60 protein-coding genes (2 of these 60 running past the window's edge) are annotated in these 55277 nt (G+C 69.6%); 43 read left to right on the top strand and 17 right to left on the bottom strand.

The genetic code is table 11. The features are described 5' to 3' along the window. The 5 genes from ACQHIV_RS03435 to ACQHIV_RS03455 all read left to right on the top strand — a co-directional run. Window positions 1-1002, top strand: partial view of a DUF6531 domain-containing protein gene (locus tag ACQHIV_RS03435; protein WP_427891560.1) — the end only. The gene continues 3123 nt to the left of window position 1, outside the view; the window shows 1002 of its 4125 coding nt (coding positions 3124-4125); its start codon lies beyond the left edge, outside the window; its stop codon occupies window positions 1000-1002. 123 nt (window positions 1003-1125) lie between these two features. Further along, the gene (locus ACQHIV_RS03440; RefSeq protein ID WP_427891562.1) at window positions 1126-1362 is read left to right on the top strand and encodes a hypothetical protein; all 237 of its coding nucleotides are present in this window, start codon (window positions 1126-1128) and stop codon (window positions 1360-1362) included. 198 nt (window positions 1363-1560) lie between these two features. Then, entirely contained in the window at window positions 1561-1950 is a 390-nt protein-coding gene (locus ACQHIV_RS03445) for a hypothetical protein (RefSeq protein ID WP_427896686.1), read from the top strand. After that, window positions 1850-2401: a DUF4291 family protein gene (locus tag ACQHIV_RS03450; protein ID WP_427891564.1), complete on the top strand. Its 552-nt coding sequence runs from the start codon at window positions 1850-1852 to the stop codon at window positions 2399-2401. Before ACQHIV_RS03445 ends, ACQHIV_RS03450 begins: the two co-directional genes overlap by 101 nt. 7 nt (window positions 2402-2408) lie before the next feature. Continuing rightward, entirely contained in the window at window positions 2409-2573 is a 165-nt protein-coding gene (locus ACQHIV_RS03455) for a hypothetical protein (protein WP_427891566.1), read from the top strand. 56 nt (window positions 2574-2629) lie between these two features. Here ACQHIV_RS03455 and ACQHIV_RS03460 read toward each other — a convergent pair whose 3' ends face one another. Together ACQHIV_RS03460 and ACQHIV_RS03465 are read right to left on the bottom strand one after the other, a co-directional pair. Then, window positions 2630-2890: a hypothetical protein gene (locus ACQHIV_RS03460; RefSeq protein ID WP_427896397.1), complete on the bottom strand. Its 261-nt coding sequence runs from the start codon at window positions 2888-2890 to the stop codon at window positions 2630-2632. A 46-nt stretch (window positions 2891-2936) separates the two neighbouring features. Beyond that, a complete protein-coding gene (locus ACQHIV_RS03465; protein ID WP_427891568.1) occupies window positions 2937-3566 on the bottom strand; it encodes an FMN-dependent NADH-azoreductase in 630 nt (209 codons plus the stop codon). Window positions 3567-3757: 191 nt separating this feature from the next. Here ACQHIV_RS03465 and ACQHIV_RS03470 point away from each other — a divergent pair, with 191 nt between their 5' ends. Beyond that, window positions 3758-4402 (top strand): LysE family transporter, encoded by a 645-nt coding sequence (locus ACQHIV_RS03470; RefSeq protein ID WP_427891570.1) that lies wholly within the window; start codon window positions 3758-3760, stop codon window positions 4400-4402. A gap of 17 nt (window positions 4403-4419) precedes the next feature. Continuing rightward, window positions 4420-5199, top strand: a complete 780-nt coding sequence (locus ACQHIV_RS03475; RefSeq protein WP_427896399.1) for an alpha/beta fold hydrolase — start codon at window positions 4420-4422, stop codon at window positions 5197-5199. Here ACQHIV_RS03475 and ACQHIV_RS03480 read toward each other — a convergent pair. Both ACQHIV_RS03480 and ACQHIV_RS03485 read right to left on the bottom strand, forming a co-directional pair. Next, on the bottom strand, window positions 5196-8807 hold the full coding sequence (locus ACQHIV_RS03480) for a UvrD-helicase domain-containing protein (protein WP_427891572.1): 3612 nt from the start codon (window positions 8805-8807) through the stop codon (window positions 5196-5198). The two genes, ACQHIV_RS03475 and ACQHIV_RS03480, sit on opposite strands and share 4 nt — an antisense overlap. Window positions 8808-8834: 27 nt before the next feature. After that, window positions 8835-11900: a PD-(D/E)XK nuclease family protein gene (locus ACQHIV_RS03485; protein ID WP_427891574.1), complete on the bottom strand. Its 3066-nt coding sequence runs from the start codon at window positions 11898-11900 to the stop codon at window positions 8835-8837. Between the two features lie 149 nt (window positions 11901-12049). Between ACQHIV_RS03485 and ACQHIV_RS03490 the strand changes: the two genes are divergently transcribed. From ACQHIV_RS03490 to ACQHIV_RS03530, 9 genes are all read left to right on the top strand, one after another. Next, window positions 12050-12445 carry a VOC family protein gene (locus ACQHIV_RS03490; protein ID WP_427891576.1) on the top strand — a complete coding sequence of 132 codons (396 nt, stop codon included), beginning with the start codon at window positions 12050-12052 and terminating at the stop codon, window positions 12443-12445. 106 nt (window positions 12446-12551) lie between these two features. Beyond that, complete coding sequence (locus ACQHIV_RS03495) at window positions 12552-15284, top strand: FtsK/SpoIIIE domain-containing protein (protein ID WP_427891578.1); 2733 nt, start codon at window positions 12552-12554, stop codon at window positions 15282-15284. After that, window positions 15281-15958: a hypothetical protein gene (locus ACQHIV_RS03500; protein ID WP_427891580.1), complete on the top strand. Its 678-nt coding sequence runs from the start codon at window positions 15281-15283 to the stop codon at window positions 15956-15958. Before ACQHIV_RS03495 ends, ACQHIV_RS03500 begins: the two co-directional genes overlap by 4 nt. A gap of 17 nt (window positions 15959-15975) precedes the next feature. Then, a complete protein-coding gene (locus ACQHIV_RS03505) occupies window positions 15976-16236 on the top strand; it encodes a hypothetical protein (protein WP_130388988.1) in 261 nt (86 codons plus the stop codon). A gap of 7 nt (window positions 16237-16243) precedes the next feature. Continuing rightward, a complete protein-coding gene (locus tag ACQHIV_RS03510; RefSeq protein ID WP_427891582.1) occupies window positions 16244-17710 on the top strand; it encodes a hypothetical protein in 1467 nt (488 codons plus the stop codon). Next, window positions 17710-18183, top strand: coding sequence for a hypothetical protein (locus ACQHIV_RS03515; RefSeq protein WP_427891584.1), 474 nt, complete (start codon window positions 17710-17712; stop codon window positions 18181-18183). Before ACQHIV_RS03510 ends, ACQHIV_RS03515 begins: the two co-directional genes overlap by 1 nt. Next, window positions 18170-18652, top strand: coding sequence for a hypothetical protein (locus ACQHIV_RS03520; RefSeq protein ID WP_427891586.1), 483 nt, complete (start codon window positions 18170-18172; stop codon window positions 18650-18652). The genes ACQHIV_RS03515 and ACQHIV_RS03520 overlap by 14 nt, the downstream gene beginning before the upstream one ends. Before the next feature lie 152 nt (window positions 18653-18804). Further along, window positions 18805-19050, top strand: coding sequence for a hypothetical protein (locus ACQHIV_RS03525; RefSeq protein ID WP_427891587.1), 246 nt, complete (start codon window positions 18805-18807; stop codon window positions 19048-19050). After that, a complete protein-coding gene (locus ACQHIV_RS03530) occupies window positions 19047-19439 on the top strand; it encodes a hypothetical protein (protein ID WP_427891589.1) in 393 nt (130 codons plus the stop codon). Before ACQHIV_RS03525 ends, ACQHIV_RS03530 begins: the two co-directional genes overlap by 4 nt. A 98-nt stretch (window positions 19440-19537) precedes the next feature. On the opposite strand, the gene ACQHIV_RS03535 is transcribed toward ACQHIV_RS03530, so the two are convergent. Then, window positions 19538-19849 (bottom strand): hypothetical protein, encoded by a 312-nt coding sequence (locus ACQHIV_RS03535; RefSeq protein ID WP_427891591.1) that lies wholly within the window; start codon window positions 19847-19849, stop codon window positions 19538-19540. A 189-nt stretch (window positions 19850-20038) separates the two neighbouring features. Here ACQHIV_RS03535 and ACQHIV_RS03540 point away from each other — a divergent pair, with 189 nt between their 5' ends. Together ACQHIV_RS03540 and ACQHIV_RS03545 are read left to right on the top strand one after the other, a co-directional pair. Next, window positions 20039-21028 carry an NAD-dependent epimerase/dehydratase family protein gene (locus tag ACQHIV_RS03540; protein ID WP_427891593.1) on the top strand — a complete coding sequence of 330 codons (990 nt, stop codon included), beginning with the start codon at window positions 20039-20041 and terminating at the stop codon, window positions 21026-21028. An 11-nt stretch (window positions 21029-21039) separates the two neighbouring features. Further along, the gene (locus tag ACQHIV_RS03545) at window positions 21040-21531 is read left to right on the top strand and encodes a metallophosphoesterase family protein (RefSeq protein ID WP_427891595.1); all 492 of its coding nucleotides are present in this window, start codon (window positions 21040-21042) and stop codon (window positions 21529-21531) included. A gap of 85 nt (window positions 21532-21616) precedes the next feature. Here the strand turns inward: ACQHIV_RS03545 and ACQHIV_RS03550 are convergent, their stop codons facing one another. Further along, complete coding sequence (locus ACQHIV_RS03550; protein ID WP_166677970.1) at window positions 21617-21772, bottom strand: hypothetical protein; 156 nt, start codon at window positions 21770-21772, stop codon at window positions 21617-21619. Between the two features lie 18 nt (window positions 21773-21790). Here ACQHIV_RS03550 and ACQHIV_RS03555 point away from each other — a divergent pair, with 18 nt between their 5' ends. Next, entirely contained in the window at window positions 21791-22417 is a 627-nt protein-coding gene (locus ACQHIV_RS03555) for a hypothetical protein (protein ID WP_427891597.1), read from the top strand. Window positions 22418-22485: 68 nt separating this feature from the next. After that, window positions 22486-23727, top strand: a complete 1242-nt coding sequence (locus ACQHIV_RS03560; protein ID WP_427891599.1) for an exonuclease domain-containing protein — start codon at window positions 22486-22488, stop codon at window positions 23725-23727. On the opposite strand, the gene pyrE is transcribed toward ACQHIV_RS03560, so the two are convergent. The 4 genes from pyrE to ACQHIV_RS03580 all read right to left on the bottom strand — a co-directional run bounded on the left by pyrE (window position 23702) and on the right by ACQHIV_RS03580 (window position 25517). Then, window positions 23702-24220 (bottom strand): orotate phosphoribosyltransferase, encoded by a 519-nt coding sequence (gene pyrE / locus ACQHIV_RS03565; RefSeq protein WP_427891601.1) that lies wholly within the window; start codon window positions 24218-24220, stop codon window positions 23702-23704. The two genes, ACQHIV_RS03560 and pyrE, sit on opposite strands and share 26 nt — an antisense overlap. A gap of 21 nt (window positions 24221-24241) precedes the next feature. Beyond that, window positions 24242-24496: a hypothetical protein gene (locus ACQHIV_RS03570; RefSeq protein ID WP_380199648.1), complete on the bottom strand. Its 255-nt coding sequence runs from the start codon at window positions 24494-24496 to the stop codon at window positions 24242-24244. A 55-nt stretch (window positions 24497-24551) separates the two neighbouring features. After that, window positions 24552-25040 (bottom strand): FBP domain-containing protein, encoded by a 489-nt coding sequence (locus tag ACQHIV_RS03575; RefSeq protein WP_427891603.1) that lies wholly within the window; start codon window positions 25038-25040, stop codon window positions 24552-24554. Between the two features lie 87 nt (window positions 25041-25127). Further along, entirely contained in the window at window positions 25128-25517 is a 390-nt protein-coding gene (locus ACQHIV_RS03580; protein ID WP_427891605.1) for a hypothetical protein, read from the bottom strand. Between the two features lie 163 nt (window positions 25518-25680). Between ACQHIV_RS03580 and ACQHIV_RS03585 the strand changes: the two genes are divergently transcribed. Next, window positions 25681-26232: a YceI family protein gene (locus ACQHIV_RS03585; RefSeq protein WP_427891607.1), complete on the top strand. Its 552-nt coding sequence runs from the start codon at window positions 25681-25683 to the stop codon at window positions 26230-26232. Between the two features lie 34 nt (window positions 26233-26266). Here ACQHIV_RS03585 and ACQHIV_RS03590 read toward each other — a convergent pair whose 3' ends face one another. Next, complete coding sequence (locus ACQHIV_RS03590; RefSeq protein WP_427891609.1) at window positions 26267-26758, bottom strand: hypothetical protein; 492 nt, start codon at window positions 26756-26758, stop codon at window positions 26267-26269. A gap of 109 nt (window positions 26759-26867) precedes the next feature. Beyond that, on the bottom strand, window positions 26868-27395 hold the full coding sequence (locus ACQHIV_RS03595) for a hypothetical protein (RefSeq protein ID WP_427891611.1): 528 nt from the start codon (window positions 27393-27395) through the stop codon (window positions 26868-26870). A gap of 219 nt (window positions 27396-27614) precedes the next feature. Here ACQHIV_RS03595 and ACQHIV_RS03600 point away from each other — a divergent pair, with 219 nt between their 5' ends. Genes ACQHIV_RS03600 through ACQHIV_RS03615 form a run of 4 tightly spaced genes read left to right on the top strand, consistent with a single transcriptional unit; the run spans window position 27615 to window position 30320 of the window. Beyond that, window positions 27615-28130 carry a hypothetical protein gene (locus ACQHIV_RS03600; RefSeq protein ID WP_427891613.1) on the top strand — a complete coding sequence of 172 codons (516 nt, stop codon included), beginning with the start codon at window positions 27615-27617 and terminating at the stop codon, window positions 28128-28130. Window positions 28131-28149: 19 nt separating this feature from the next. Then, window positions 28150-29319: a sensor histidine kinase gene (locus ACQHIV_RS03605; RefSeq protein WP_427891615.1), complete on the top strand. Its 1170-nt coding sequence runs from the start codon at window positions 28150-28152 to the stop codon at window positions 29317-29319. Continuing rightward, on the top strand, window positions 29309-29959 hold the full coding sequence (locus ACQHIV_RS03610; RefSeq protein WP_427896401.1) for a response regulator: 651 nt from the start codon (window positions 29309-29311) through the stop codon (window positions 29957-29959). Before ACQHIV_RS03605 ends, ACQHIV_RS03610 begins: the two co-directional genes overlap by 11 nt. Window positions 29960-29963: 4 nt before the next feature. Next, on the top strand, window positions 29964-30320 hold the full coding sequence (locus ACQHIV_RS03615; RefSeq protein ID WP_380199664.1) for an MmcQ/YjbR family DNA-binding protein: 357 nt from the start codon (window positions 29964-29966) through the stop codon (window positions 30318-30320). Here ACQHIV_RS03615 and ACQHIV_RS03620 read toward each other — a convergent pair. Further along, window positions 30317-31120 (bottom strand): maleylpyruvate isomerase family mycothiol-dependent enzyme, encoded by an 804-nt coding sequence (locus tag ACQHIV_RS03620; RefSeq protein WP_427891617.1) that lies wholly within the window; start codon window positions 31118-31120, stop codon window positions 30317-30319. The two genes, ACQHIV_RS03615 and ACQHIV_RS03620, sit on opposite strands and share 4 nt — an antisense overlap. Here ACQHIV_RS03620 and ACQHIV_RS03625 point away from each other — a divergent pair. Next, complete coding sequence (locus tag ACQHIV_RS03625) at window positions 31014-32477, top strand: fused MFS/spermidine synthase (protein WP_427891619.1); 1464 nt, start codon at window positions 31014-31016, stop codon at window positions 32475-32477. The two genes, ACQHIV_RS03620 and ACQHIV_RS03625, sit on opposite strands and share 107 nt — an antisense overlap. Before the next feature lie 23 nt (window positions 32478-32500). After that, a complete protein-coding gene (gene pgm, locus ACQHIV_RS03630; RefSeq protein WP_427891621.1) occupies window positions 32501-34123 on the top strand; it encodes a phosphoglucomutase (alpha-D-glucose-1,6-bisphosphate-dependent) in 1623 nt (540 codons plus the stop codon). On the opposite strand, the gene ACQHIV_RS03635 is transcribed toward pgm, so the two are convergent. The 4 genes from ACQHIV_RS03635 to ACQHIV_RS03650 form a co-directional block, all read right to left on the bottom strand. Then, the gene (locus tag ACQHIV_RS03635) at window positions 34120-34494 is read right to left on the bottom strand and encodes a DUF3037 domain-containing protein (RefSeq protein WP_427891623.1); all 375 of its coding nucleotides are present in this window, start codon (window positions 34492-34494) and stop codon (window positions 34120-34122) included. The genes pgm and ACQHIV_RS03635 overlap by 4 nt on opposite strands. Next, on the bottom strand, window positions 34491-35228 hold the full coding sequence (locus ACQHIV_RS03640) for a HipA family kinase (RefSeq protein WP_427891625.1): 738 nt from the start codon (window positions 35226-35228) through the stop codon (window positions 34491-34493). The genes ACQHIV_RS03635 and ACQHIV_RS03640 overlap by 4 nt, the downstream gene beginning before the upstream one ends. A 25-nt stretch (window positions 35229-35253) precedes the next feature. Further along, window positions 35254-35976 carry a hypothetical protein gene (locus ACQHIV_RS03645; RefSeq protein WP_427891627.1) on the bottom strand — a complete coding sequence of 241 codons (723 nt, stop codon included), beginning with the start codon at window positions 35974-35976 and terminating at the stop codon, window positions 35254-35256. A 230-nt stretch (window positions 35977-36206) separates the two neighbouring features. Next, window positions 36207-36812 (bottom strand): hypothetical protein, encoded by a 606-nt coding sequence (locus ACQHIV_RS03650; RefSeq protein ID WP_427891629.1) that lies wholly within the window; start codon window positions 36810-36812, stop codon window positions 36207-36209. An 83-nt stretch (window positions 36813-36895) separates the two neighbouring features. Between ACQHIV_RS03650 and ACQHIV_RS03655 the strand changes: the two genes are divergently transcribed. From ACQHIV_RS03655 to ACQHIV_RS03730, 16 genes are all read left to right on the top strand, one after another. Then, a complete protein-coding gene (locus ACQHIV_RS03655; RefSeq protein ID WP_427891631.1) occupies window positions 36896-37699 on the top strand; it encodes a GNAT family N-acetyltransferase in 804 nt (267 codons plus the stop codon). Between the two features lie 13 nt (window positions 37700-37712). Beyond that, window positions 37713-38102 carry a hypothetical protein gene (locus ACQHIV_RS03660; RefSeq protein WP_427891633.1) on the top strand — a complete coding sequence of 130 codons (390 nt, stop codon included), beginning with the start codon at window positions 37713-37715 and terminating at the stop codon, window positions 38100-38102. An 83-nt stretch (window positions 38103-38185) separates the two neighbouring features. Beyond that, window positions 38186-39295, top strand: coding sequence for a GNAT family N-acetyltransferase (locus ACQHIV_RS03665; RefSeq protein WP_427891635.1), 1110 nt, complete (start codon window positions 38186-38188; stop codon window positions 39293-39295). After that, on the top strand, window positions 39267-40217 hold the full coding sequence (locus tag ACQHIV_RS03670) for a potassium channel family protein (RefSeq protein WP_427891637.1): 951 nt from the start codon (window positions 39267-39269) through the stop codon (window positions 40215-40217). The genes ACQHIV_RS03665 and ACQHIV_RS03670 overlap by 29 nt, the downstream gene beginning before the upstream one ends. A 216-nt stretch (window positions 40218-40433) precedes the next feature. Further along, window positions 40434-42161, top strand: a complete 1728-nt coding sequence (locus tag ACQHIV_RS03675) for a hypothetical protein (RefSeq protein ID WP_427891639.1) — start codon at window positions 40434-40436, stop codon at window positions 42159-42161. Window positions 42162-42298: 137 nt separating this feature from the next. Then, window positions 42299-43750: a LacI family DNA-binding transcriptional regulator gene (locus ACQHIV_RS03680; RefSeq protein WP_427891641.1), complete on the top strand. Its 1452-nt coding sequence runs from the start codon at window positions 42299-42301 to the stop codon at window positions 43748-43750. Further along, window positions 43747-44667: a carbohydrate ABC transporter permease gene (locus ACQHIV_RS03685; RefSeq protein WP_427891643.1), complete on the top strand. Its 921-nt coding sequence runs from the start codon at window positions 43747-43749 to the stop codon at window positions 44665-44667. Before ACQHIV_RS03680 ends, ACQHIV_RS03685 begins: the two co-directional genes overlap by 4 nt. Next, complete coding sequence (locus tag ACQHIV_RS03690; RefSeq protein WP_427891645.1) at window positions 44664-45497, top strand: carbohydrate ABC transporter permease; 834 nt, start codon at window positions 44664-44666, stop codon at window positions 45495-45497. Before ACQHIV_RS03685 ends, ACQHIV_RS03690 begins: the two co-directional genes overlap by 4 nt. An 8-nt stretch (window positions 45498-45505) precedes the next feature. After that, on the top strand, window positions 45506-46786 hold the full coding sequence (locus tag ACQHIV_RS03695; protein WP_427891647.1) for an ABC transporter substrate-binding protein: 1281 nt from the start codon (window positions 45506-45508) through the stop codon (window positions 46784-46786). Then, window positions 46786-47922, top strand: coding sequence for an ADP-ribosylglycohydrolase family protein (locus tag ACQHIV_RS03700; RefSeq protein WP_427891649.1), 1137 nt, complete (start codon window positions 46786-46788; stop codon window positions 47920-47922). Before ACQHIV_RS03695 ends, ACQHIV_RS03700 begins: the two co-directional genes overlap by 1 nt. Window positions 47923-47946: 24 nt before the next feature. Further along, window positions 47947-49245 carry an ADP-ribosylglycohydrolase family protein gene (locus ACQHIV_RS03705; protein ID WP_427891651.1) on the top strand — a complete coding sequence of 433 codons (1299 nt, stop codon included), beginning with the start codon at window positions 47947-47949 and terminating at the stop codon, window positions 49243-49245. Further along, entirely contained in the window at window positions 49235-50128 is an 894-nt protein-coding gene (locus ACQHIV_RS03710; RefSeq protein WP_427891653.1) for a ribokinase, read from the top strand. Before ACQHIV_RS03705 ends, ACQHIV_RS03710 begins: the two co-directional genes overlap by 11 nt. Next, window positions 50125-52107, top strand: a complete 1983-nt coding sequence (locus tag ACQHIV_RS03715) for an SUMF1/EgtB/PvdO family nonheme iron enzyme (RefSeq protein ID WP_427891655.1) — start codon at window positions 50125-50127, stop codon at window positions 52105-52107. Before ACQHIV_RS03710 ends, ACQHIV_RS03715 begins: the two co-directional genes overlap by 4 nt. Then, window positions 52104-53291: a CaiB/BaiF CoA transferase family protein gene (locus ACQHIV_RS03720; protein ID WP_427891657.1), complete on the top strand. Its 1188-nt coding sequence runs from the start codon at window positions 52104-52106 to the stop codon at window positions 53289-53291. The genes ACQHIV_RS03715 and ACQHIV_RS03720 overlap by 4 nt, the downstream gene beginning before the upstream one ends. A gap of 13 nt (window positions 53292-53304) precedes the next feature. Further along, window positions 53305-54150 (top strand): HpcH/HpaI aldolase/citrate lyase family protein, encoded by an 846-nt coding sequence (locus ACQHIV_RS03725; RefSeq protein WP_427891658.1) that lies wholly within the window; start codon window positions 53305-53307, stop codon window positions 54148-54150. A 94-nt stretch (window positions 54151-54244) separates the two neighbouring features. After that, window positions 54245-55277, top strand: the 5' portion of a protein-coding gene (locus ACQHIV_RS03730) for a phytoene desaturase family protein (RefSeq protein ID WP_427891660.1). Its footprint extends 560 nt past the window's final position; 1033 of the gene's 1593 nt are visible here — the first part of the coding sequence; it begins with the start codon at window positions 54245-54247; its stop codon lies off the right edge, out of view.

The raw sequence follows: 55277 nt of genomic DNA on the forward strand, positions 1-55277 counted from the left end.
GCCGGGACCACGCAGACGCCGCTCACCACCTCACCGAACGGCACGCTCCTCACCACCGCAACCACGAAGCCAACCCAGCACGACTATGACCCCTACGGCCAAACCCGGGCCGGCCCCACCCCTCCACCCACCGCCGGCAAGCCATCCGCCCAGCCAACCCCCGGCTACATCGGCGGCCTCAAACTCCCCACCGGCAACTACCTCCTCGGCCAGCGCGAGTACAACCCCACCACCGGCACCTTCCTCACCACAGACCAGGCCGGCTCCGCCAACCCCTACGCCTACACCACCGGCAACCCCCTCAAAACCACCGACCTCCAAGGCCTGGACGACGTAGAAGGCACCCTCACCGACGTCTCCCACATCTCCGGCTACATCTCCACCGCCGCCCTCGCCGGCGCCGTCATCTGCGCCATCGCCCGCGCCTGCGCCCCCGCCATCCCCATCTTCCTCGAGATCTCCTCCGCCACCGGAGTAATCTCCGCCGGCACCGCCGGCATCCTCGACTCCCAAGCCTGCATCCTGAAGGGCAACTGCTCGCAACTCGCAGCCGATGTCGCGGTAGGCCTCGTTGCGAGCCGTTTCGCAGGCATGGGGCGTGGCGGCGCGACTGCCGCGTCCGGCGTCGAATCCGTGTCTCCTTACACCATTCGATTCAGCCAAACCACAGTCAACGGAGCGAACGACATAGTTGCGAGCATGCGCGCGAACGGATGGGTGGGTGATCCGATTGACGTCGTGCGTATGCGCGACGGCAACCTTACGACTGTGGACAACACAAGGGTCCTGTCAGCAGCTCTCAGCGGTGTCGATGTGCAGGTTCGGGTCCATGAGTTCGACAGCGCATTGCCTGCACAACTTGCCGAGCGATTCGCGGACCGCAAGGGTGGGCTGCCGGCGACTTGGGGCGAGGCGGTGGTGAACCGCATCAACAACCAGAGTTCCAAGTACCGGAACAGATACCCGTCGGGGTCGCCGTTCACCGGTTGGAAGGGGAAGTGACACATGGGATACATGCTTGACCTCGCGGAAGTCCCTGACGGCTTCTCATATCCGGACTCGTTCATTCGGGTTGTCGAGTTAGGACTGATCGACCTAGAGCCTTGGCGGATTCTTGAAGGAGAGTTGCTGCACGCGCGGTACAACGGGCTGGCAGCGCGATACCCGGGACGTCAATTGGTGCCGTTCGCTCGGCGGCAGGACAACGACGACGTGGCCTGCTGGCACGCCGGTGCGCCGGAGGTATTGATCATCCACGACTTCGACACCTCCGATCGTGCGGTACGCGAGACGCTCCCGTCGTTCTACGACTGGCTACGTCGCGCTGTCGACGACCTGATCGAGTTCGAACCAGATGATTAGCACCCGAGAGTCTCCGCGCATACTCCGCGCGACACGACGGTTTCGCCTCCGGTCGTGGCTCCGGCGGCGCTGTCCGCCGGCTCTTCGGAATTGCCTCGACACGAGTGTCGGCTCGTTCAACGCTGCCGGCTCGGTCGCGTGAGCTGTCGGCCGGTGAGGAGTGGGTGTTCAGGCGACGAGAAAGCAGGTGGCGAAGGGATGGGCCCGTTGAAGTTGATCGGGTATTGGAGTGGGCCGGGGGCTGATGGGTGGCCGGAGATTGGGGCGTTTGTTGATGAGGGGTGGGATCCGGAGGAGCGTGAGTGGGTTGTCGACTACCTGCGCACGGGGGTGATCAGTCGTACGTACATGGGGTACTCGCGGTGCCGGATGTGTGGGCGGGACAACGGGGTCGTCGAGTTGACTGATGGTGTCTGGGTCTGGCCGGAGGGGCTGGCTCACTACCTGGATGAACACGGCGTACGGCTGCCTTCGGAGTTTGTGGCGCATGTCCTCGCGCATACGGAGCGCCTCGAGCAGGCTGAGCGGGAGACAGCGTGGTGGCGGTCGCGGACGTCGTGGGCTGGTGGCGACCCGGACCGCTTCTAGGGTTTCGGGGTATGGAGAGTGGTGTGCTCGCCAGGTTCGGGCGTTGTGTGGCGAGGGGGCGGTTGCGGTCTATCAGACGTATTCGCCGGAGATCGCGGAGCCGGCGTTGCGGGTGGGGGACGTTTGTGAGCCGTTCGGGATGGGGCGGATGACGTGGATCAAGCCTTCGTTCTTGTGGATGGCTTATCGGTCGGGGTGGGGGACGAAGCCGGGGCAGACGCGGGTGTTGCGGGTTTGGATTCGGCGGAGTGGGTTCGAGTGGGCTTTGGGGCGTGGGGTGCTTTCGCATTACCAGGCGGGTTTTCACGAGTCCGAGGCCTCGTGGAAGCAGTCGTTGGCCGGTGCGGATCCAGTGGGATCCGGAGCAGACGGTGACGTTGACGCCGCGGCCGCGGGTGCGGTCGATCTAGATCGGGTTGTCGGGGGATGCGGTACGGCGGTATGTGCATGAGTGGATCGTGGGGTTGGAGGACGTGACCGCGGAGATGCAGCACGTACGGGACGTCGCCCGTACGTCGAGGGATGCGGCGGAGGCGGCGTTGCCCGAGGAGCGGCCGTACGCGATCTCCCACGAGTTGGCTGCGCGGATTGCCGCGACGCCAGGTGAACACCCGAACCGCTGACGCGAGCGGCTACCTGCGGAGGGCCTGCGGCCGCTCGGCCTGTAGGTGGGCCCGGCTCAGCCGCCGCTGGGCTCGGCCGGTTCCAGTCTCCCTGCTGATCGAGCGGTCTCGGGCCTGCGCACGGCTTCGTTTGCCCTGACTCCGCGGGCATTACGTGTCGCGGGTCGCCCGGTCACCGGGTCGCCGACCACACGCGCCTCCAACGACTCCGACGCCTGCGCCTCGTCACCGCTGCCGGCGTCGAGCGTCACGCTGTCCTCGTCGATGGCCAGCCGGACCGGGGCGTTCCGCTCGGCGACCAGCGCGACCCGCTTGATGTGCGGTTGCCGGACTGCAGGCGGTGCGAGCGTTGATGGGGTGGGGCTAGAAGGTTTTGGCTGTCGTGCGCGTGGTGGACAGGGCGTCTTCGCGGGACTGGGCGGCGTCGCCGGTGAGGGTTGGGTGGTAGCGGATCTCGGTGATGTCGGTGATGCCGGTCCAGCGGAGCCAGTCGTCGAAGAAGGTGGACTGGTGGTTGATGCCGAACGCCGGGCCGAGTGCAGGGCCCCAGACGCCGCTGGTGTAGATGACGACGGCCTTGCGGCCGGTGTTGGCGAGGAGAGGTTGGTAGCCGGTGTGGGGGTCGAGGCCCCAGATGGTGCCGGGCTGGGAGATGACGTCGATGAACTGTTTGAGGATGTAGGGGACGCCCGCGTTCCACATCGGGACGCTGAAGAGGAGGCGGTCCGCGGCGAGGAAGCGTTGGACGGTTGCCTGTACGGCGTCCCAGGCCGCGGCCTCCTCGCCCTCGAGCGGTTCGCCGGCGATGAATGTCATCTTGGCGCCGGCCGCGGCGGGGCCGAAGTCCGGGAGCGTGCCGTCCCACAGGTTCCAGGTGAGGACCTCGTCGTCGGGGTGCGTCTCGCGGTACACGTCGACGAACGTGTCGGCGATCCGCAGCGACTCGGACTTGTCGCCGCGGGGTGACGACGCGATGTGCAGCAGGGTGCTCATGTGATGCCTTCCGGTCTTATCGGACTATGGTCCGGTTACGCCGACGACAATACGGACCTCGGTCCGTTTGGTCAAGGCAGCTGCAAATTGGATTGACCGTGTCCGCATGATGGGGACATGACTTCGACTCTTGGACTGTTGCGGATGGGACCTGCGGCCTCGGCGGCTCGGGTTCAGCAGCAGGCCGTTCTGTGCTGGGGGTCGATGCCCGGTCAGTCGTGATCGGGCTGCTGGTCGCGGGGCTCTTGGCCGGGTACGGCGTCGCCGTGCCGGTCGGGCCGGTCGGGACCTATCTGGTGGCCTTGACGGCGCGGAGTTCGTTGCGGATCGGGGCGTTTGCCGCGCTCGGGGTCGCCTCGGCCGACGGCGTGTACGCCGCGGTCGCCGCGGGAGCCGGTTCGGTACTCGCTCCGTTGCTCGTGCCGATCGTCGAACCGTTGCGTTGGGCATCGGTTCTGGTGCTGATCGGCCTCGCGATGATGGGAGCGGCCACGGCGGTACGGCGGTATCGCGAGCACCGGATCGTCACGCTGCGGCAGGAAACCCCGATCGGCGCGCGGACGGCGTACCTCGGGATGCTCGGGATGACGATGCTGAACCCGTGGACGGTGATCTACTTCGCCGCGCTCGTGCTCGGAGGTTCGGGTGTCGCGGGCATCGGCGGGCGGATCGTGTTCGTGCTGGCGGCATTCGTGGCGTCGGCGAGTTGGCAACTGCTGCTCGCGGGCGGTGGTGCGCTGCTCGGACGGGTGCTGACCGGTGCCCGCGGACGGCTCGCGACGGCGCTGGCGTCGAGCGCGCTCATCGTCGTACTTGCCGTGCGACTGGTCGCCTAGTCGAGAATGTGCCCGTGATGATTCGGCGTGGGGACGTGGAGATCGCGGTGACCGACCGCGGCGGGGACGGCCCGGTGGTTGTGCTGCTGCATGGCCTGGCCGGGAGTTCGCCTGAGTTCCTGCCGACGGCGGACGCGCTGGTCGACGGGTTCCGGGTGTTGCTGATCGATCAGCGCGGGCATGGGAGCAGTACGCGTCGGCCGGCGGACGTTTCGCGCGCGGCGTACGTCGATGATGTGGTTGCTGTTGTCGAGGAGGTCGTTCCGGGGCGGCGGGTGCGGTTGGTGGGGCAGTCGATGGGTGCGCATACTGCGATGCTCACGGCGGCGGCGCGGCCGGATCTGGTTGATCGGCTGGTGATGCTGGAGGGCATTGCGGCCGGGGACGACCGGCCCGAGGAAGCTCGCAAGATCGGTCAGTACTTCGCGTCGTGGCCGGTGCCGTTTGCCGACGAGGCCGCGGCGCGGGCGTTCCTCGGGGACGGTCCGCTAGCGGTTGCCTGGTGCAACGATCTGGAGCGGGTGACCGACGGGCTGCGGCCGCGGTTCGACGCTGACGTGATGGAGGCGACGGTCGCTGCGGTGCAGGAGGACCGCTGGGCGGAGTGGGAGCGGCTCGAGCCGCCGACCCTTGCGGTGTTCGCGGAGCACGGCATGTTCACGGTGGAGCAGCAGGACGAGTTGATTCGTCGTCGGCCGCAGACAGCGCGGGCTGTGATCGCAGGCGGGAGTCACGACGCGCATCTCGATGCGTTCGACGGTTGGATCGACGTGCTGCGTCGCTATTTGAGCAGCTAGGTCGACGGTACGACGCGCTCGACGGCCGCGCCCGGGTTGAGGAACAGGAGGATCGGCGGGCCGGTGTTGGGGAGGATCCGCGCGTACGCCTGGAGTTGCGGGGCGTAGTACGCGACGCGGCTGTCCAATGCCGCGGCGGGAATCGCGTCGGTCTTGTAGTCGACGATGGTCAGACGGCCGTCGTCCTCGCGGTAGATCAGGTCGACGAACCCTTCGAGCACGGTGCCGTCGGGCTGCACGGTGCCGACGTACGACTCGCGCCAGTGCTCGCGGGCCGCGGCGCGCTGGACGACGTCGGACGCCAGCGCTGAGCGGACCAGGGCGGAGACGACGTCGGTGAACTCGAGGACGCCCTCGGCGAGGCACTGGGTCGCGACGGCGGCGTCGAGGCCGGCACCGGTGGAGAGGTCGACGACTTGCAGTACGGCGTGCACGGCGCGGCCGATCGCGGTGCCGTAGCGGCCCTTCGACCACGGCGGGAGCTCGACGTCGCGGGCGCCCTTCGCCGTACCGGGGTCGACGTCGGTCAGGGTGGCCTCCGGGCCGGTGCCTTCGAGGCCGGAAGCGCTCTGGGCGGAGCGGAACCGGCTGGCGGCCTGGGCGGCGGCGGCCCGCGACTCCCACTCGGTGCGGGAGATCGGCGGGGTGACGTCGGGGGCTGCTGCCGGTTCGCGGTCGGGGACCGGTGGGCCGGTGAAGAGGGTCGAGTTCGGCGCCTCGACGCCGCCGGCGGTGGCGAGGAGTTCGGCGTTGCTCGTGTGGCGGCGGTTGCCGGAGCGGTGCAGGGAGACGATCAGGTGGTCGCGGGCGCGGGTCGCGGCGACGTACAGCAGGCGGCGACGTTCGTAGTCGTCCATCTGCTCGTCGACCGGTTGGACCAGGTCGAAATCCTCGGTCTGGACGGAGGACTTGAGTTTCACGGCGTACCCGCCGGACTGGGGCCACAGGACCTGCACGCCACGTTGCCGGTTCGGCGAGGCGGTCATGCCGGAGAGGATCACGATCGGGAACTCCAGGCCCTTCGCGGCGTGGATCGTCATCACCCGGACCGCGTCGGCGTCGGTCTCGGGCAGGACGGCCTCGGCGACGCGGGAGGTTTCCTCGCCCTGGTGGGCGGCCCAGGCCAGGTACGAGCGGAGTCCGCCGTGCTCGACCTCGGACCAGGCGCGGGCCTGGTCGACCACGAACCGGATCCGCCGCCAGGCGTCGCGGGCACGCGGGCCGATCGCGGCGACCTCGAGCATGCGGCGGTCGGCGACGATCTTCGCGAGTACCTCGCTGGGGGTGAGCCAGCGGGCGGCGTAGTACGTGCGGCGGAGCCACTCCATCGCGTCGCCGACCGGGTGGGTGAGGAGCTGGTCGGGGACCGGGGCCGTCAGGGTGAAGGTGCCGCCGTTGCGTTTCCAGGTGAACAGGTCGTCGTCGCCGCAGCCGAACAGCGGTGAGCGGAGGGTGGTGACGAGCGCGAGCTGATCGCTCGGGTCGCCGAGCGCGCGGGCGCAGGCGAGCAGATCGCGGACCTCGGCAGTCTGGTAGACGAGCGAGCTGGCTTCGGCGCGGTACGGGATGTCGGCGCGGTCGAGGGCGTCCTCGAGGAACGGGAGCGAGGTGCGGGCCGGGACGAGTACGGCGATGTCGCCGGCCTCGGCGGGGCGCCAGGTTTCGGCGCGGTCGTCGTACACGAGCCAGCCGTCGCGGAGCGCCTCCTCGATGACGGCGGCGACGTCGGTGGCCTCGCGTTCGCGGAGGACGGAGGCCTGGGCGCGCGGGAGGTCGTCGTGCGGGGACGCGCCGAGGATCGTGACGGCGGGGCCGGCGGCGGGGTCCTCGGGGATTGGGTCCTCGGTGGCCGGTTCGGGGAGCGGCGCGTCGGCGGAGTCGCTCCGGCGGCGGAACGGGAGCACCTCGGCGAGATCGGTGAGCTGGTCGGCGTCCGCTGCATCGGCGGGGTCCGAGGCCTCGGGCCGGTCCGGGGCGTCGCCTGAGTCGGGCTCGTCGAAGAGACTCGGCTCGTCGAAGATCGAGAGCTGGTCCCCCTCGACGGGCGTGGGATCGGCCGGCGCGGTCCTACCGGGACGGACTGTGGCGCCGGAGGCGCCGGGGCGGGAGGGGCGAGCGGTCGCCCCGGAGTGGCCGGAGTGGGGCGGGTCGCCTGGTGTGGTGGAGCGGCTTGGTGTGGAGGGGCTGGTTGGCGTGGTGGGGGTGCCTGGGTTGGGGCGGTGGGGGGAGAGGGACTGGTAGGCGGGTTGGGCGGATTCTTGGGGTTGGATCAGGGTGGTGAAGACCGTGTTGATCCATTGGAGGATGGGCGGGACTGTGCGGAAGTTGGTGGTCAGGGCGACTGTTTCGCCGAGGAGTTCCTGGGCGGTGAGGTATGTCGCGATGTTGGCGCGGCGGAAGCGGTAGATCGACTGCTTCGGGTCGCCCACCACGAACAGCCGCCCCTCGGGGACCTCGACGTCGTGCCAGTCGGCCGCGGACGCCTCCGCGCCGCCGGCGATCCGGACGGCGAGCTCGATCTGGATCGGGTCCGTGTCCTGGAACTCGTCCAGCAGCAGCCGTTCGAACCGCTCCTGCAACTCGTCCCGTACGTCGGCATCGCGCCGCAGCAGGTCCCGCGCCAGCACCAGCAGGTCGTGGAACTCGAGCCGCCCGTCCGCGCGCCGCAGCTCGGCCGACTCCAGCACCCGTTCTGCGATCCAGTGCGAAAGATGCCGAAGGCAAGCATCAAGGAGCAGCTCGACCAGCGAGCCGGCGACTTCGACCACCTCGGTGCAGTCCGCGCGCACCTTCGCGATGTCCGGCCAGTTCTCCTTGCGGCCGATCCGTCCGACCTTCAGCCCGCGCAGCGCCTGCAGGAACGACAGTTGCGTCTCCTGGTCGGACGCCGCTTCCAGCATCAGCCCGAGCTCCCGAATCTGCACCACCTTCGGCAACAGCCGGTCCTCGCTGTCCAGACACGACGAGGCCAGCCCGCCGATCTGCGCCGCGGCCGCGATCAGCCCGGTCAGGTCCGGCATCGCCACCAGCTCCGGCGGCTCGACCAGCACCCGGTCCGCGATGAGATCCCAGTCGTTCCCGAACAGCCGCGCCAGCGACCGCAGATGCTTCAGCTCGACACCGACCGCCATCGCGAGCAGCAACGGCTCGGCGATCGTGTCGTCGTCGAGCAACAGCTGCTGCAGCTCAGCCCACCGCTCCTCGAACGCGACCGACGACCCGACCTCGTCCAGTACGTCGATCAACGGCGGCAGCCCCGCCTCGATCGGGTGCGCGAGCAGGATCTGCTGCGCGAACGCGTGCAGCGTACCGATCGACGCCGAGTCCAGATCGTCCAGCGCCGCGTCCGCGAGCGACCCGACGTCTGTCCGCCGCGCACGCTCGAACTCGACCCGCAACCGGTCCCGCAGCTCCGCTCCGGCCTTCTCGGTGAACGTCACGGCCGCGATCGTCCGCAGCGGTACGCCGTCCCGCAGCACCAAGGTCCGCACCCGCTCGACCAGCGCGTGCGTCTTCCCGGACCCTGCGCCGGCCTCCACGAACAGCGTCGCGTCGGTGTCCAACCGGATCCGATCCCGGGCCGCTCCGTCGAGCAACTGCTCACTCATCAGCGACTCCCGCGGTGGGCGTGGAGGCTAGTCATCCGAGGCCTCCAATGCGGTCGGATCGATCAGGCGGACCAGGCGTTCGAGCGTCGGATCGTGCCGTTTCCGGTCCCACCGCGCCCGTACCTCGCTGTGCCCCAGCCCGTCCGGGTTGCAGTACGGGCACTGCACCCACAGGAAGTCCGGCACCTCGGGCGCCTTCGGTGGGAAGTACCCGGCCGCGATCGAGGACACGATCACGTCGAGCGTGTCGACATACCGCTCCTCGACCTCCGGCGTCAGCGGGACCGGGATCCGTTTGCCGCCGCGGCGGACGAACCAGTACGACGCCTCGACCGGCGTGGAGGCTTCGCCGAGCCGCGCGCGGGCGGCGTACGCGTACACCGGCAGCTGCAGCTTGGTCCCGCCCGCGACCGGGTCGGACTCGATACCTTCGTACCGTGAGAAGCCGCCCGTCTTCACGTCGGTGACATAGATCGTCCCGTCCTCGCCGAGGTCGACCTTGTCCGCGGAACCGCGCAGCAGCACCCGACCGGACGGCACCGGGATCTCCACCGGAGGCTCGCCGTCGAACCCGAACCGCAGCTCGCTGGCCACCACCGAAGCGGACCTGGAAGCCCGCCACCGGTCGTCGTCGGTCAGCAGCACTATCAGATCCCCGAGGATCCGCAACCGCTCGCGCTGCCACAACCGCGGATGGCCGGTCAGCCCCTCCGCCTCGAACCGTTCGCCGAGATCCGCCCCGATCGCCAGCAGCAGCGCGCGTTGCTCCTCCGTCCACGGCTCGCCGTACCCAGGCAGCGAACCGGCCAGCCGCGACACAAAAGCGTCCAGGCTGTTGTGGATCAGGTTCCCGATCTGCACCGGCGAGATCACCAGCAGATCCTCCGGCGCCTCGAGTGGCTCCACCTGGAGCAGCCGCTCGACGAAGTACGCGTGCGGGCAGGTCGCGTACGACTCCAGCGAGGTCGGCGACGCGACCCGCTCCTCGACCGCGAACTCCGGCAGCCCCGAGACCCCCGACAGATCCCCGTCGAACCGCGTGAAGGCCATCGACCCCCGCCCGCGCAACAACTCCCGCGCCCGCACGAGCACGCCGTCGTGCACCCACAACCGCGCCGCAGCGGCCCGCGTCTGCCACTCCTGCTCGGTCGCCGGCATCGTTGCCGTCGTCAACGAACCGGCGTACGACGCGGACGTCCGCAGCACCTCTTCGTACCGGTCCCACTGGGTCGCGGGCAGCGCGTGGTCACCGGTCAGCTCACGCAGCGAACCGAGCAGCCAGCGCGTCGGCAACCGCCGCGACGACCGGCGCAGGTCGCCGCGCGGGAACGACGCCACCACGCGCTCACCCGCGGAGAACGCGACCAGCAGGTGCCGCTGTTTCTCGTCCAGCCGGTCCCGGAACGACGCCAGCTCGGGCGCCGCTGCCTCGCGCACGCGATGGGGGAGCAGCGCGTCCTCGTGCACGCGCCCCGGATAGAGGTCCTCCGACAGACCGACCACATACACGATGTCCGCCGACAACCCGATGCTTGCGGACAACGGCGCCACCAGTACGCCGGTCCCGAACGTCCCGACCCGCGGCAACGACTGCTGCAGCTCGAGGTCGAGGACATCACGCAGTACGGCGAGGCTCGCCGGCGTACCGAGCTCGTCCAGCGTCGACAGGCCCTTCAGCGACCCCTCGACCGCGGCCGCGGCGTACTGCTCCTCGATCGGCAGGGACGAGTAGTCGCCGAGCAGATCGTGGAAGAGTTGCAGCACACCCGCCGACAGGTCGAACCACGTGTCGAGCACCGCGAGATCGGCCAGCCGCCGGCGCAACGTGGACGCGAACGCGTGCAGCCGCTCCGCCGTGGTCGCGTTGTACTGCGCCCGCCGTACCGCAGCCGGTCGTGGATCGTCGGCCGCCTCCTCCTGGTCGGCGGTCCGGCGCTCGGACTCGGCGTACCGCGCCAGCCGGGTGTCCCAGTCGTCGCCGCGCACCACTCCGGCCGCCCGCGACATCCGCTCCCACTGCGGCACCGGGATCCGGTCGCCGGCGAAGTCCCGCGTCGGCGCGTTCGCCAGCGCCCGGAACACGTCCGCGCGCGGCAGGTCCTGATCGACCAGCGCCAGTACTTCGAGTAGCGTCCGTGCGATCGCCCGCTCGTGCACCGGCCGCGTCCCGGGACCGTTGACCTCGATGTGCGCGGCGGACAGGTGCTCGTGCAGGAGACGCGCGTACGGCGAGGCCGCGGCGTACAGGACCGCGATCCGGTGCGCGGGCGTCTGCTCCAGCGCCGACACCACGTCGCGGACCACGCACCGCACCTCGTCGTCGGCGTCGGACGCGTTCAGGATCTCGGTGGCGACCGGGTAGTTCTTCGAGATCGACGTCGGCAGGTCGATGCCGATCCGTTCGAGCGAGCGGCGGACGGCGCGGTCGGCGCGGCGCACGTCGGTCAGTCCGACGATCACGGTCAGGTCGGCCGCGGCGTCGCCGAGCGCGGCGACGAACGCTGCCTCGGACTGCGTCAGCTCCTGCGGAAGATAGAGGACGAGCGCGCCGAGCTCGCTGACGGTCGCCGAGTTTACCGCGGCCGCGGCGGCGCGCAGCAGGTCGGTCACGTCGTACCAGTCGGCGCCGAGCTCAGTGGTCACCTGACGGTGCAGGCGGATCAGGTCGGGGCCGAGCGCGGACGCCGCGGCGACCTTGTCGAGCGCGGGATCGCTGAGGTCGCGGAGTTCGTTGTGTGCCGCAGCGAGCGCTTGAATGGTCGACGGGTGCTCCGCGACCTCGTCGAAGATCCCGGCTGCCTTCGCGAGCGCCGTACGCCAGGTGGCCGCGACGATCGGACGGGTCGCCGGCCGCCGCGGCGCCAGCGATCCGGCCGCGATCTGCTCGGCGAGCCGTTCCAGGGTCGCGAGATACAGCCCGCCGATCGAGGTTCGAGCGAGATGCCGGCGCGCGATCACGCCGGACAGGTTGTTCGGCAGCAGCAGCGTGACCGGCGTCATCGGGTCGTCGGCCTTGAGCCGCGCCACCACTGCCTGCAGGCGTTCCAGAGCCGCGGCGCCGTACGCCGTGCTCTCGATGCGCGTGCTGCTCATGGGCCGAACTCCCGGTCTCTCGACTGTCACCGCTGACGGTAGACCCTGCCACGGACAGAAAGATGAAGGGGCGCGAAACGCCAAGGTTTCTGCGGTGCCGGTGGCCGCCCTCGCACAATGTAGGAATGACGGGACCCGATAATGCTGCGATGGCTGCCGCGGTGCATCACGTCGAAATCTGGGTCCCGGATCTGTCCCGGGCCGTTGCGAGCTGGGGCTGGGTCCTCGGCCGGCTGGGGTGGAAGGACGGTGACGGCTGGCCGGGCGGGATGACGTGGATCGCGCCGGACGGAAGCTATGTCGTGGTCGAGCAGAGCCCTGCGATGTCGGCGGCCGAGCACGACCGGATGCGGCCCGGGATGAACCACCTGGCGCTGAACGCGGCGAGCCGTGCGGAGGTCGACGCGATCGTGTCCGAAGGCGGTGCGCACGGCTGGACGCTGATGTTCGCGGACCGGCATCCGTACGCCGGTGGCCCGCAGCATTACGCCGCCTTCCTGCACAACGACGACGGTTACGAGCTGGAGATCGTCGCGCCGGGTTAGCAGATGAGACGGGTGATACCTGGAGTGACCACTGGGGCCACTGGTGTGACACGATTACCCGAGGCAAGAACGTAGTCGCGGGGCCAGGTGTGGAAGGACGATGCTCGTGACGGAGAAGCCTGACCGGGATCCGGCTGTACCGGAGGTCCTGGAAGCGCGGATCCGGGGGTTGCAGCACGCGCTAGGGCAGTTGCTCGACAATGCACGGCGGTTGACGTACGGCGAGCACCAGCGCGCCGTGCAGCTGCATCGGCAGTTGCAGGAGCAGACCGCGACCGCCCGCCGGGAGTCGCGGTCGCTGGTCGACGCGAAGACCGCCGAGGCACTGTCGGAGGCCGAGCCGAAGGCCCGGCTGCTCGCCGATCGGCTCGCGCCCGGCCTGGCCGCGGTCCCGCCCAACGACGCGCGCTGGCGGTCCCGGCAACTCGTCGGCGCGGGCGTTCCGGCGTACGTGCGGGTCGGCGAGCTCGACGCCGGTACGCCGGTGGTCGCGCCACTGCTCCGCACCAACGGCTGGAAGGTGACCGGCGACCGCAACGAGTCCGCGCGCCGGCTGCTGCAGAGCGTCGCGCTCCGGCTGGTCGCGGCCGCGGAACCGTTCCGGTTGCGCGTCGACGCGTTCGATCCGAAGCTCACCGGGATGATGGGGTTGCTCGGTCATCTGACCACGAAGTACCCGCAATTGGTGCCGAGGGCAACGCATACCGCGGAGCAGCTGCATACCGTACTGTCCGGCCTCGTCGACGTGTCGTCGCTGCGGGCCAGCCGGCAGGCGCAGCTCGGCCACGAGCGGTTCGAGGACCTGCTGAAGGAGACCGGCCAGGTCACCGATCCGTACCGGGTGGTGATCCTGTTCGACTACCCGTTCGGCATCGACACGCTCGCGCAACGCGACCTGCTCCGGCTGGCGGCGACCGCGGGCAAACGGGGGCTGTGCTTCCTCGTGCACTACGACGCGTCGACGGCGGCCGAGCTCGACGTCGACTCGAAACAGTTGCTCGAGCTCCTCAACCCGGTTGCCATCGTCAACGATCGGGTCGAGGTCGCGCAGCTGCCGCCGGCCCGGCTGGACCCGCCGTTCGACGCGTCCGTTGCCGCGGGCATCTGTGACGTGATCGCCGAGCAGGCCGAGATCGCCGTCCTGCCGACCATCGACTTCGAGCGGACGCTGCCGGACCGCCTGACCTGGTGGCAACCGGTCAAGGACGAGATCGGCACGGTCATCGGGTACGACGACCGCACGCCGGCGCTGGTGCGGTTGCGCAGCGGGAACCCGGCGCTGCCGCACGTACTGGTCGGCGGTGCCGTCGGGCAGGGCAAGTCGAACCTGCTGCTCGTGATGATCCACGGTCTCGCCGCGCGCTACTCGCCGGCCGATCTGGAGATGTACCTGCTCGACTTCAAGCACGGTGTCGAGTTCTCCGCGCTCGGCCCGGGACCCGATCGGCCGCACTGGCTGCCGCAGATCCGGGTGCTCGGCGTGCACAGCGACCGCGCGTTCGGTCTCGCCGTACTGCGGCACCTGTCCGACGAGCTGGCCCGGCGCAGCGAGGTGTTCAAGTCACACGGGAACGTCGCCGACATCGCGGAGCTCCCGCCCGGACCGGAGCGGCCGCCGCGGATCCTCGTCGTACTGGACGAGTTCCAGGTGCTGCTGGAGGACGATGACGAACTGGCGGATGAGGCAGCGAAGCTGCTGGAGCGGTTGGTCCGGCTGGGGCGCGCGTACGGCGTGCACGTCGTCCTCGCGACGCAGACGATCGAGGGCGTGAAGCGGCTGTCGACCCGGCGGGACTCGATCTTCGGTCAGGTGCCGTACCGGATCGCGCTGAAGACGACGCCGGCCGACTCGCAGGCGATCCTGCGCAGCGGGAACACCGCGGCCGCCGAGCTGCAGTTCCGCGGCGAGGCGGTGCTGAACGCGAACTTCGGATCGCCCGACGACAACCAGCACGTGCTCGTGAGTTACGCGGACAAGCTCGTGCTGGACTCGTTGCGCGCGGAGCTGTGGACGCGGGCGGGATCGTCGGTGCACGCACCGCGGGTGTTCCATCTCGCGGAGCCCGCGCGGTTGACGGATACGGCGACGGCGGTGCGGCCCGAGGTGGGGCGGCCGTGGACCGGGTTGCCGATCGCGGTGACGGAGGAGCCCGTCGCCGTCGACGTACGGCCTGAGCCTGGGGCGGGTGTGCTCGTGGTGGGGGACGGGCCGGTCGACGCGTTGGGCGTGCTGACCGGGCTGGCCGTGTCGACGGCGGCCGGTGCGGTCGAGCCGCCGCGGTTCGTGCTCGTCGACGGGACGAACTCGGCACAAGCCGTTGCCGAGGGCAAGGATGCGTTGGTGCGGGTGCTGCGCGAGCTCGGCTGCGAGGTCGAGATGGTGGACAAGCACGACGACATCGCGCCACGGCTGTTCGCGCTGCGAGACGCGATGCGCGGCGGGCAGGCGGGCGGGACGTACCTGCTCGGGTTCGGGTTCCACGGCGTACCGCGGATGCAGGTGCACGCCGAGGGGTACTTCGAGAGTCCGGCGAACGCGCTGCAGGAGATCGTGCGGGACGGGCCGGCGCAGGGGCTGATCACGTACGGGTGGTGGAACCGGCTGCACGTGTGCACCGAGCAGCTCGGGTACGGGCGGGGGAACGTCGCGACGCACCTGTTCCTCCGGCACCCGCAGGACGGCGTACGCGCGGTGGCCGGGCCGCTGGTGCGGTGGGCGTCTGAGCCGCATCGGGCGTTGCTGTGGGACGGGCTGCATCCCGAGGCGCAGGTCGTCGTACCGTTCGCTGCTTTGCGCGCGGACGAGGTGGAGCGTGCGGTGGAGTTGGTACGGCGATGAAGACTGACGAGCAGGTGTGGTCCGAGTACGTACGGGCGTTGCGTACGGTCGCCATGGCGCGTACCGACGCGCAGCAGGCGCAGGACCGGGTGACGGCGCACAAGTCGAAGGCTGAGGCGACTGCCGCGTCCGAGGCCGACGCTATGGCGGAGCGTGGGCGGAAGCTGCAGACCAGGCTCAACGCGCTCGCCGACAAGGCAGCGGAGAGCCTGCAGCGCGCCGGGCTGCCGGCTGACGGGAAGCGGGCCAACCACACGCTCCCCGAGATTCGCGCGCTGAACGACATCGAGACCATCGCGGCACGGATCACCGAACAGCTCGCCGAGTCCGTCGACCAACTGGAGGAACTGCGCACGTCGGCCCGGCGGCTCCAGGAGCTCCGGCGGCGGCGTACCATCAGCGCGGTCCTGGCGCTGGTCGGGTTCGTGCTGGTGTGGGTGTTCAGCCGCTCGTTCCTGGCCGGGGTCGAGGCCGCCGCGATCGCTGCCCTGACGATGCTGGCCGCGTCCCGGGTGCTCGGCCTGCCGCGACTGCCCGTCGCGCGCTGGTGGGGCTGGGGCGGCGCCGCGCTGGTGTTCGTCCTGCTGGCGACCGGGCTGCCCTGGTGGCTCGGGATCCTGGTGCCGGTCGTGGTGGCCGGTACGGCGATCGTGCTGCCCAAGAAGCGCAACTAGTTTGGGAGTGGGTTGAGGTGTCCGACGTACTGCGGCTCAAGGAACAGCTGCACCAGGTCTCGATGGAGGCCAAGCAGGCAGCCGGGGGACTGGCCGGGTTCAAGCTCCGGTTCACCCAGCACAGTCAGCTGGTGGAGAGCCTGATCGCCGGCACCGCGACCGGTATCGACCGCGACATCACCGAGATCCTCGAAGCCGCGAGCAAGGCCGTCGAACAGGCCGCCGAGGCCCTCGAGATCGCGTCCGCCGGCTGCAAGAACTACGCCGACCAGATCTGACCCTCCGGTGCCCTCCGAGCTGCAGCGGGTCGCCCGCGGCCTGGTCGACTGCTTCGACGAGATCCCTCGCGTCGTCGACCAGTTGCTGCGTACGGCGGCCCGCTGCCGCGAGAACGCCCAGGTCGCGCTGATCGCCTCCCGCGGCCAGGCCACCGTCGCCGCCCAGCAACTCGACGCCGCCGCCCGGGCCTGCGAGGCCGCCGCCCACTACCTCTCGATGGCACCCCCCAAGGCCCGAGGCTGGGCCGAGGGCCTGGTCGGCGCGGCCGGCCCGTCGACGAACCGCCCGTCCTCGGACTCGGCCAACCGCAACAAGGCAACCAGCGGCGTCCGGAAGTTTGAGGCCCCACTGGTAACGGTCGCCCGCAAAGCCTTCGAAAAGTACCGCCCCACGCAGACGGATCCGCTAGAGCTGGAAATCACCGTCACCGAATCGGGCGACCTGATCCTCGAAGAACGCAACAAAAAAGAAGAAGCGAAACGCGAGGAGCGCCTGACCGCCGATTTCGAGTTCGCCCCCGATCGTGACGAGGAGGACGAGCCTCCCGAGTACGAGGAGCGCGATGAGAAGGAGGAGGCGAAGCGCGAGGAGCGCCTGACCGCCGATTTCGAGTTCGCCCCCAACCGCGACGACGCGGACGAGCCCCCCGAGTACGAGGAGCCCGACAAGAAGGAGGAGGCGAAGCGCGAGGAGCGCCTGACCGCCGATTTCGAGTTCGCCCCCGATCGTGACGAGGAGGACGAGCCCCCCGAGTACGAGGAGCGCGATGAGAAGGAGGAGGCCAAGCGCGAGGAGCGCCTGACCGGCGACCACGAGATCGACGTCGACCTCACCGAAGCGGTGAAGCTCCTGCTCGCCTCCATGGCCGAGTCCGAGGGCCAAGAATGGCAACACGCCACCCTCACCATCACCACCGAAAAAGTCGAAGCCACCTTCGTCTATCCCGAAGAGCCCCGCTCGGCTCCGATCAGCGTCGACATCGAATTGCCGGCACTCGAGCCTGTCCGCGTGGAATTTGACCCGGCGTTCGATGTTCGGCCTCTAGAGTTGGAATTCAGTCCGGGCGTGCATGATCCGAGGCGGACGTTCGATCCATGCGAGATGGCTATCGCTCAGCGTTTGGCCGAGGACGGCTGGCGCGTCGACGCGCGACTCGCAGATCATGAGACACCCGGCAAGAAGAACCCGGACGTCATGGTCCGGAAGTCAGGTTCCAGCCGTGGGGTCATCGTGGAGTTCAAGACGCCGGAGAGCCGAAGTAACAATGCGTTGAAGCGAAATATGAACGCCGGCAGTAGGCAGGCGGGAAGCGACGGTGAGGTAGTGATCGACGGTCGCCCGATCGACCTGTCGGACGAAGACGCGCAGCGGGCCTTTCGCCGAGCGTGTGGACAGCCTGGCAGCCGGGTTGCCCGATTGGTCCATGTGATTCTCGGAGACGGACGCATGGTGACATTTGTGAAGGAGACCTGATGGCCGACAGCGACGAGATCTTCCTGGCACTGACCGGGCCGTTCGAGGCAGCGGCTGAGCGGGTGGCCGGGTTGTTGGGGCTGGAGGCGAACGGGGACCTGCGGGCCGAGTCGGGGGAGTTGCAGTACAAGGTCCGCGCGCGAACAACCGGTGGAGTGGTCGGTGTCTACATCGGTCCGAACGCCTTCCAGTCGGAGCCTGATGAGGCTCAGGCGATGGATTCCTACGGTGTCGTCGTCGATGTTCAGTACCGGACGCACAAGCCTGATCAGGCCGCGGAGGCTCGCTTGATGTTCGAGGCGCTCGTCGACGGGCTGCCTGAGGTGCCGGCGCTGTTGTCGCACAACCTGGAGATGCTGGTGGCGGCGTACCTCCCAGGACGTGGCCGGCACGCCTTTGCGCCCGGCACTACGCTCGACGACCCGGACCAGGGCATCTGGCGACCGTGGGTTGTTGCTGATGTCAACCGTTGACAGTGTCTTCCTCGCGGTACGCCGTGGACTCGGCGAGGTCGGCGAGGTCGGCGACTGGCTCGTCGAGGTGGTTGACGCGGAGGTGATGGCAGCCGAGGCGAAGGCTGTCCGGTTGCGGATGCGTGGGGCTAACGGGAAGGACTGGTTCGGGGTGGTGGTGCATGCGAACGGGTACGTTGCGCCAGGCCCGGAGCCGGACGAGGTGCAGGCGATGGATCGGTACCCGATCGAGGTCCAGGTTCGCGGGGGTTCTGACGGGGCCTTGCATCGGGAGGCGGGGCGGTTGTTCGATGCTCTGATCGGTGCCCGGCCCGATGGACCTGCGTTGCTTGTGCACAATCTCGAGACGCTGGTGGCTGCTCATCTTCCCGGAGTTGGTACCCACATGTTCGAGCCGCCGATCACGCCCGATGTGGAGGACATGGACACGTGGTGGGTGTGGGTTGTGGGTGTTCCTTACGGGGTGTGAGATTTTTCTTGGAAGTTGCGTCATGAACGGTTGGGCGGGCCGTCACTACCTGTGAACCCATCCCCACAGGGAAGTGGAAGTGATTGACGTGAAGGGTTGTCTTGCGAGGTCGCTGATGGGATCCGGCTCGACTCGGTGCCGGGTGTATTGACATGGACGACAGCTGTTGTTCGCGGTCGGTTGCGGTGCGGGTGGAGCGGCGGCGGGTGCGGGTCTGGTTCGGGGAGCATGTGGTGGCGGACTACCGGGCCGAGGCCGAGTTGGCGGAGCGGTACGCCGAGGCCATGTCGCGGAGGTTCGCCGGGTTGCGGGTGACCAGCGAGCCGTTGCCCGAGCATGATCCGGGGCCGGACCGGCGGTTGCCGGGGGAGCGGCTCTGGGAGGTGGCGCCGACATGAGTTCGCGTCGGTTCCGGCTGATCCGGCACCAGGACGTCTCCGGTGTGAGCGGTACGGGGCCGGTCGCCGAGGGCGTGCAGTTCACCGACGGGGCGGTCGCGCTCCGCTGGTACGGCGACTATCCGACCACGACCGTGTGGGACGGGATCGACTCCGTCGTCGCGATCCACGGTCACGGCGGGGCCACCGTGGTCGAATGGCTGGATCCCGAACCGGGTCCCGACCCCGACTTGAGGCTGCCGCCCCGCGAGTCCCTGCCACCGCGTCCGTGGCCCGACCTGCACTCGGCCGTCGAGCCGCAGGACCCCGACCCTTTGCACTCCGAGCGTGACTACCGGGCGGCGCCGGGCGCAGCACCGCCATGGTCGTCGCACCGCGTCTTCCGCTGAGGTATCCGATCCACCGGTGCCGGGTTTCACCCCCCTCCCCGGCACCGGTCACCGCAGGTACGGCGTACGCCCGGGCGAGCCGGTGTACGCCGTACCTGTCAGCGCTGCTCCATCCGGTCCAGCAGATCGAGGTTGTAGAACGTGCCCGGACCGTCGCACAGTTCCATCATTCTTTCCGACATCTCGGTGGTGTCGGGGCGTTGCGAGTTCGCCATCGCCTCCTCGTAGGAGTTGAACTCGACGATCGCGAAGTACCGGCCCTGGTCGTCGCGGTCGGCGCAGGTCAGGCCGCCCACGGGCATCGGCCCGTTGTTCTCGGCCGCGCGCTTGGCGCGGTACTCGTTCATCAGCGCCGCGACCTCGTCCGGTTTCGAGGTCCGGTACTCGATGATCTGAACGAAACCAGCCATCTCTCCCCCTGGTTGTGAATCGACACTCACCCTGGGTGTCTCCTGCTCCGACACTGCGCCCGGATCGCCTGCCTGGCAAGGGCGGACTGCGTACGATCACCTGACGAGCGCGGTGGATCACAGGCCGTTGTTTCTGCCCTCGGCAGAGGTGTCTGGGAATTGTCGGCGCGGCCTGATTTGCTGGCCCGCATGGAGATTCTGATCCTCGGTGGTACGGCGTTCCTCGGTCGGGAGATCGCGACGCAGGCGCTGGCTCGCGGGCACGCGGTGACGTGTGTGGCCCGCGGTGAGAGCGGCGCGGTCGCGGCCGGCGCGACGCTGGTCGGCACCGATCGGAGCCGCCCGGACGCGTACGACGCGGTCCCGGCGCGCGAGTGGGACGCGGTGTTCGAGGTCTCGTGGCAGCCCGGGTTCGTGAAGGGCGCGCTGGCCGCGTTCGGTGCGCGGGCGAAGCACTGGACGTACGTCTCGTCGGGGAACGTGTACGAGAAGTTCGACACCCCCGGCGCCGACGAGTCCGCGGTGCTGCGGGAGCCGGTCGAGCAGGACGTCGCTGAGCGCGAGCAGTACGGCGAGGCGAAGGCGGCCTGCGAGAAGGCGTCGCTGGAGGCGGTCGGCAACCGGCTGGTGATCGCCCGCGCCGGGCTGATCGGCGGGCCGGGGGACACCAGCGACCGGGCCGGTGCCTGGGTCGCGCGGGCGGCGCTGGCGCCGGAGGAGCCGCTGCTGGTGCCCGACACGCCCGACCTGGCGACGGCGGTCATCGACGTACGGGACCTGGCCGGCTGGCTGCTCGACAACGCGGAGCGCGGACAGACGGGAATCTTCGACACGTACGGGCCGGTCGTGCCGTTCGGGGAGTGGATCGCGACGGCGCGCGAGGTCGGTGGTCACACCGGGCCGGTGGTGGCGGCGCCGCGGGAGTGGCTGGAGGAGCAGAAGGTCGAGCAGTACATGGGGCCCGAGTCGCTCACGATGTGGATCACCGAGCCCGGGTACGAGGGCTGGTCGGAGCGCAGTGGTGCGGCCGCGGCGGCGGCGGGGCTGACGCACCGGTCGCGGGCGGAGTTCATGGCGGACTCGCTCGCCTGGGAGCGCGAGCTCGGTCTGGACCGCGAACGCCGCGCCGGCCTGAGCCTCGCGAAGGAGAAGGAGTTGATCGCGGCACTGAAGGCATAGAGAGTGGGCGCATGCGCCTGGTGCTGATCTCGGACACTCATCTGCCGGTGCGGGCGAAGAAGTTGCCCGCGCCCGTGTGGGAGGCGGTCGAGCACGCCGACGTGGTCATTCACGCCGGGGACTGGGTGAGTGTCGGACTGCTGGACGAGTTGGAGTCGCGTGCTGCCCGGCTGATCGGGTGCTGGGGCAACAACGACGGTCCGGAGTTGCGGGCACGCCTGCCCGAGGTCGCGCGGGTGACACTCGACGGGCTGTCGGTGGCCGTCGTCCACGAGACCGGTCCCGCCAAGGGCCGCGAGGAGCGCTGCGAGGCGGCGTACCCGGGGGTGGAGCTGCTCGTGTTCGGGCACAGCCACATCCCGTGGGACAGCACGAGCGCGGGCGGGCTGCGGTTGCTGAACCCGGGCTCGCCGACGGACCGCCGGCGGCAGCCGTACTGCACCTACCAGACCGCCACGATCACAGCCGGCCGCCTGGAAAAGGTTGCCCTTCACAACCTTTAACACAGCAGACGGCCGGGCACGTGTGGCCGGCGCCGTACCACCGAGTTACGGCGCACCCACACGTGCCCGGCCGACGTTGGCCGGGTCAGGCGTTCGCTGCTTCCTTGACCCTGGTCTTGAGGCGATCGCGGACCTCTTCCGGCGTGTACGCACGGCGCTTCCGCTCGCCCCGTGCGACCACAACGCCCGTGGCAGCCACGCCGACGAGCCCCGCAAGCCCTACCACCTTCCATACCTTCATGCCGACTAACCTAGCGACGTGAACAGCCGGATTTCCTTGGATGACGCTACGGAACTGACACGAACAGGTGACATTTGGCTGTTCCGCGGCGCGAGCGCGGCGGATCGGGCGATCCAGCTGACCACGAACAGCCCGGTGAACCACGTCGGAATGGCGATCGTCGTCGAGGACCTGCCGCCGCTGATGTGGCACGCGGAGCTGGGCCGTTCGCTGCCGGACGTGTGGACCGGCACGCACCACCGCGGCGTCCAGTTGCACGACCTGCGCGACGCGGTGCTGGTGTGGGGCAACAAGTACGGTCAGCGCGCCTGGCTGCGGCAGCTGGACCACCCGGTGACGCGGGACCTGGAGGACGCCGTACTGAAGACGGTCGCGCGGCTCGACGGTACGCCGTTCCCGTCGACGGCGCGGCTCGCGTCGCGCTGGGTCCGCGGGCGGATGCCGGCGCTGCGGAAGGGCTCGCAGGAGCTCGAGTCGGCGTACTGCGCGGAGGTGGTGGCGCTGACCTACGAGGCGATGGGGCTGCTGCACGGCCGGCGCCCGAACTGGTACGACCCGGGCCGCTTCTGGAGCGGCGACGAACTGCAGCTCGCGCATGGCGCGAAACTCGGCGCGGAGATCGCCGTGGACCTCCCGGAATCCTGACGCGGCGAAACTGTCGGCGGCCTGTGATTGGCTTGTTCCAGTCGGTCATCGACCGGAGGAGGACCCGGATGTACGCCGTCATCGACACCGAGACGACCGGCCTGTTGCCGAGCCATCGGCACCGGGTCATCGAGATCGCCGTCGTGCTGCTGGACGCGCGCGGACAGGTCGAGCGCGAGTGGGTGACGTTGCTGAATCCACAGCGCGATCTCGGTCCGCAGCACATCCACGGGATCCTCACCGCCGACGTGCTGGCGGCGCCGGAGTTCGCCGGCATCGCGGCCCAGCTGGGTGGGCTGCTGGCCGGGCGGATGGTTGTCGGTCACAACGTCGAGTTCGACCTCGGGCTCCTGCGGGCGGAGTTCGCGCGGCTCGGCGTCTCGGTGCCGCTGATCACCGAGCGGTCGATGTGCACGATGGCGCTGGCCGGTTACCTGCATCCGGGCGCGAAGCGGACGCTCGGCGCGTGCTGTGCGGCCGCGGGGATCTCGATCGAGGGCTGGCATTCGGCGCTCGCGGACACCCGTGCGACGGCCGAGCTGTTCGCGCAGTACTTGGGCGCGTTCGCCGCACCGCCGCCGTGGCAGTGGGCCTACGAGGAGGTCCGCCGGTTGCCGTGGCCCGACCTTCCCGCGACCACTGCCGCGCCGGTCGTGCGGCCGGTGCACGCGGGTGGCCGGCACGGGTGGATGAGTCGACTCGTCGACCAGTTGCCCCGCGTGCCCGAGCCGCCGCAGGCCGACTCGTACCTGGTGCTCCTGGACACGATCCTCGCGAACCGCGAGATCACCGCGGCGGACGCCGACCAGTTGGTGCAGGTCGCCAACGAGCTGGGGATGACCCGTCCACAGGTCGACCACCTCCATCGGTACTACGTGTCCGCGCTGGCCGACGCGTCCTGGGCGACCGGTGTCACGCCCGATCAGCGCCGGGACCTTGACCAGGTCGCCGTGATGCTCGGGCAGCGGGCGTCCGACGTCGACGACGCGCTGGTCCGCGCGAGCGGCGGGCGGTACGTCGTACCGGATCGTCCTGGGGCGCGGGGGTTTCCGCGGGGGAGCACGATGGTGTTCACCGGGGACATGGTCGAGCCGCGTGAGGTGTGGTGGGATCGGGCGGTGGCGGCCGGGTTCGCGCCGCAGGAGGCGGTCCGGCCCGACACGACGTTCGTTGTCGCGGCCGACGTCGACAGCCTGTCGGTGAAGGCGCGCGCGGCCCGGGAGCTCGGCGTACCGATCGTGTCGGCCGAGGACTTCCGGCGGCTGTTGCCGGCGGACGAACCGGTCAGGCAGCCAGGTGTTCCCGGGTGAGCAGGGCGTGCAGGGTCAGACCGGCCTCGGTGAGCGGGGCGGGGGTGCCGTCGTTGCGGTTGATCACGCACAGCGCGTCGGTGACGGTGGCGCCGAGCGCGCGGAGTTCGTTGGTGGACAGCACGATCTGACCGCCGGTGGTGACGACGTCCTCGACGATCGTCACCCGGCGGCCCTTGGTCTCGGCGCCCTCGGCCAGCCGGCGCGTGCCGTACGACTTGGCCTCCTTGCGGACGAACGCGCACGGCAGGCCGGTGTGTCGTCCGAGCGCGGTGACGACCGGGATCCCGCCCAGCTCGAGGCCGGCGAGTACTTCGGTGCCGGACGGGACGAGCGGGACCAGCGCGGCGGCGATCTCGTCCAACAGCACCGGATCGGCCTCGAACTGGTATTTGTCGAAGTACTCCGTGGTCGTCTGCCCGGACCGGAGGACGAACTCGCCGGTCAGATGTGCGGTTGCGTGTACCCGGCGCCCCAACTCAGCAAGTTCCACACCGGGCACCCTATCCGGCGGTCACTCCTGGTCGGGCGCAGGCTCGATCTCGAAGTGCAGCTGCTTGCCGGAGCGGATGCGCTCGATCGCGGACCGGCACGCGTCCTGGCTGATCTCGACGCCGATCTTGCCGAGCTTGCGCCGCAGGATCCTGGCCGCGTCGTTCGCCGACCGGTTGCTGGACTCGTTGATCGCCTCGATCGCGGTCGCGGTGAGTCGTTCGCGGATGTCCGGGTGGGTGGCGGCGATGTCATGCGTGATGCGGAACTCGGTCATTCGCGACTCGCTTTCTTGCGCGCTCGATGCGGGCCGGCAGGTGTCTCCAGGATAGTTACCCGAGAACCCGCTGGACGAAGCTCTCCAGTCGTGTCGCGAGCCGCTCCGCACGCACCTCGGGTGTCGCCGTCTCACCCTGCGGTACGTCGAGCTCCTTCAGCCCGCGGATGTACAGCGAGCAGGCGAGGTCGGCGCACACGTACAGCCCGACCGTGTTGCCCTCACGACCGGCCGTCCCCGCCCGCCGGGCCGCGAACAGCGCGACGTCGCTGACGTGGTGCGCGGTGTTGCAGAGGTCGCACAGTCCCGCGAACCGGCGCGCCGCTCCGGACGATTGCGTGCTCAGCGCGATCCCGGTCACACCGCCGTCGCGGCGGACAACCAGGTACCCCCGGTTCGGCGCCTTCCCGTCGCGCCAGCCGAGGAAGTCCAGCGACTCCCAGGGCAGCTCGGTGAATCGCGGCGGCAATGCCAGCGCCCTCACCTGGCTCTTGGTCGAGTTGACGAACGAGCGCCTGATCTCGTCGGCGCTGAGCGGTTCCACGGTGGGTCCTCCGATCCTTCGAGGACCCATCAGACCCGTCGGCGCGGCCGTCGCGCAACCCGTTAATCAAGTTGCCGCCAGCAACTGTCAGGAGTCGGCGTACCGCACGCTCCGGCTCGCGTCGTGGTTGCGGAGGTCGACGCCGAAGTCGACCGAGGCCTTCAGCCGGAGCAGCAGTGAGACCAGCTCGGGTGCGTCGCCGGTGTCGTCCGAGGTCAGCGTCAGGTCGGTGCCCGCCGCGGCCGGGGCCAGCCGGAACGTCAGCGTGCGGCCGAAGTACCGCAGTTCGTAGACCTGGTCCTGGATGGCGTGCTCGATCCGGCTCTCGTCCTTGCGGCCGTCGGCGAGCACGAACGAGATCACGCCGTCGGCCTCCGGTGCCTGCTCGGCCCAGAACCGCTCGCGGCCGAGGACCGTGCTGATCGCCCGGTAGACGTCGCTCGCCGCCGACGCGCAGTAGACCTTCTGCTCTGCCAACCCCGCCACCCCTGATGCGAACCGTGCTGATCCGGACCAGTCCATTCTCCGGGCTGATCGGGTTCATGAGGTGGACACGCCGGGTGCGGGGTGGACTTCTGCCCGCGAAGGGTGAAATCTGTACTGTGTAAACTTCAACTAGTTAATTCTGGAGGAATCCTCGATGTCCAGCGAGTATGCCGCACTGAGCGGCGACTACACTCTCGACGCCTCCCACACCCGGATCGGCTTCAGCGCCCGGCATGCGATGGTGACCAAGGTCCGCGGTGCGTTCGACGAGTTCGAGGGCTCGTTCCACATCGACGGGGAGAACCCGGAGAACTCCGCCGGCACGGTGACGATCCAGGCGAAGAGCATCAACACCCGGAACAACCAGCGCGACGAGCACCTGCGCAGCAACGACTTCCTGGCGATGGACGAGCACCCGGAGATCACGTTCGCGTCCACCGCGGTCAAGAAGACCGGCGACGCCGAGTTCCAGGTGACCGGCGACCTGACGATCCGCGGCGTGACCAAGCAGGTCGACGTCACGTTCGAGTACACCGGTACGGCGACCGACCCGTTCGGCAACCAGCGGCTCGGACTCGAGGGTTCGGTGGTGATCAACCGCAAGGACTTCGGCGTGAGCTGGAACGCGGCGCTCGAGGGCGGCGGCGTACTGGTCAGTGAGAAGGTCACGCTGGAGCTCGAGGTGTCGGCGATCAAGTCCGCCTGACGGCTGTGGGGGGGACCTCGGGCCGAGGTCCCCTTCAGGCGTGCCGGGTGGTCTGCTGGAGGAGAGCCTCGACCGCCTGGCGGAGGTCGGTGTCGTGGTGCGGACCGGACCAGACCACGATCCGCCCGCGGTCGCCGAGCTTGGTGCTGATCAGGTCGCGGGCCGGTGCCGGGTCGCCCTGGTTGACGAGTACGACGAGCCGCCGGCCGTCGCGCTGCAGCCGGTCCAGCAGCGGCGGCAGCGTGGAGCCGCGGAACACGCCGGGATCGCTCTTCACCTTGGTCTCGATCATCACGCCGCGACCGCGGACCACCAGCAGGAAGTCGGCCCGGTCCCGGGTGAACTCGCGATCGTGGTAGATCCGCGCCTTCGGCCAGAGCCGTTGCAGCGCGGCGTCGACGTCGGCGTCGTACTCTGCGGCGAGCCGGCTGACGCGTGAGCCGGTACCGCGCGGCCGGAACGCGTCCGGCGTACGACGGCTGCCGAACCAGGACGGCAGCCAGTGGCGAACGTGTGTGTCGATCATCGGTGGACCCCTCGACCTAGCCGGCACTCACTGGCGAGTGTGCCCAGGTCGGCGGAGCGGAATCCGGTCTGCGCGCGATCGTGATCGCACCGCCACAAAGTTGAGCTGATCAGCAGGCGGTGGGGGTGGTCGTGCCGCCGTCGACGATCCACTTCGAGTCCTGCGTGACGACGCGCATCTGGTCGAGCCAGCGGGTCGGCGTGGTGTTCGGCAGGACGCCACGGCCGCGGACGTTCACCGTGCGGGCCGAGGTGGTGTCGTAGCAGGCGCTGACCAGGACGCCGTTCGCCGCGAGCGTGCGCTTGGCCCAGACGACCTTGGTGAGCCCGGTGTTGTGCAGCTTGTTGGTCCGGAAGTACTTCGCCTGCGCAGCGATCGCCTGGTACATCTTCGGTGTCATCACCGACTCGAGCTGCGTGGTCTTGCTGCCGCCGCTGCGCATCATCACGTCGAGCGCGACACGGTACGCGTAGTAGGCGTTCAGGACCGGGTCGTCGGAGCCGAGGCCGTCGGTCGCGGCCCGGGCCGCCTTGTGGGCGGCCGGTGCCGCGGCGGCGATGCCGCTGTCGGTGCCGCACCCCTGGAGCAGCAAAACCGGAAGCAGTGTGGCAGCCACGGCCAGGTTCCGCTTGCGCATGAAGACCTCCTGTTGGACGAAAACCCCCGTCCTCGTGCCGCCGGTGCGGACCCGTCCGGCACTGACCGTGTAACGCGGTGGCACGTGTCGTGGTCACTGTGACCTAGATCACATAGCACCCCTACCCGGGTACTGGTCCAGGTTCGGCTCTCTGGCTGGAGGTGCCGGCGGCCCCGGATTTCTACGCTCGATCTCAGCTGCCGAGAGCGAGGAGAGACGATGACGGAGACGCTGAACCGGCCGATCGCGGCGGACCGGAAACGGAGATTCGGCCAGTGGCTGGTGTACGACGTTCTGCTGCTGCCGACCGGCCTGCTGAGCATGGCGGACGCGATCATCGGCGAGCCGGAGAGGGCAGCGCGCCGCTGGCAGGTTGCGCCGAAGAGCAACGCACGTACATTCGCCGACGGGCTGCTCAGCGCAGTTCTCGGACTGGCGAGCCTGTTCGTACTGTTCCTGACCGTGCTGGCCGTGGTGCGTGGCCCGTTCTGGGGCTTCGTCGAGCACGGCCCGGTCGAGCCGGGCACCTGGGGCGGCCCGAGTCGCGCCGGTGCGTGGGTCACGCATGGTGTGCTCGCAGTGCCGTGCATTGTCGCGTTCTTGTTCGTACTGAGTGGCATCGCGGCGCTGCAGGCGCTGCTGGTCGCGGGGACGCGCAGGTGGGTGCTTCCGGCAACCATCGTCGTGGCCGGTGGGACGCTCGCGTTCTTCTGGGCCTGGCTGCAGCAGGTGTGAGTAGGGTCGAACTGTGCCGATGCGGAGATGGGTTGCCGACCTGGGCGTTGTCGCTCTGCTCTTCCTGACCGTCCTGGACCTCGCACAGCACTACGAGGTAGCTCTGGGAGCCGTGCTGGCGCTGGCCATCGCACGTGCGCTGGCATTGGGCCTGTCGTGGCTGCGGCCGCGGGCGGCGGTCGTGGTCTCGCTTGTGACCACGGGCATCACGGCAGCGCTCACAACACCGGTCAGCCCGAACGAGCCGTGGCCGTGGGGTACGACGGCTGCTTTCGGGCATTCGTTCGTCATCGCGATCGCAGGTGCGCGTGGGCTCGGCCGTCGGGAGCAGGTGGGCTGGTGGGTCGCTACGCAGGCTCTGGGGCTGGGCGCGATCGCCCTGGCGCCGGAGCGTGGTGGCTGGCGCGGGCTGATCACCATGGCCGTTCTGTCGGCGGTAGCGGTCGTGGTGGGGGACCTGGTGCGCTCTCGCCGTGAGACGAACCGCCTCCTCGCGGAGCAGGAGACGATCAGCAAGAGCGAGCGGGCGGAGCGGGAGCGGCTGCAGGAGCGCGCCCGGATCGCTCGCGAGCTGCACGACGTCGTGGCGCACCACCTGTCCGTGGTTGTCGTCCGTGCGGACAGTGCCCCACACCGGTTGGCCGACGTACCGGACGAGGTGCGTGCTGAGTTCACGGGCATTGCCGATGAGGCACGGGCCTCGCTGACGGAGATGCGTCGGGTACTGCGGTTGCTGCGGGAACCGGTCGAACAACCTGGCGAGCTGGGTCCTCAACCCGGTCTGCAGGAAGTACCTGAGCTCGTTGAGAGCACCCGGCGCGCGGGGGCCGACGTGCGGCTCGTGGGTGAGGTGCCGTGCGGGTTCGACCCGGCCGTTGAGCTCACGGCGTTCCGCGTTGTGCAGGAGGGGATCAGCAACGCGGTACGGCACGCACTGCACGCGGTCGTGGAGGTCGCGGTACGGCGTACCGCCGGGGAGCTGGAGGTCACCGTGCAGAACGCGAAGCCGCCGCGTCCCGTCGTACCGGCTCCGGGGAGTGGGCAGGGGCTGGCGGGAATGCGGGAGCGCGTGGCGCTGGTCGACGGGACGGTGAGCACCGGTCCGACCCCGGAAGGCGGTTATCTGGTGCAGGCAGTCATTCCGGTTGGAGAGGAGGTGGCGCGTGGCGATCACGGTCATGGTGGTTGACGACCAGGAGATGGTGCGGGCCGGCTTCGGCGCGCTGCTGGACGCGCAGCCGGACCTTCAGGTGGTCGGGCAGGCCGGTGACGGCGCCCAGGCGGTCGATTTGGCGGCTGAGCTGAGGCCTGACGTGATTCTTATGGACGTACGGATGCCTGTGCTCGACGGGCTCGCTGCTACGAAGCGCATCCTCGCCGGGAGTACGCCGGGCGAGCCGCCGCGGGTCGTGATGCTCACGACGTTCGACTTGGACGACTACGTGTACGCCGCGCTCCGTGCGGGTGCGAGTGGGTTCCTGTTGAAGCACTCGACCCCGGACGAGCTGGCAGCGGCCGTACGGGTCGTTGCGGCCGGGGACGCGCTCCTGGCACCTTCTGTCACGCGCAGGCTCGTGGAGGACTTCGCTCGCGCGCAACCCGTCGTACAGGTGACACCGGCTCGGCTGACGCCGCGGGAGACCGACGTACTGCGGCTGGTCGCGAGAGGGCTGTCCAACCGGCAGATCGCCGAAGAGCTCGTGCTGGCCGAGCAGACCGTCAAGAGTCACGTCAGCAACGTCCTGACCAAGCTGGACCTCCGGGACCGGGCGCAGGCCGTCGTTTACGCCTATGAATCCGGCGTAGTGATCCCTGGTCCGCGACACTAGGCAGATGGACGTTCTGGAACGTGTACGCAGCCTGTGCCTCGCACTGCCCGAAGTGACCGAGCGGCCGAGCCACGGTGAACCGACCTGGTTCGTCCGGGACAAGAAGACCTTCGTCATGTACGCCGACCACCACCACGACGACCGCCTCGGCGTCTGGATGGCGGCACCGCCCGGTGTCCAGGAGTCCCTGGTCGCGGACGACCCCGAGCACTTCTACCGCCCGCCGTACGTCGGCCACCGCGGTTGGCTCGGGGTTTTCCTGGACGTGGACGTCGACTGGGACCACTTCGAGGACCTGGTCGAGAACGCGTACCGGCAGATCGCCCCCAAGACACTGATCGCCCGCCTCGACGAGGCCTAGTCGTTCAGCGACACCGACGTCTGCGGGAACCAGGCCGGCGCCGGGGTCCAGGCGCGGGCGTGCTCCGGGTCGTCCCAGTCCCATTTCTCGATCTGTGCCTTGCTGCGGCGGCCGAAGATGGCCCGGAACAGCTCGTACGAGCTGGTGCGTACGGTCGCCTCCGGCTCGTCGGAGCCCGCGGAGTACGTGCCGTCCGGCGTGATGACGGTCAGCGGTCCGGGCTCGTCGAGCATCCAGTCCAGCGCGGCCAGCCACAGTTCGGCCGGCGGGCGCCCGCTGCCGATCGCCCCGTGCAGGTCGGCCTCGTGGACGGCGGCGTCGACGTACGGGTTGCACACCAGCGGATGCGACGTCGTACCGCCGACGATGACCGCCTCGAGGGCCGCTCCGGCGGTCTCCCATTCGGCGAGCACCTCGGCGATCGGCAGGTTCTGCCGCCTCGCCACCTGGGCAGCGGTCCACGGCGGATGCGGCGCGCCGACGACGTTGCCGGCCGCGAAGTCGGCAGCAACACCGGCCAGGTGCGCGATCAGATCCTGCACACTCCACTGCGGACACGCAGGCACCTGCCGGTCCAGGTCCTCCGCACTGAGGTCCTGGACAGCCGCGGCCATCCGTTCACGTCCTGCGTGGTAGAGCTCGGCGCTTCTCGCTGGATCAATCACAGGACTATTGCACCTATAAGGTGTCGTGGTGAACAAGCCGGTAGGGCAAAAGCTGGCAATTGGGCTCGCCTTCGGCAGCTCGGCCGCAGTCATGGTGCTGGAGCTCGTCTCGCTCCGTCTGGTCGCGCCGTACATCGGACTGACGCTCGAAACGAACACCGCGGTCATCGGCGTCGCTCTGGCGGCGATCGCGACCGGCGCGGCGTTCGGCGGCCGGTTCGCGGACGTTGTGCCGCCGCACCGGACCCTAGGCCCGTTGTTCCTGCTCAGCGGTGGCCTGGTGATGCTGATCCTCCCTGTGGTCCGTTGGACCGGCGAGGCTCTTCGCGGCAGCACGAGTGACCTCGTGTTCCTGGTCCTCGCCGTCACGCTCTTCGCGCCGGCGTCGCTCCTGGCAGCCGTCACACCGATGGTCACGAAGCTGCGCCTGGCCACACTGGAACAGACAGGTACCGTCGTCGGCAGACTGTCGGCGTTCGCCACGGTCGGCGGCATCGCCGGTACGGTCCTGACCGGCTTCGTGTTCGTGGCGACCGTGCCGATCAGCACGATCGTTCTCGCCCTGGGCGCCGTCCTGGCAGTCGTCGGTGCCGTGCTCACAGTCCGGCTGCGGGGAGTGCGGGCGGCTGCCAAGCCGGTCGTGCTGGCGGTTGTCGGTGCCACCCTGACCCTCGTGGCACCACGGCCCTGCGAGGTCGAGACCGCGTACCACTGCGCACGCGTCGTCGCCGACCCGAGCCGGGACGGCGGCCGCACGCTGTACCTGGACCAGTTGCCGCACTCGTACGTCGATCTCGACGATCCGACGTACCTGGAATTCGAGTACATCAAGAGCTTCGCGGCCGCGATCGACGGCAGCCGCCCGGCGGGACAACCGGTGGACGCCCTGCACATCGGCGCCGGTGGCCTGACGATGGCGCGCTACCTGAGCGCGACCCGGCCGGGCAGCAAGCAGCAGGCGTACGAGATCGATCCGGCCGTGGTCGACCTCGACAAGCGCGAGCTCGGCGTCCGGACCGGGCCGGACCTGACCGTGACGGTGAAGGACGGCCGGCTCGGCATCCACGACGAGCCGGCGGCGAGCCGCGACGTCGTACTGATGGACGCGTTCAGCGGGGTGTCCGTGCCGTGGCACCTCACCACCCGGGAACTGGTGGCCGATGTCAAGCGGGTCCTGCGGCCGGGCGGGATCTACCTGATCAACGTGATCGACTACGGTGCGGCCAAGTTCGCGAAGGCAGAGGTCAAGACCGTGCAGTCCGAGTTCGGGTATGTCGCGGTGATCGCGCGCCCGGACGAGTTCGCCGGGACCGGCGGTGGAAACTTCGTCGTGCTGGCGTCCGACCGGCCGATCGCCGTCCCCGCGATCGCCCGCGAACTGCGGCCGCCGATGCAGATCCGCGACGAGCTCTCGGGGTTCGTCGGTGACGCGCCGGTGCTGACCGACGACTACGCGCCGGTCGACCAGTTGCTCACGCCGTACGCCAGTTGAGCTTGTTGTGGTTGCATGTGGGCATGCACCCACGCGCAGGTCAGCCAGCACAGCCCGAGGACCTCGTTGACGTCGACGCCATGCTGGCGGCGTACGGCGACATCACGCCGGACGTCGAGAACCCGGCGCAGAAGGTCGTCTTCGGTACGTCGGGGCACCGGGGCTCGAGTCTTGACGGTGCGTTCAACGAGGCGCACATCCTGGCGATCACGCAGGCCGTCTGCGAGTACAGGGCCGGCCAGGGTACGACGGGGCCGCTGCTGGTCGGCCGGGACAGCCACGGGCTCTCGGAGCCGGCGTGGCGGACGGTGCTGGAGGTGCTGGCGGGCAACGACGTACAGACGCTCGTGGACAGCGCGGACCGGCTCACGCCGACGCCGGCCGTGTCGCACGCGATCCTGCGGCTGAACCGCGGCGCCGGTGCGGACGCCGACGGCATCGTCATCACGCCGTCGCACAACCCGCCGCGGGACGGCGGCATCAAGTACAACCCGCCGCACGGCGGCCCGGCCGACTCCGACGCCACCGGCTGGATCGCGAACCGCGCCAACGCGCTGATCGCCGCGGGCAACCGGGAGGTACGCCGGAAGCCGTTCGAGCAGGCGCGTCAGCACGCCGGGGACTACGACTTCCTCGGGCACTACGTCGACGACCTGCCGTCGGTGGTCGACCTGGCCGCGATCCGGGACGCCGGGGTGAAGATCGGAGCCGACCCGCTGGGCGGCGCGAGCGTCGACTACTGGGCCGCGATCGCCGAGCGGCACGGGCTCGACCTGACCGTGGTGAACCCGCGGATCGACCCGGCCTGGTCGTTCATGACGCTCGACCACGACGGCAAGATCCGGATGGACTGCTCGTCGCCGTACGCGATGGCCTCGCTGGTCGCGCAGCGGGACAAGTACGACCTGGCGACAGGGAACGACGCGGACTCCGACCGGCACGGCATCGTCACGCCGGACGCGGGGCTGATGAACCCGAACCACTACCTGGCTGTCGCGATCTCGTACCTGTTCAGCAAGCGGCACTGGGGTGCCGACGTCGCTGTCGGTAAGACGCTGGTGTCGTCGTCGCTGATCGACCGTGTGGTCGCGGACCTCGGGCGGCGGCTGTGGGAGGTGCCCGTCGGGTTCAAGTGGTTCGTACCGGGGCTGGTTGACGGTTCTGTCGGGTTCGGTGGTGAAGAATCGGCAGGGGCTAGCTTCTTGCGCTTTGACGGCACCGTGTGGACCACTGACAAGGACGGGATCCTGCTGGCGTTGCTGGCGAGTGAGATCACCGCGGTGACGGGCGAGACGCCGTCACAGGCCCACGCGAAGCTGGTGGACCGTTTCGGCGCGTCGGCGTACTCACGGGTCGATGCACCGGCTACCCGCGAACAGAAGGCCAAGCTGGCGGCTCTGACGCCAGAAGCGGTCACGGCGACCGAGCTGGCGGGAGAGCCGATCGTGGACCGGCTCACGCACGCTCCTGGCAACGGGGCTGCTATCGGCGGGCTGAAGGTCACAACCGAGTCGGCCTGGTTCGCGGCGCGCCCGTCGGGCACCGAGGACCTCTACAAGATCTACGGCGAGTCCTTCAAGGGTGCCGACCACCTGGAGCAGGTCTTCGAGCAGGCCCGCGACGTTGTGTCCGCGGCACTCGCCTAGCGGACGAACGCGTCCAGCAACCGGTCCAGCTCCGCAGCGGGGTCCGTGGTGATCCCGCTGTGGATCGGGCCGGGGTGTACGACGGTACTGCGCGGCGCGGCGAGCCACCTGAACCGCTCGCCGATCGTCGTACCGGCCGCCGGGCCGCCCGCGGGTTCACCCGCACAGATCGCGCGGACCTGCTCCAACGACGCGCACACCACGTCAACGTCCACTGCCGGGTCCAACGCGCGCAGCCGGTCCGGGTTCACGTCCCAGCCGGCGCCCAGGTAGTCCAGGGCCCGGCAGTAGAGCACCGCACCGACGTTGATGAACTCGCCGCGCTGGATACGCGGTGCGGCGCGCAGGATCACGTAGTCGAAAGGCTTCACCGCACACCTCCCGGCAGCCACGCGGCACGTCCGTCGAGCCTCGCGAGCAGGTGTCCGACGTACCGCTCCCGGTCCCCGTCACCCAGCCACTCGTCCGGCACGAGTCCCACTACTTCCGTCAACAGCTCCGGGGTGATCGCGGCGGTCAGCTCGGCGTCCACCTTCGCGACACCTGGCACGGCGACCGAGAAGACGTGGTCGGACGCGTCGTACGGCTGGTTCGCGAACTTCTCCGCGGACATCCAGGAGTGGTGGAAGTACAGTGCCGCGCCGTGGTCGATCAGCCACAGGTTCTTGTGCCAGACCAGCAGGTTCGTGTTCCGCCACGAGCGGTCCACGTTCGCGACGTACGCGTCCAGCCAGAGGATCCGCGCCATCGCGTCGTCGCCCGGGTTGCCGGCCGATCCGTCGTACCCGAAGGAGCCCGGCAGGAAGTCGACGGCCAGGTTCAGGCCCGCGCTGCGGATCAGCAGCTCCTGGATCTCGAAGTCCGGCTCCGACCTGCCGATCGCCGGGTCGAGCTCGATCAGCTTCAGCTCCGGCACCCGCAGGCCGAGCCGCCGGAACAGCTCGCCCACGACCACCTCGGCGACCAGCGCCTTCGGGCCTTGGCCGGCGCCGTGGAACTTGATCACGTACGTACCCAGATCGTTGCCCTCGACAACACCAGGCAACGATCCGCCTTCGCGGAGCGGCAGCACGTAACGCGTCGCGCTGACAATCGGCAGACTCACGCGGGGCAGCTTAGCTGGCGGGCCCTCACGGGGCCGAGTTGATCTGGCGGGACGACTCGCTCTGGGCGGTGATCGAGCCGTCCTTGAAGGCGCCGTCGAGAGTGCCTTCGGTGCGTCGGGTCAGCATCACGGTGACCTGGCAGGTGGTTGTGGGATTGCGGCCCGGGGTCGGCGTACCGGTGATGGGGTGGAGCGAGCCGGGCGGGATGCTGACCTCGGTACGGCCAGGCTCCAGTTGGAGGCTGCCGGCTTGGATGCAGTCGCCCGCCCAGGACACGAGCGACGATTGGTCGGACGGGCCGGAGTCGAAGCGGACCGGGATGGCGGCGCGGCGGGAGTACGTCGTACCGGTCTGGGGCGAGGTGAGCTTGACGCGCTCGGGGAGCTTCACCGTGGACTTCGGGGCGGAGTCGTCGCCGCTGCCGCGGGTGAGGCTGAAGGTGACCTCGGTACCCGCGGTGACCACGCCGTCGAGCTGACCGTCGTAGTCGGTGACGCCGGCGGACTTGTGGTGCTTCAGCTTCACGTCCTTGCCGCCGCCCGAAGAGGTGACCGACTCACCGTCACCGAGCTCGATGAAGGTGAGCGTGCCGACGCGGTACGACGCACTCACGTCCGCGACGTCGGTCGTCTCCGGGAGCGTGACGACGTACGTGGCGGTGATGCCACTCGTCCGCACGTCTTTCGACTGCACGGTGGAACAACCCGCCAGTACCAGCACCATCGCACCCACCACAATCCGCTTCACAGCCGACGAAGCTAACAGCGCCGGGGTCTAGCCGCGTGGGTAGAACTACGCAGATCGAGAAAGATTGGTGGTGTCGGGCCGGGAAGCGCCTCACGGCGCGTGGCCGCTCGTGGCGGCTTGATTTGGGACCCGGGGCTTGCACCGGCCCGACACCTCGAACAGTGTAGCGGGTGCTCAAACGCCTTGTCCTGTTGGGAATTCGCCATAACATCCGCGGGCCCGGGCCGCAACTACCAGAGTTGTCCGGCGCGTTCGGCGCGGGCGGCGGTTTCGAGTTGGTCTGCGGTCTCGACCAGTTTGGCGGCGGACAGGACGCGGTCGTGGGTGTCGTCGGCGAGGTGGGCGCGGCCGGTGGCGATGATCCGGGCGAAGGCGGCGGCGCGGTCGAGGGTGGTGGCGAAGTCGCCGGTGGCGACGCCGCGGAGGACGGCGTCGACCATGTCGCGGACCTCGCGCGGGCCGGGGGGTTCGGCGACGCCGGCGACGACCGCGTGCACCTCGGCGTACGAACGGCCGGTGGTGAACTCGCGGGACACTTCCTCGGCGTTCGCGTGCACCCAGGAGCGCAGCACGTACAGCCGCCAGAGCGCGCCGGGCAGGGAGTCGGCGGGGGAGTCGGACCAGAGTTCGGCGAGTTCGTCGAGGCCGTACTCGTCGGCGAGTTTGACCACCCGGGCGTGCACCTCGGCGTCCTCGGACTTGCGCACCCCGCGGACCAGCAGTTCGGCGGTCCGGTGCGCGGCCTCGGTCACGGTGGCCGGGTCGGCGGCACCGGGCAGCGACTCGAACAGCTTGTTGCCGGGCATGATCGGCCGACGCGGGTTGGGCGTACTCACGGCCTCCATGGTGCCTGACGCCGCCGGCAGCCGCATGCCGACGCGCGAAATATCGGCTTGCGCCCGCCTGGTCTACTGATCCCGTGATTCCTCTTGACACTTCACCGCAGGCGCTGGCGCTGCGGGCCGCGTTCGACCAGCAGATCCGGACCCGCCGGGGCGGCGCGAGTACCGGTACCGCCGAGTATCTCGGGTCGGTGATCCGGCAGGTCGGCCTGCGCGGCGACGGGTTCGTGCAGTACCTCGGCGGCGTCGACGGCGCGGAGCTGGACCAGCTGATCGCCGACCAGGTCGCGTTCTTCAGGGAGCGCGGGACCAAGTTCGAGTGGAAGTACTACACCCACGACCTGCCGGAGGATCTCCCGGAGCGGCTGACCAAGGCCGGGTTCGTCCCGGACGACGAGGAGTGCCTGCTGATCGGTGACATCGCCGAGCTGACACCGGAGGTCGTGCTCCCCGACGGCATCCGGCTGCGCGAGATCACGTCGTACGCCGACCTCGAACGCATGCAGGCGATGGAGGAGGAGGTCTGGGGCTACTCGCACGACTGGCTGCCGGAGGCGTTGAGCGCGGACATCGCGAACGCCGACGAGCCGGGCACGGTGCTGGTGGCGGAGACCGACGAGGACGACCCGAAGATGGTCTGCGGGTCCTGGATCCGGTTCCACCGCGGCACCGACTTCGCCTCGCTGTGGGGTGGTTCGACGCTGGCGGAGTGGCGCGGCAAGGGCATCTACCGCGCGCACGTCGCGTACCGCCGGAACCTCGCGGCCGCGCAGGGGTACAAGTACCTGCAGGTCGACGCGTCCCCGGACAGCCGCGGCATCCTCGCCCGCCTCGGTCTGCGGCCGGTCTCCGTGACGATCCCGTACAACTGGAAGCCCTGAGTACCCTCGTCCCATGGCGAGTGGAGCGGGGAAGAGCAGTCAGCTGGCCAAGAACCTGGTGAAGTACGGCGTGCGCTACGGGCCGCTGGTGGTCGAGGCGGTCCGGCACGGGCGCGAGCCGGCGCAGCAGGCGGTCCAGGCCGCTTGGGCGAAGCGGACCGCGCGGCGGAAGGCGTTCGAGCATGCGCTCACGGTCCGCGACGGGACGCTGCTGAAGGTGATCAAGGACGGTCAGGCGATCTTCTTCGTGTTCTCCGGCGACGCGATCGTGACGACGTACCCCGCCGTACCGCAGGCCACCTATCCCGAGCTGCTCCGGCACGCGGATCTCGACAAGCGCGAGACTCCGGTGGTCATGCCGCCGCGCCGCCCGTACCTGCGGAGGATCCGGCGCAAGGGTTGACGCGGGCGTAACATTCCGGACCCGGCCGGGCAACACCTCCAGCGCAGAGTGGGAAGCACGTTTCCACGAGGGAGGGCGTCCGCATGCTCTGGAAGATCAGGACCGAACTCGCCGACCGGCCCGGTGCCCTGGCCGAACTCGCTGCACGGTGTGGTGCGGACGACATCAACATCCTCCACCTGGAGGTCTTCACCGCCGAGACCGGTGCGATCGACGAACTGGTCGTCTCCACCGGTGTCGGCTGGACCGCCGACAACCTGGCCGCGCTGGTCGCGGAGGCGGGTTGCGTCCGTACGACGGTCCGCCCATGCCAGGCCGACGTACTGCACGACGCGCCGACCCGGTACCTGCGCGCCGTACTGCGGCTGATCGACGACCCGGTGTCGGTCGACGACGAGCTCGGCGAACTGCAGGGGTTCGACGAGTACACGCCGGCGGAGTGGGCGCGCGCCGACGTACTGGTGGAGATCGCCGGCCGGCTGGCCGAGCGGTACGAGACGCCGGAGGGGCCGCGGCCCGGAAGCGGCGTACCGACGACCAGGACCGCGACCGTGGAGGACGCCGACGCGGTCGTCGCGATGCACGACCGGTGCTCCTACGAGAGCCGCACCCGCCGGTACCACGTGCCGATGCCGAAGCTGACCGCGCGGACGGCGCGGCACCTGTCCGCGCCGGCCGGTGGGGTGTCGATCGTGGCGTGTGTCGGCGACGCGGTGGTCGGAATGGCGACGGCGGCGCCGTGGGAGGAGCTGGGCAGTACGACGATGGAGGTCGCCGTACTCGTCGAGGACGGCTGGCAGGGACAAGGCCTCGGGCTGCGGCTGCTGCGTGAGGTGGTCGAAGGCGCCCGGACCCGCGGCGCGGACCGGATCGTGTGCATGGTGCAGCCGGAGAACCACGCGATGCTGCGGACCCTGGAGCGGTTGCGGATGCGTTCGCGGGTGGTCCGCGACGGCGACAGTCTGATGGTGAGTGTCGCGCTGTCCGACCGGAGCCTGTCGCATGAGGTGGATCGGGCCGCGGTGCAATATCGTCATAGCCGTGCCACCCCTTCCCACCGGCCGGAACCCCCACGGTCTGCTGGTCAACCTGCCCGCGAGCACACGCTCGCCGCTCTTTCAGCTCTTCACGCGGTTCCTGATCGCGCTGGGGCTGCTGACCGTGATGGTGCTGATCGTGGTGGTCGACCGTGACGGCTATCGCGACAGCTACGACGGCAAAGTCGGGTTGATCGACAGCATCTACTACGCAACCGTCACGCTCACCACGACCGGGTACGGCGACATCACACCGGTGTCGCCGGGTGCCCGGCTGGTGAACGCCTTCGTCGTGACCCCGTTGCGGATCGCGTTCCTGGTGGTTCTGGTCGGTACGACACTGGAAGTGCTGGCCAACGAGGGTCGCCGGATCATGCGCGACACGCGCTGGAGGAAACGGATGAAGGACCACACCATCGTCGTCGGCTACGGCACCAAGGGCCGCTCGGCGGTGCACACGCTGCTCAGCAACGGTGTCAAGCGGGACAGCATCGTGGTGATCGACCCGCGCGCGCAGGCGATCGGGGACGCGGGCAACGACCAGATGGCCGCCTTCCACGGCGACGCGACGAACCGGACGGTACTGCGGCGCGCCGAGGTGGTGTCGGCCCGCGAGGTGATCGTCACCACCGACCGCGACGACTCCGCCGTCCTGGTCACGCTCGCGGTCCGGCAGCTGAACCCGAGCGCGCACATCGTGGTCGCGGTCCGCGAGGAGGACAACGTCCCGCTGCTGCGGCAGAGCGGCGCGGACGCGGTCGTCACCTCGTCGGAGGCGGTCGGCCGGCTGCTCGGCCTGTCCGCGGTCAGCCCGAACCTGGGCGAGGTGATGGAGGACCTGCTGACGTACGGCGAGGGCCTCGAGGTGGCCGAACGCCCGGTGCTCGGCCGCGAGGTCGGCAAGCCGCCGTCCGCGCTGCCGGACCGGGTGGTGTCGGTGGTCCGCGACGGCAAGGTGCACCGGTACTACGACTCGAACGTCTCGGTCCTTGCCGCCGGCGACAAAGTCATCGTCGTACGCCCCGCCAAGGAAACCCCCTGGGCAGAACGCCCCGGCGCCGACGAGGACGAAGACTGAGCGCCCGCTGAGAAGCGTGTTCACCTATTGACAGTGGGTGATCGCGGGGAATAAGCCTGGCCTTGTTGCACCGACGGCGGTCCACAAGGGGGGCCCTGCGCCGTCGCCGGCCCAGCCTCGGGCCCCCTGCTGCGGGGTGGAGGCGCGCCGATGCGCGGATCGAGTTATCGGTGGAGAAATCGCTGGGGGATCGGGGCCTCAATCGCGATCGCGATGATGCCGGCTCTGGGGTGGCAGGCAACAGCCGCGGCGCCGCCCACGGGTGCGGGCGCGGTGAAGCCGAACGCGACCAACATGCTGGACTGCAACGGGTTCAGCCCGATCTACAAGTCGGTCAAGAACGGACTGGGCGGCTTGTGTGCCGACCCGGTGACCGTCGACAAGAACGGAGTGCCCTGGCGCTTCGAGGACAACGAGCACTACATCGGCCACGACGAGCCGTCGGTGAAGTTCATCTCGAGCCAGCCGGGCAGTGCGAACGACATCAGCTACCTGATGAGGCTGTCCAGGGACCCGCACGCGACGCCGACGGTGAACAGCCCCGCGGTGAGCAAGTACGCCGAGCTCAGCCCGGCACCGTGGTTCGGGCTGCCGCTGTGCGACCCGAAGTCGTACCCGCAGAACGCGTGTACGCCGGACAGCGACACCAACGGCTCCGCGGTCAACGACCCGAACGGGGCCGGCTCCGCGTTCATGGAGCTGCAGTTCTACCCGCCGGGGTTCGCGCCGTTCATCGACGCGCCCAGCTGTGACGCGAACAGGTGGTGTGCGGCGCTGACGATCGACAGTCTGTCCTGCACGTTCGGGTTCGCGACCTGCAACAACAACTGCATCGAGCCGGTGAACTTCTCGTTCCTGCAGACCGACGGAGTACCCGCCGGGCCGCCGAGTCCACAGCTCACCGACGTGTCAACGCTGAGGGGGAACAGCCGGACCCTGAAGATGGGGCAGGGCGACGTACTGCGGGTGGTGATGCGCGACACCGCGCACGGCCTCCTCGCGAGGATCGACGATCTGAGTACCGGGCGCAGCGGGTCGGTCGTGGCCAGCGCCGCGAACGGGTTCATGAACACGAACATCGCCGACTGCAGCGGTACGCCGTTCGACTTCCACCCGGAGTTCAGCAGCGCGCAGCAGCAGAACCAGGTGCCGTGGGCGGCTCTGGAAGGCGGCGTACTGATGCAGGACGAGCTCGGGCACTTCGAGGCGTGCTCCAGCGTGTCGAGCGCGTTGCCGGTCAACTCGACGTTCCCGAACGGTCAGAGCTTCTCCGACCCGAACGTCTACCAGGTCTGCAACGGCGGCAACGAGGGCAGCGGTTCCGGCGAGGGGCCGTGCAACCCGGCGACCGGGATCTGCGTGAACCCGACCACCGAGACCGGCGCGGCGTGTCCGACCGACAACTTCGCGTCCGGGGCCAACTGCGAGTTCTCCGGCGCCAACTGCATGATCGCCGGTCCGCGGATCACGGTCGTGAACGGCAAGGCGGTGAAGGAGACCTGGCCGATCGCGGGATGCCAGGAGAATGTCTTCCAGAACGGCGATCTCGACTTCGACGGGACGTCGTACCAGGCCGACTGGCCGGACGGTGCGGCCGGGCATCCGACCTCGTTCGAGTATCTCGGGCCGTTCACCGGCGGGCACCCGTATCCGTCCGTGCAGTTCGAGACGAACGTGGGCGCGTCGGAGATCCTCTGCAACACGATCAGCGGTGCGGGCTGTACGGCGCCACCGGCCGGCGCGGCGTTCTACCCGTTCTGGACGCTGGGACACTCGTCGCTCGGGTCGAACCTCTGCGTGTGGAACTTCGGCAACGTGATCGCCGGACGGACGGTGCTGTCGTTCGGGAAGACGGCGCAGTACGGCGTACCGGACCTCGCCCGGTTCGGTGGTACGTCGACGAGCGCGGTACTGCCGAACCCGGAGCTCAGTACGCGGTGTTGAGCACAGGTTGAGATAACAGTTCGATCGCACGGCCCGCGGCGGAGCCTCGCCGCGGGCCGTGCGGTGTTGACGGGGGTCGGACGGCGACCTAGGCTCTGGCCTGTAAACGATTACAAGAACGATTACAGGAGGCCGGCGTGAGTCGTCCGACGATCGCTGGGGTGGCCCGGGCGGCCGGGGTCTCGGTGGCGTCGGTGTCGCGCGTGCTGAACGGGCTGCCGGCCACCGAGGAGATGACCGAGCGGGTACGCCGCGCCGTCGCCGAGCTCGGGTATGTGCCGGACGCGCGGGCCCGGTCACTGAAGGTCGGGCGCACGTTCCAGCTGACGCTGGCGGTCGCGGACGTCGGCAACCCGGTGTACGTGACGATGATGCGCGCGGTCGAGGAGGTCGTGTCCGCGGCCGGGTACCGGCTGGTGGTGACGACGACCGGGCCGGAGGTGGTCGACGAGGTCGCGCTGGTGCAGGGGATGGCGCGCGGGTACGCCGACGGGCTGCTGATCAGCCCGATCCGGGTCGACGAGGACCTGGTGAAGGCGATCCGCGAGTGCGAGGTCCCGGTGGTCGTCGCCGGTAGCGTTCCGTCGAAGGCCGGTGTCGACACGGTACGGGCGAACTCCCCGAAGGGCATGCTGCTCGCCGTCGACCACCTGGTCGCGCGCGGCCGCACCCGGATCGCCTTCCTGAACGGCCCCGCCGACACAGTCCCCGGCGCCGCCCGCGCGAAGGGTTTCGCCGAAGCCCTCAAAGCCCACAACCTCGAGCCCGTTGCGCTTGTGGAAGCGCATGACTTCACTTTCACCGCCGGCCGCACCGCAGGCCCAGAACTGTTGAAGAGCGGGGCGGGATCCGAGCGCCGCCCCGGCGGGACAGCTGCCACCTCCGCCTCCTCCGCCGCCTCCGCCTCCTCCGCCGCCTCCGCCTCCTCCGCCGCCTCCGCCTCCTCCGCCGCCTCCGCCTCCTCCGCCGCCTCGGCCGGGTCCCCCGGGTCCCCCGGGTCCCCCGGGTCCGCCGGGTCCGCCGGGTCCGCCGGGTCCGCCGGGTCCGCCGGGTCCGCCGGGTCCGCCGGGTCCGCCGGGTCCGCCGGGTCCGCCGGGTCTGCCGGGTCCGGCGCGTCTGCCGGGTCCGCCGGGTCTGGCGCGTCCGGCGTCTCCGGCGTCTCCGGCGCGTCCGAGGCGCGCGCTGCTGCGCTCACTCGCCTGCAGGGCGCCGCTTCCTCGGACTCCGGCTCGGAGGGTGCACGTGCCTCCACCTCGCCCTCCTACCCGGAGAGGGCAGGTGCTGTTAGCTCTTCCTTCCACCCGGCGTTCGATGCGGTGATCTGTGCGAACGACCTGCTGGCGGTGGGGTTGATGCACGAGTTGGCGGCGGCCGGGCTCGACGTACCGAACGATGTTGCCGTGGTGGGGATGGACGACAGTGAGTTGGCCGAGCAGAGTTTCCCGCCGTTGACGAGTGTGAACCTGGGGTCCGCGGAGCGGGGGCGGCGGGCGGCCGAGTTGCTGTTGGCAAGGATCGACGACAACGACCGGACGCCGCGGCGGATCGTCGTACAGCCGTCGTTGAGTATCAGGAGGTCCACCCCGTGACGGCGACTCTGACCGCGCCGGCGCCGGTGAAGAAGAAGCAAGGCAAGCCGAAGCAGAACCGGGAAGCGATCCTGCTGTTCCTGCCCGCGCTGCTGCCGGTGCTGATCCTCAGCGTCTACCCGCTGATCCGCGGCATCGCGCTCGGCTTCACGAACGCGCGCGCCGGCCTGCACGTCGAGACGAACTTCGTCGGCTTCGGCAACTTCGCCAAGCTGCTGCACAACAACCTGTTCTGGGACTCGTTCCGGATCGGCGTGATCTGGACGCTGTCCGTCACGATCCTGCAGTTCGTCGCCGCCCTCGGTCTCGCGCTGCTGCTGAACACCGACCTCAAGTTCCGCGGCGTCGCCCGTACCCTCGCGCTGATCCCGTGGGCGATGCCTCCGGTGGTGGTCGCGATCATGTGGCGCCTGCTGCTGCACCCGACGAACGGCCCGGTCAACGAGATCCTGCAGAAGCTGCACCTGACCGATCATCCGATCAACTTCCTCGGCGACTTCAGTACGGCGCTGCCGGCCGTGATCGTGGTCGGGATCTGGGTCGGCATGCCGATGACCACGGTCACGCTGCTCGCCGGGCTGCAAGGGATCGACCGCACGCTGTACGAAGCGGCCGCGGTCGACGGCGCCGGTGCGTGGCGCCAGTTCTGGAACATCACGCTGCCGCAGTTGCGGACGGTGATCGTCGCGATCACCAGCCTGGACATGATCTGGAACTTCAACTCGTTCGGCCTGGTCTACGTGCTGACCGCCGGCGGCCCGGGCGGCAAGACGATGCTGCCGATGCTGTTCGCGTACAACGAGGCGTTCCGCTACGGCAACTTCGGTATGGCGGCCGCGATGGGTGACGTGATGGTGGTCATCATCATCCTGTTCCTGTTCTTCTACCTGCGGAACCGCCTGCGGAGCGAAGCATGAGAACGAAACCCGCAGCCCGCTTCCTGCAGTACGTCGCAGTCATCTGCTACCTGGTCTTCCTCGGATTCCCACTGCTCTGGCTGATCTCCAGCTCGCTCAAGTCGCCGCAGGAGTTCGCCAGTATCACGCCGTCGATCCTGCCGAAGCACGCCGGCTTCTCGAACTACAGCGACGCGCTGAGCGAGCAGGGCCTGGTCCGCGGCCTGGGGAACAGCCTGCAGATCTCGATCTACAGCACGATCCTGGTGCTGATCGTCGCGCTCCCGGTGTCGTACGCGCTGGCCCGCTTCCGCAGCCGCCTGCGGCCGCTGACCAACGGCTGGATCCTTGTCAGCCAGGTGTTCCCGGTGATCCTGATCGTGATCCCGCTGTTCATGATCCTGCGCCCGCTGCACCTGACCAACACGATCCCCGGCGTGGTGATCGTGTACATGGTCTGGTCGCTCCCGTTCGCGCTGTGGATGCTGCAGGGGTACGTCGCCGCCGTACCGCGCGAGCTGGAGGAGGCCGCGTCCGTGGACGGGGCTTCCCGACTGCGCACGATCGTGTCGATCGTGATGCCGTTGCTGAGGCCCGGGCTGATCGCGACCGCGATGTTCACCTTCATCTCGGCGTGGAACGAGTTCTTCTTCGCCCTGGTCCTGTTGCAGGACCCGCAGCTCAAGACACTTCCGCTGGTACTCGCCCGCTTCGTCGGTGCCGAGGGCCAGGTGCAGTTCGGCCCGCTCGCCGCCGCCTCTGTTCTCGCGACCGTGCCGAGTCTCGTGTTCTTCGCCTTCCTCCAGCGCCGGTTGACCTCCGGCCTGCTGAGCGGCGCAGTCAAAGGTTAGGAGAGGTAATGAAGAAGGTCATGACCGCGTTGTTCGCGGCGGGCGCACTGGTGGCGCTCGCGGCGTGTGGGGGCAACAGCAACGACAACAGCAGCTCGGGCAGCTCCACCGAGAAGGTGACGCTGAAGTTCCAGAGCCTCGCCTTCCAGAAGACCACGGTCACGGCGACCAAGAAGATCGTCGCCGACTGGAACGCGGCCAACCCGAACATCCAGGTCGAGTACGTCCAGGGCAGCTGGGACTCGGTGCACGACCAGCTGGTCACCCAGTTCCAGGGCGGTACCGCGCCGGACATCATCCACGACGAGTCCGCCGACATCACCGGTTTCATCAACCAGGGCTACCTCGCGGACCTCTCGCCGTACCTGAGCCAGGAGACCAAGGACGCCGTCTCGCAGGGCGTCTGGGACACCACCTCGAAGGACGGCAAGATCTACGGCGCGCCGACGCTGCTGCAGTCGTACGTCGTGTTCGGCAACACCGCGATGCTCAAGGCCGCCGGGATCACCGCGACCGGTGACTCGCTCAGCTGGGACGACCTGGCCGCGGACGCGAAGAAGCTGACCTCGGGCGGCAAGTACGGTCTCGGCTGGGGCCTGAAGAGCCCGACCGCGACGATGCTGAACCTCGGCCTGAACTTCGACGCGAAGTACTTCGACGGCAGCGGCACCGACGCGAAGGCGGTCGTCGGCGACGCCGAGCTGGAGGTCCCGAAGCGGATCCACGCGATGGCGTACGACGACAAGTCGATCGACCCGACCTCGCTGACCCAGGGCGGCACCGACGTACTGCCCGGGTTCTACGCCGGCAAGTACGGGATGATCGTCGCGGGCAACTACGTCGCGCAGCAGATCCTCGCCGAGGCGCCGAAGGGCTTCCAGTGGGAGGTGCTGCCGCCGCTGAAGGGCACCAGCAGCAAGCAGGCCGCGAACCCGCAGACCCTGTCGGTGCCGGCCGAGGGCAAGCACGTCGAGCAGGCGGCGAAGTTCATCGACTACTTCATGAAGGCCGACAACCTGGCCGCGGTCGGCCAGGGCGACCAGCTGATCCCGAGCACGCAGGCCGCCCGGGACGCGATCCAGAAGGCGACCGGCGGGAAGAACGGCTGGCAGCAGACGCTTGCCTCCGGCACCGAACTCACCAAGGCGCCGTTCCAGAGCGTCGACAACTACCCGAAGTGGAAGGACCAGATCGCGACGCCGGCGTTCCAGGAGTTCCTGGCGAACAAGACCGATCTGCAGGCACTGGGCAAGAAGCTGAGCGACGGATGGGGGCAGGTCAACAACTGATGTCCTTGCTGGAGGAGAAAGCTACGGGGGTCCTCGCCGGCTCCGCGGTCGGTGACGCGATCGGTGGCGCCGTCGAGGGCTGGACGCCGGAGGCGATCCGGGAACGGCACGGCGGCTGGGTGACCGGCATCGTCGGCCCGTGGTACGACGACTGGCGCACCGCGCGCCCGATCGCGCCGTACCACAAGGGCGACGGGCACATCACCGACGACACCTTGATGACGCACGCACTGGTCGAGGTGTACGACGAACGCCGTACCCACCTGGACGCCTACGCGGTCGCGGAGTCGCTGGTGCCGAAGATGCTGAACGGGCCCCGCTGGGTCCCGGAGCTCGAGGCGGACGCGTTGCTGCTGCAGCGGGTGTTCCTGGCCGAGAAGTGGCTGGTCGCCCGGCTGCACTACGGGCACGTCGACCCGCGTGAGGCCGGCGTCGGCAACATCGTGAACTGCGGCGCGGCGATGTACATGGCCCCGGTCGGGATCGCCAACGCGGGCGATCCCGAGGGCGCGTACGCCGAGGCGTTGGACGTCGCGGGTGCGCACCAGTCGAGCTACGGGCGGGAGGCGGCCGGCGTGTTCGCGGCCGCCGTCGCCGCCGCGATGACGCCGGGGGCGACCCCGGCGTCCGCCGTCGACGCCGCGCTGGGACTGGCCGAGGACGGCACTCGGAGGGCCGTCGAGGCGGTCGCCGAAGCGGCCCAGGGAATCACCGACTGGGAGCAGGCGATCCCGGTCCTGCGGAAGGCGATCGAGCCGTACGACACGGTCGGGCCGAACTACCGCGAGCTGTCGATGGACGCCCGGCGGCCGAGCCGGACGAAGGCGATCGAGGAACTGCCGGTGGCGCTCGGGTTCGTGCTCGTCTCCGAGGGAGACGTCCGGCGGGCCGTGCTCGGCGGGACGAACTACGGGCGGGACGCGGACTCGATCGCGTCGATGGCCGGTGCTGTCACTGGGGCCCTCCAAGGTCTGCGCGGCGTGCCGCAGGACTGGGTGAGCGAGATCGGGGCGGCGAGCAAGACGGATCTGCTGGCGCCCGGCCGGGTGATGGCTGCGGTCGCGCAGGACATCCGTGCGGCCGACGCGGAGCGGTGGGCGCGGCGGAACGCGGCGCTGGACGGACTGACGCGATGACGAAGTACTGGAGAGACTGACGCGATGAGATTGACGTGGGTGCAGCCGGAGGACCTCCTGCCGCACCAGCTGGTCCAGGCGCGGTCCGAGGGGATCGACGTCACGGACGTGCAGGCGCGCTGGATCGCCGCCGGCGGTACGACGGACGCACCGGTGTCCGGCGCCTCCGACGAGCCGGCGACGCCCGCGCTGCGGGCGCTCGCCCGGGAACTGCTGGAGGTGCTCGACGCCAGAACAGGGGACTGGCGTGAACCCACCGTCCCGGAGTTGCCGTTGCTCGGGGAAGCCCGCGACCTGGAGGCCCGCACGCTGAACGCGTGGCTCGGCCGGTGCGCCGGGAACCTGCTCGGCAAGCCGGTCGAGAAGATCCCGCGCGCGGGCATCCGGGAGATCCTGGAGAGCTCGGGCCAGTGGCCACTCACGCAGTACATCACCGCGGCCGGCGTACCGGACGAGATCCAGCAGCGCTGGCCGTGGAACCGGCGGTCGAAGCCGACCAGCCTCCGTGAGGTCATCGACGGGATGCCCGAGGACGACGACATCAACTTCGCGATCCTCGCGCTGCTGATGATGGAGCGCTTCGGGCCGGACCTGAGCACCGAGGACGTGGCGCAGAGCTGGCTCGGCGACCTGCCGGCCGGCCGCGTCTTCACCGCCGAACGTGTTGCCTACCGCAACCTCCTCGAAGGCGTCGAGCCCGCTCGGGCCGCTGTGGTCGGCAACCCGTTCCGGGAGTGGATCGGCGCGCAGATCCGTACCGACGCGTACGGCTGGGCGCACCCCGGCGACCGTACGGCGGCCGCCCGGCTGGCGCTCGTCGACGCCCGGCTCAGCCACACCGGCGCCGGGGTGGACGGCGCGCTCTGGGTGGCCGCGATGTCCGCGGCGGCGCTGGTCCTGGACGACCCGGTCGAGGCCGCGACCGCCAGCCTGGAGGCGGTGGACGGCCAGGGCGCGATCGCGCGTGCGGTCCGCTTCGGGCTCACGCTCGCCGACGCCGGTCTGGACGAGGCGCTCGACGCTTTGCACGCGGAGTACGGCGACCTGCACTGGGTACACGCGGTGAACAACACCGCACTCACCGCCTACGCCCTGACGGCTCCGGACTTCGGGACCGCGATCGGCCGCGCCGTGATGGGCGGCTGGGACACCGACTCGGCCGGTGCCACCGTGGGCGCGGTTTTTGGCGCCACGCGCGGGGTTCCGGCAGAGTGGTCGGAACCACTGGACAACCGGGTGGCCACCAGCCTTCCCGGAATGAACCAGATCGCGATCGACGAGCTGGCGCGGCGGACTGTGGAGGTGGCCCGGGGTGGAGCCTGAGGTTGTAGTTGTAGGTAGCGCGAACGTGGACCTGGTCCTCCCGGTCCAGCGGATCCCGCGGCCGGGGGAGACGGTGCTCGCCGGGCTGATGACCCGTGGCCCGGGCGGCAAGGGCGCGAACCAGGCGGTCGCGGCCGCGCGCGCCGGCGCCCGTACGGCGATGGTGGTCGCGCTCGGCGACGACGAGGGCGGCGCGCTGCTCCGGGACGCGCTGGACGGCGTGGACCTGGCGCTGGCGACCACGAGCAAGGCCCCGACCGGTACGGCGATCATCACCGTCGAGGAGAGCGGCGAGAACTCGATCGTCGTAGCGCCCGGTGCGAACGGCGAGCTGACGCTGTCCGGCGCCGCGCTGGCCGCGATCGGCCGGGCGAAGGTCGTGCTCGCGCAGCTGGAGATCCCGTTCGGCACGGTCCAGGCGGCGGCCGCGGCGGCGGCGTACTTCATCCTGAACGCGGCCCCGGCCGCGGAGCTGTCCGACGAGCTGCTCGCCGAGGTCGACCTGCTGGTGGTGAACGAGACCGAGGCCGAGGCGATCGCCGGGCCGGACCGGTCCGCGCTGCTCGGCAAGGTCCCGGCAGCGGTGGTCACGCTGGGTGGTGCGGGCGCGGTGATCCTGACCCGGGACGCCGACGAGATCACGGTCCCCGGCGTACCGGTGGAGGTGGTCGACACCACTGCCGCGGGCGACACGTTCTGCGGGGTGCTGGCCGCGGCATTGGCTGCCGTGTCAGCTAACGACTCGGTCACGACAAGCGACCTGACGAACGCGGTCCGACGCGCTAACGTTGCTGCTTCATTAAGTGTTCAGGCCGCGGGGGCGATTCCCTCGGTGCCTCACGGGGATGCAATCGACGCGCGTTATGCGGAGGTATACCTGTGAACCCGCTCGAACCGCGGCCGATCGATCTACCGACCCTGGTGGACCCGACGGCCGACGTGTCCTTCCTGGACGACGCCAAGATCATCGGCGCCCCGGAGGACCCGGCCGACCTGCCGCGGTGGCGTGCCACGCTCGCCGAGTGGAAGGCCGGCGCCCTCGAGCGGACCCGGTACGACGGTTCGCACTACGCGGAGCCCGGTCGCGAGTGGACCCAGACGGCGTACTCGGTGGCGCTCGTCTGGCTCTGGGACGACCTGCTGTACGACGTCCGCACCGGGAAGTTCACGCCGTCGAAGTTCGTCGAGCACGGGGTCGCGGAGTTCGGCGGGTACGACGCGATCGTGCTCTGGCACGCGTACCCGGTGATCGGCATCGACGACCGGAACCAGTTCGACTTCTACCGCGACGTACCCGGGCTGCGGCAACTGGTCGACGACCTGCACGAGCTCGGCCTGCGGGTGTTCTTCGACTACAACCCGTGGGACGTCGGCACCCGCCGGGCGGCCCGCCCGGACGCGGACGAGTTCGCTTCGCTGGTCAGCGACTACACCGTTGACGGCGTGTTCCTGGACACCCTGAAGGAGGGCGACCCGGCGTTCGCGCGGGCGATCCGGGCGGCGAACCCGGCGATCGCGCTGGAGGGCGAGTCACGGTTGCCGCTGGCAAGGATCGGCGACCACGCGCTGTCCTGGGCACAGTGGTTCGCCGACACGCATGCGCCCGGCGTACTGCGCGCGCACCTGTTCGAGCGCCGGCACATGATGCACCACACCCGCCGCTGGAACCGCGACCACAGCGACGAGCTGCAGTCCGCGTGGGTGAACGGCGTCGGCATGCTGGTCTGGGAGTCGGTGTTCTCGGCCTGGGTCGGCTGGAACGCCCGGGACCGCGCGACGCTGCGCCGGATGGTTGCCGCGCAGCGCGCGTTCGCGCCGGTGCTGATCGACGGCGACTGGATCCAGCTCACCCCGGAGATTCCGGACAAGGCCCGCGCGCACGGCGTCTACGGATCCCGGTTCGACCTCGCCGACATCACCTTCTGGACGTTGGTCAACCGCGACGAGGAGGACTTCGAGGGCATCGTGCTGCGCTCGGAGGACCAGGTCGGGGACTGGTACGACGTGACCTCGGGCGTCCCGATCACCGCGGACGACGACGGCGTTCACCTGGTCGTACCGGGTCGTGGCGTGGCCGGGATCGTCCGGGTCGGCGCGACCGCCGGCGCCTCCTGCCGGGCGACCGCGCGCAAGCTGGGGACGTTGCCGCGGGCGCATGTCGCCGAGTCCGCGTTCCCGATGCGGCCGGCCGCGCTGGTCGACGTACCGTCGGTGTCCGGTGAGGCGTCGATCGGTGCTGCGGTGGAGGTGCCCGCCGGTCCTCGTACGCTGACGGTGAAGCATCGGCGGCGGGAGACCGGGCTGTACGACACAGCGCCGTACGTCGAGGAGTGGAAGCCGCTGCCGCCCCGCCTGCACGACCAGCAGACCGTGACGCGCGAGGTCTCGCTGCCGGGCATCTCGGTGGCGGTCGCCGAGGTGACGAATGCTCAGTATCTGACCTTCCTGCAGGCGACCGGATACCAGCCGCTGGTGGCGAACCGGTTCCTGAAGCACTGGGCCGACGGTGCACCGGTGCCGGGGACCGAGGACGAGCCGGTGACGTACGTCGAGCTGGCGGACGCGCGGGCCTACGCCGCCTGGCGTGGCGGTCGGCTGCCTACCGAGGACGAGTGGCAGGTCGCCGCGGGGGTCGAAGGTTTCGTACGGCGGGAGCCGTTGGTGTGGAACCTGACCGAGAGCGAGTACCGCGACGGCCGCAGCCGGTTCTGCATTCTCAAGGGTGGTTCGGACTACCGGGCCGAGGGCTCCGACTGGTATGCCGACGGCGGGCCGCAGGAGCCTGAGGTCAGCTTCAAGCTGGTGCTCACCGGCGGCGGGCTGGACCGGTCGGCGACCATCGGTTTCCGGTGCGCGGGATGAGACCTGCCGCCCTCGACGGTGTGAAGGTGCTGGAGGCCGCGACGCTGTTCGCGGGACCACTGGCGGCGACCTTCCTCGGCGACTTCGGCGCCGACGTCACGAAGATCGAGCACCCGTCCCGGCCCGATGCTGCCCGTACGCACGGTGCGTCGAAGGACGGGGTCGGGCTGTGGTTCAAGACCCTCGGCCGGAACAAGCGCCTCGCGACGCTGGACCTGTCTCGCGGCCGGGATGTGTTCCTGTCGTTGGTCAAGTCTCATGATGTGCTGGTCGAGAACTTCCGGCCCGGGACGCTGGAGCGCTGGGGGCTCGGTCCGGACGTGTTGCTCGAGGCGAATCCGCGGCTGGTGATCGCGCGGGTGACCGCGTTCGGGCAGGTCGGGCCGTGGTCGCGGCGGCCCGGGTTCGGGTCGCTGGCCGAGGCGATGAGCGGGTTCGCGGCGGTCACCGGCGAGCCGGACGGTCCGCCGACGCTGCCGCCGTTCGGCCTCGCGGACGGGATCACCGCGCTCGCCACGGCGTACGCCGTCCTGGTCGCGTTGCGGGAGCGGGATCGCTCCGGGTCGGGGCAGGTGATCGACATGGCGATCATCGAGCCGATCCTGATGATGCTCGGCGGCGGCATCACGGCGTACCAGCAGACCGGGTACGTGCAGCCGCGGCTCGGGAACCGGTCGTCGAACAACGCGCCGCGGAACGTGTACAAGACCGCTGACGGTCGCTGGGTGGCGGTGTCGACGAGTTCGCAGAGCATCGCCGAGCGGGTCGTCACGCTGGTCGGGCGCGCGGACCTGGTCGCGCAGCCGTGGTTCGCGACCGGGCGGGAGCGCGCGCAGCACGCCGACGAACTGGACGAGGCGGTCGGATCGTGGATCGCTGCGCGTCCGTTGGATCTCGTGATGGCGGAGTTCGAGAAGGCCGAGGCCGCGGTCGGGCCGGTGCACGACATCCGCGGCATCGTGAGCGATCCGCAGTACGCCGCGCTCGGCACGATCGTCAGCGTCGACGACGACGAGCTCGGCGGTCCGGTGGAGATGCAGAACGTGTTGTTCCGGCTGTCCGAGTCGCCGGGGGAGATCAAGTGGGCCGGACGCCCGCACGGCGCGAACACCGACGAGGTGCTCGCCGAGATCGGCGTCACGCCCGACCAGCTCGCCGCGCTGCGGGCAGCAGGAGTCGTGTGAGGGGGAGTTCTGGGTGCTGACCGCACTGTACGTCCCGGCCAACCGGCCGGACCGGTTCGCGAAAGCCGTTGCCGCGGGCCCCGATCTGGTGGTGTTCGACCTGGAGGACGCGGTACCCGTCGCCGACAAGGCGGACGCCCGCGGCTGGGCCGTGGCGTGGGTGGCGGCGAACGCCGCACGGCCGGTCGAGATCCGGGTGAACGCGTTGCACTCGCCGTGGATCGCGGACGACCTGGCCGCGATCTCCGCCGTACGGTCGGTGCGCCTGCGGGTGCCGAAGGTGGAGAGCGCCGCCGATGTGCAAGCCGTACTCGAAAAGGTGCCGTCAGCAAGGATCACGGCGTTGATCGAGTCGCCGCTGGGGGTGGAGCGCGCGTTCGAGATCGCAACCGCGAGCCCGCAGGTGGTCGCCGTCGCGCTGGGCGAGGCAGACCTGTCCAGCGCGCTGGGCGTAGACGGTCCCGCCGGCCTCGCCTGGTCGCGCGCACGACTCGTCTCAGCCTCCCGAGCGGCCGGCCTAGGCGCCCCGATGATGTCGGTGTACCCGAACGTCAACGACCTCGACGGTCTGCGGCACACGTCGCAGGAAGGCCGGGCGCTCGGATTCGTCGGCCGTACGGCGATCCACCCGAGGCAACTGTCCACGATCGTGGAAGCCTTCACGCCGACGCCCGCGCAGGTAGCTGCCGCGCAGGAGTTGCTGGACGCGGTCGAGAAGGCAGACGTCGCCGGCGGCGGCGTACTGGTGCTCCCCGACGGCCGAATGGTCGACCCGGCGATGATCGGCCGTGCCCGCGAGGTCACGGCGCTCGCGCGGGAGATCCGAACCTCCGCCACTCACCAACCACCGGCGAGCTAGCCGGTGCACGCTCAGCCGCTCGAGCAACGGCGTCGGCGGCGTGTGTTGGTGAGTGGGACGGGTCCGCGGGAACCTGTCGGCTAAGGTCTTAGGCATGCTGCCGCGCAGTGTTGACGCCGTGGTGATCGGTTCGGGGCCGAACGGGCTGGTGAGCGCGATCACGCTTGCCGACGCGGGCTGGGACGTCCTGGTGCTGGAGGCCGCCGACACGTTCGGTGGCGCCGTGCGGTCGATCGAGGACGGCGGCTGGATCAGCGATCGTTTCAGTTCGAACTACCCGCTCGGGGTCGCGTCGCCGGTGATCCGCGCGCTGGAGCTGGAGAAGTTCGGGCTCAAGTGGGCCCATGCGCCGCTGTCGCTCGTCCATCTGCTCGACGAGGACGGCGCCGCCGCCGCGATCCACCCGGATCCGGAGGACACCGCGAAGTCGCTCGGCGCGGAGCACCCCGGCGACGGCGAGGCCTGGCTGCGGCTGTATCAGCAGTACGTCGCGGTCCGCGAGCCGCTGCTGAACGCGCTGCTCACCACCTGGCCGCCGGTCGGCCCGGGGCTGAAGCTGGCCCGGAAGCTCGGGTCCGCGGGGGAGCTGCTGCGGTTCGCCCGGTTCATGGCGATGCCGATGCACCGGATGGGGCAGGAGCTGTTCGACGGGCGGCACGGTCCGGCGATCATCGCCGGGAACGCCCTGCACGCGGACGCGCCGTTGTCGGGCAGCGTCAGCGGGACGATGGGCTGGCTGCTCGCGATGCTGGCGCAGGACGTCGGGTACCCGGTCGCGACCGGCGGCTCGTCCGCGTTCTCGGGCGCGCTCGTACGACGGGCCGAACGGGCCGGGGCCCTCCTGGTGGCCGGCATGCCGGTCACCGGCGTCGACGTCGCCGGCGGTCGCGCCACCGGCGTACGGACCGCCTCCGGTGAGACGGTGACGGTCGGGCGGGCGGTGATCGCGGACACCTCGGCGCCGGTGCTGTACGGCGAGTTGTTGCCGGAGGCCCTCGTTCCGGGCGGGCTGCGGCGGGACCTGGACGAGCGGTTCGAGTGGGACTACCCGACCGTCAAGCTGAACTTCCGGCTCAGCGGGCCGATCCCGTGGACGGCACCCGAGGCGCGGTCGGCGGGCGTCGTAC

This window comes from Kribbella polygonati, assembly GCF_050320105.1.
Lineage (GTDB): Bacteria > Actinomycetota > Actinomycetes > Propionibacteriales > Kribbellaceae > Kribbella.

Coding starts and splice junctions, on each gene's coding strand:
- ACQHIV_RS03445 (WP_427896686.1), top strand. CDS start 1,561: ATGGGCCCGTTGAAGTTGATCGGGTATTGGAGTGGGCCGGGGGCTGAT.
- ACQHIV_RS03450 (WP_427891564.1), top strand. CDS start 1,850: ATGTCCTCGCGCATACGGAGCGCCTCGAGCAGGCTGAGCGGGAGACAG.
- ACQHIV_RS03465 (WP_427891568.1), bottom strand. CDS start 3,566: ATGAGCACCCTGCTGCACATCGCGTCGTCACCCCGCGGCGACAAGTCC.
- ACQHIV_RS03475 (WP_427896399.1), top strand. CDS start 4,420: ATGATTCGGCGTGGGGACGTGGAGATCGCGGTGACCGACCGCGGCGGG.
- ACQHIV_RS03480 (WP_427891572.1), bottom strand. CDS start 8,807: ATGAGTGAGCAGTTGCTCGACGGAGCGGCCCGGGATCGGATCCGGTTG.
- ACQHIV_RS03485 (WP_427891574.1), bottom strand. CDS start 11,900: ATGAGCAGCACGCGCATCGAGAGCACGGCGTACGGCGCCGCGGCTCTG.
- ACQHIV_RS03490 (WP_427891576.1), top strand. CDS start 12,050: ATGGCTGCCGCGGTGCATCACGTCGAAATCTGGGTCCCGGATCTGTCC.
- ACQHIV_RS03500 (WP_427891580.1), top strand. CDS start 15,281: ATGAAGACTGACGAGCAGGTGTGGTCCGAGTACGTACGGGCGTTGCGT.
- ACQHIV_RS03515 (WP_427891584.1), top strand. CDS start 17,710: ATGGCCGACAGCGACGAGATCTTCCTGGCACTGACCGGGCCGTTCGAG.
- ACQHIV_RS03520 (WP_427891586.1), top strand. CDS start 18,170: ATGTCAACCGTTGACAGTGTCTTCCTCGCGGTACGCCGTGGACTCGGC.
- ACQHIV_RS03525 (WP_427891587.1), top strand. CDS start 18,805: ATGGACGACAGCTGTTGTTCGCGGTCGGTTGCGGTGCGGGTGGAGCGG.
- ACQHIV_RS03530 (WP_427891589.1), top strand. CDS start 19,047: ATGAGTTCGCGTCGGTTCCGGCTGATCCGGCACCAGGACGTCTCCGGT.
- ACQHIV_RS03535 (WP_427891591.1), bottom strand. CDS start 19,849: ATGGCTGGTTTCGTTCAGATCATCGAGTACCGGACCTCGAAACCGGAC.
- ACQHIV_RS03540 (WP_427891593.1), top strand. CDS start 20,039: ATGGAGATTCTGATCCTCGGTGGTACGGCGTTCCTCGGTCGGGAGATC.
- ACQHIV_RS03545 (WP_427891595.1), top strand. CDS start 21,040: ATGCGCCTGGTGCTGATCTCGGACACTCATCTGCCGGTGCGGGCGAAG.
- ACQHIV_RS03550 (WP_166677970.1), bottom strand. CDS start 21,772: ATGAAGGTATGGAAGGTGGTAGGGCTTGCGGGGCTCGTCGGCGTGGCT.
- ACQHIV_RS03560 (WP_427891599.1), top strand. CDS start 22,486: ATGTACGCCGTCATCGACACCGAGACGACCGGCCTGTTGCCGAGCCAT.
- ACQHIV_RS03570 (WP_380199648.1), bottom strand. CDS start 24,496: ATGACCGAGTTCCGCATCACGCATGACATCGCCGCCACCCACCCGGAC.
- ACQHIV_RS03585 (WP_427891607.1), top strand. CDS start 25,681: ATGTCCAGCGAGTATGCCGCACTGAGCGGCGACTACACTCTCGACGCC.
- ACQHIV_RS03590 (WP_427891609.1), bottom strand. CDS start 26,758: ATGATCGACACACACGTTCGCCACTGGCTGCCGTCCTGGTTCGGCAGC.
- ACQHIV_RS03595 (WP_427891611.1), bottom strand. CDS start 27,395: ATGCGCAAGCGGAACCTGGCCGTGGCTGCCACACTGCTTCCGGTTTTG.
- ACQHIV_RS03600 (WP_427891613.1), top strand. CDS start 27,615: ATGACGGAGACGCTGAACCGGCCGATCGCGGCGGACCGGAAACGGAGA.
- ACQHIV_RS03605 (WP_427891615.1), top strand. CDS start 28,150: ATGCGGAGATGGGTTGCCGACCTGGGCGTTGTCGCTCTGCTCTTCCTG.
- ACQHIV_RS03610 (WP_427896401.1), top strand. CDS start 29,309: ATGGTGGTTGACGACCAGGAGATGGTGCGGGCCGGCTTCGGCGCGCTG.
- ACQHIV_RS03615 (WP_380199664.1), top strand. CDS start 29,964: ATGGACGTTCTGGAACGTGTACGCAGCCTGTGCCTCGCACTGCCCGAA.
- ACQHIV_RS03620 (WP_427891617.1), bottom strand. CDS start 31,120: ATGTACGGCGCGACCAGACGGAGCGAGACGAGCTCCAGCACCATGACT.
- pgm (WP_427891621.1), top strand. CDS start 32,501: ATGCACCCACGCGCAGGTCAGCCAGCACAGCCCGAGGACCTCGTTGAC.
- ACQHIV_RS03660 (WP_427891633.1), top strand. CDS start 37,713: ATGGCGAGTGGAGCGGGGAAGAGCAGTCAGCTGGCCAAGAACCTGGTG.
- ACQHIV_RS03665 (WP_427891635.1), top strand. CDS start 38,186: ATGCTCTGGAAGATCAGGACCGAACTCGCCGACCGGCCCGGTGCCCTG.
- ACQHIV_RS03670 (WP_427891637.1), top strand. CDS start 39,267: ATGGTGCTGATCGTGGTGGTCGACCGTGACGGCTATCGCGACAGCTAC.
- ACQHIV_RS03675 (WP_427891639.1), top strand. CDS start 40,434: ATGCCGGCTCTGGGGTGGCAGGCAACAGCCGCGGCGCCGCCCACGGGT.
- ACQHIV_RS03690 (WP_427891645.1), top strand. CDS start 44,664: ATGAGAACGAAACCCGCAGCCCGCTTCCTGCAGTACGTCGCAGTCATC.
- ACQHIV_RS03695 (WP_427891647.1), top strand. CDS start 45,506: ATGAAGAAGGTCATGACCGCGTTGTTCGCGGCGGGCGCACTGGTGGCG.
- ACQHIV_RS03700 (WP_427891649.1), top strand. CDS start 46,786: ATGTCCTTGCTGGAGGAGAAAGCTACGGGGGTCCTCGCCGGCTCCGCG.
- ACQHIV_RS03705 (WP_427891651.1), top strand. CDS start 47,947: ATGAGATTGACGTGGGTGCAGCCGGAGGACCTCCTGCCGCACCAGCTG.
- ACQHIV_RS03720 (WP_427891657.1), top strand. CDS start 52,104: ATGAGACCTGCCGCCCTCGACGGTGTGAAGGTGCTGGAGGCCGCGACG.